Source organism: Shewanella profunda (genome assembly GCF_023283765.1).
GTDB lineage: Bacteria > Pseudomonadota > Gammaproteobacteria > Enterobacterales > Shewanellaceae > Shewanella > Shewanella profunda.
Map to the genome: position 1 here is coordinate 1 of NZ_JAKILG010000006.1, position 57,671 is coordinate 57,671.

At 44.4% G+C, this 57,671-nt stretch carries 53 protein-coding genes, 1 rRNA gene and 3 pseudogenes (1 of these 57 running past the window's edge); 21 read left to right on the forward strand and 36 right to left on the reverse strand.

The genetic code is table 11. The features are described from left to right. Nucleotides 1-108: ribosomal RNA gene (rrf, locus tag L2744_RS04770) — 5S ribosomal RNA — on the forward strand; the annotation flags it as partial. Between the two features lie 371 nt (nt 109-479). Here the strand turns inward: rrf and hemB are convergent. The 12 genes from hemB to rraA all read right to left on the reverse strand — a co-directional run bounded on the left by hemB (nt 480) and on the right by rraA (nt 11,214). Beyond that, nucleotides 480-1,487: a porphobilinogen synthase gene (gene hemB, locus L2744_RS04775; protein WP_248990833.1), complete on the reverse strand. Its 1,008-nt coding sequence runs from the start codon at nt 1,485-1,487 to the stop codon at nt 480-482. Between the two features lie 9 nt (nt 1,488-1,496). After that, the gene (locus L2744_RS04780) at nt 1,497-3,374 is read right to left on the reverse strand and encodes a sensor domain-containing diguanylate cyclase (RefSeq protein WP_248990834.1); all 1,878 of its coding nucleotides are present in this window, start codon (nt 3,372-3,374) and stop codon (nt 1,497-1,499) included. Continuing rightward, a complete protein-coding gene (locus L2744_RS04785; RefSeq protein WP_248990835.1) occupies nt 3,367-4,170 on the reverse strand; it encodes a TatD family hydrolase in 804 nt (267 codons plus the stop codon). The genes L2744_RS04780 and L2744_RS04785 overlap by 8 nt, the downstream gene beginning before the upstream one ends. Next, on the reverse strand, nt 4,170-4,688 hold the full coding sequence (locus L2744_RS04790; protein ID WP_248990836.1) for a hypothetical protein: 519 nt from the start codon (nt 4,686-4,688) through the stop codon (nt 4,170-4,172). Before L2744_RS04790 ends, L2744_RS04785 begins: the two co-directional genes overlap by 1 nt. A gap of 46 nt (nt 4,689-4,734) precedes the next feature. Beyond that, nucleotides 4,735-5,484: a twin-arginine translocase subunit TatC gene (gene tatC / locus L2744_RS04795; protein ID WP_248990837.1), complete on the reverse strand. Its 750-nt coding sequence runs from the start codon at nt 5,482-5,484 to the stop codon at nt 4,735-4,737. Between the two features lie 3 nt (nt 5,485-5,487). Further along, a complete protein-coding gene (tatB, locus tag L2744_RS04800; protein ID WP_248990838.1) occupies nt 5,488-5,964 on the reverse strand; it encodes a Sec-independent protein translocase protein TatB in 477 nt (158 codons plus the stop codon). A gap of 7 nt (nt 5,965-5,971) precedes the next feature. Beyond that, a complete protein-coding gene (gene tatA / locus L2744_RS04805) occupies nt 5,972-6,211 on the reverse strand; it encodes a Sec-independent protein translocase subunit TatA (RefSeq protein WP_006083329.1) in 240 nt (79 codons plus the stop codon). Nucleotides 6,212-6,270: 59 nt separating this feature from the next. Further along, complete coding sequence (gene ubiB, locus L2744_RS04810) at nt 6,271-7,920, reverse strand: ubiquinone biosynthesis regulatory protein kinase UbiB (protein WP_248990839.1); 1,650 nt, start codon at nt 7,918-7,920, stop codon at nt 6,271-6,273. Beyond that, complete coding sequence (locus L2744_RS04815; RefSeq protein ID WP_248990840.1) at nt 7,917-8,537, reverse strand: ubiquinone biosynthesis accessory factor UbiJ; 621 nt, start codon at nt 8,535-8,537, stop codon at nt 7,917-7,919. Before L2744_RS04815 ends, ubiB begins: the two co-directional genes overlap by 4 nt. Next, the gene (gene ubiE, locus L2744_RS04820) at nt 8,537-9,292 is read right to left on the reverse strand and encodes a bifunctional demethylmenaquinone methyltransferase/2-methoxy-6-polyprenyl-1,4-benzoquinol methylase UbiE (RefSeq protein WP_248990841.1); all 756 of its coding nucleotides are present in this window, start codon (nt 9,290-9,292) and stop codon (nt 8,537-8,539) included. The genes L2744_RS04815 and ubiE overlap by 1 nt, the downstream gene beginning before the upstream one ends. A gap of 244 nt (nt 9,293-9,536) precedes the next feature. Then, on the reverse strand, nt 9,537-10,598 hold the full coding sequence (locus L2744_RS04825) for a formimidoylglutamase (RefSeq protein ID WP_248990842.1): 1,062 nt from the start codon (nt 10,596-10,598) through the stop codon (nt 9,537-9,539). A 130-nt stretch (nt 10,599-10,728) separates the two neighbouring features. Continuing rightward, nucleotides 10,729-11,214, reverse strand: a complete 486-nt coding sequence (gene rraA, locus L2744_RS04830) for a ribonuclease E activity regulator RraA (RefSeq protein ID WP_248990843.1) — start codon at nt 11,212-11,214, stop codon at nt 10,729-10,731. Between the two features lie 324 nt (nt 11,215-11,538). Between rraA and L2744_RS04835 the strand changes: the two genes are divergently transcribed. From L2744_RS04835 to L2744_RS04850, 4 genes are all read left to right on the forward strand, one after another. Next, a complete protein-coding gene (locus tag L2744_RS04835) occupies nt 11,539-11,787 on the forward strand; it encodes a uroporphyrinogen decarboxylase (protein WP_248990844.1) in 249 nt (82 codons plus the stop codon). 417 nt (nt 11,788-12,204) lie between these two features. Then, on the forward strand, nt 12,205-12,717 hold the full coding sequence (locus L2744_RS04840) for a phosphatase PAP2 family protein (protein WP_248990845.1): 513 nt from the start codon (nt 12,205-12,207) through the stop codon (nt 12,715-12,717). Between the two features lie 73 nt (nt 12,718-12,790). Next, on the forward strand, nt 12,791-13,831 hold the full coding sequence (locus L2744_RS04845) for an MJ1255/VC2487 family glycosyltransferase (RefSeq protein ID WP_248990846.1): 1,041 nt from the start codon (nt 12,791-12,793) through the stop codon (nt 13,829-13,831). A 141-nt stretch (nt 13,832-13,972) separates the two neighbouring features. After that, nucleotides 13,973-15,385 carry a thioesterase gene (locus tag L2744_RS04850; RefSeq protein ID WP_248990847.1) on the forward strand — a complete coding sequence of 471 codons (1,413 nt, stop codon included), beginning with the start codon at nt 13,973-13,975 and terminating at the stop codon, nt 15,383-15,385. A gap of 135 nt (nt 15,386-15,520) precedes the next feature. Here L2744_RS04850 and L2744_RS04855 read toward each other — a convergent pair whose 3' ends face one another. The 4 genes from L2744_RS04855 to L2744_RS04870 all read right to left on the reverse strand — a co-directional run bounded on the left by L2744_RS04855 (nt 15,521) and on the right by L2744_RS04870 (nt 19,692). Then, nucleotides 15,521-17,149 (reverse strand): methyl-accepting chemotaxis protein, encoded by a 1,629-nt coding sequence (locus L2744_RS04855; RefSeq protein WP_248990848.1) that lies wholly within the window; start codon nt 17,147-17,149, stop codon nt 15,521-15,523. A gap of 207 nt (nt 17,150-17,356) precedes the next feature. Continuing rightward, nucleotides 17,357-17,971 carry a DedA family protein gene (locus L2744_RS04860; RefSeq protein ID WP_248990849.1) on the reverse strand — a complete coding sequence of 205 codons (615 nt, stop codon included), beginning with the start codon at nt 17,969-17,971 and terminating at the stop codon, nt 17,357-17,359. 195 nt (nt 17,972-18,166) lie between these two features. Continuing rightward, entirely contained in the window at nt 18,167-19,087 is a 921-nt protein-coding gene (locus tag L2744_RS04865) for a manganese-dependent inorganic pyrophosphatase (protein WP_248990850.1), read from the reverse strand. Between the two features lie 143 nt (nt 19,088-19,230). Then, complete coding sequence (locus L2744_RS04870) at nt 19,231-19,692, reverse strand: NanQ anomerase/TabA/YiaL family protein (RefSeq protein ID WP_248990851.1); 462 nt, start codon at nt 19,690-19,692, stop codon at nt 19,231-19,233. A 379-nt stretch (nt 19,693-20,071) separates the two neighbouring features. On the opposite strand from L2744_RS04870, the gene L2744_RS04875 reads away from it, so the two are divergent. The 5 genes from L2744_RS04875 (at nt 20,072) to L2744_RS04895 (ending at nt 24,121) form a co-directional block, all read left to right on the forward strand. Next, nucleotides 20,072-20,647, forward strand: coding sequence for an LON peptidase substrate-binding domain-containing protein (locus L2744_RS04875; RefSeq protein WP_248990852.1), 576 nt, complete (start codon nt 20,072-20,074; stop codon nt 20,645-20,647). A gap of 52 nt (nt 20,648-20,699) precedes the next feature. Continuing rightward, on the forward strand, nt 20,700-21,617 hold the full coding sequence (locus L2744_RS04880; RefSeq protein ID WP_248990853.1) for a pseudouridine synthase: 918 nt from the start codon (nt 20,700-20,702) through the stop codon (nt 21,615-21,617). A gap of 149 nt (nt 21,618-21,766) precedes the next feature. Next, nucleotides 21,767-22,165, forward strand: coding sequence for a hypothetical protein (locus L2744_RS04885; RefSeq protein WP_248990854.1), 399 nt, complete (start codon nt 21,767-21,769; stop codon nt 22,163-22,165). A 97-nt stretch (nt 22,166-22,262) separates the two neighbouring features. After that, on the forward strand, nt 22,263-23,573 hold the full coding sequence (locus tag L2744_RS04890) for a sensor histidine kinase (protein WP_248990855.1): 1,311 nt from the start codon (nt 22,263-22,265) through the stop codon (nt 23,571-23,573). Beyond that, a complete protein-coding gene (locus tag L2744_RS04895; protein WP_248990856.1) occupies nt 23,570-24,121 on the forward strand; it encodes a response regulator transcription factor in 552 nt (183 codons plus the stop codon). The genes L2744_RS04890 and L2744_RS04895 overlap by 4 nt, the downstream gene beginning before the upstream one ends. A 92-nt stretch (nt 24,122-24,213) precedes the next feature. Here L2744_RS04895 and L2744_RS04900 read toward each other — a convergent pair whose 3' ends face one another. The 3 genes and pseudogenes from L2744_RS04900 to L2744_RS04920 all read right to left on the reverse strand — a co-directional run bounded on the left by L2744_RS04900 (nt 24,214) and on the right by L2744_RS04920 (nt 26,531). Beyond that, nucleotides 24,214-24,810 carry a response regulator transcription factor gene (locus tag L2744_RS04900; RefSeq protein WP_248990857.1) on the reverse strand — a complete coding sequence of 199 codons (597 nt, stop codon included), beginning with the start codon at nt 24,808-24,810 and terminating at the stop codon, nt 24,214-24,216. Beyond that, nucleotides 24,810-25,708 (reverse strand): annotated as a pseudogene (locus L2744_RS21630) (sensor histidine kinase). The gene L2744_RS04900 and the pseudogene L2744_RS21630 overlap by 1 nt, the downstream one beginning before the upstream one ends. Nucleotides 25,709-25,826: 118 nt before the next feature. Continuing rightward, the gene (locus tag L2744_RS04920) at nt 25,827-26,531 is read right to left on the reverse strand and encodes a tetratricopeptide repeat protein (protein ID WP_248990860.1); all 705 of its coding nucleotides are present in this window, start codon (nt 26,529-26,531) and stop codon (nt 25,827-25,829) included. Between the two features lie 148 nt (nt 26,532-26,679). On the opposite strand from L2744_RS04920, the gene L2744_RS04925 reads away from it, so the two are divergent. Next, nucleotides 26,680-26,838 (forward strand): hypothetical protein, encoded by a 159-nt coding sequence (locus tag L2744_RS04925; protein WP_248990861.1) that lies wholly within the window; start codon nt 26,680-26,682, stop codon nt 26,836-26,838. A 150-nt stretch (nt 26,839-26,988) separates the two neighbouring features. Here the strand turns inward: L2744_RS04925 and L2744_RS21635 are convergent. Then, nucleotides 26,989-27,087: pseudogene (locus tag L2744_RS21635) on the reverse strand (short chain dehydrogenase); the annotation flags it as partial. A 54-nt stretch (nt 27,088-27,141) separates the two neighbouring features. Beyond that, entirely contained in the window at nt 27,142-28,686 is a 1,545-nt protein-coding gene (locus L2744_RS04935; protein ID WP_248990863.1) for a cryptochrome/photolyase family protein, read from the reverse strand. Between the two features lie 517 nt (nt 28,687-29,203). Here L2744_RS04935 and L2744_RS04940 point away from each other — a divergent pair. The 3 genes from L2744_RS04940 (at nt 29,204) to L2744_RS04950 (ending at nt 32,274) form a co-directional block, all read left to right on the forward strand. After that, nucleotides 29,204-29,476, forward strand: a complete 273-nt coding sequence (locus L2744_RS04940; RefSeq protein ID WP_248990864.1) for a type II toxin-antitoxin system TacA family antitoxin — start codon at nt 29,204-29,206, stop codon at nt 29,474-29,476. Next, nucleotides 29,473-29,970: a GNAT family N-acetyltransferase gene (locus L2744_RS04945; RefSeq protein WP_248990865.1), complete on the forward strand. Its 498-nt coding sequence runs from the start codon at nt 29,473-29,475 to the stop codon at nt 29,968-29,970. The genes L2744_RS04940 and L2744_RS04945 overlap by 4 nt, the downstream gene beginning before the upstream one ends. Before the next feature lie 393 nt (nt 29,971-30,363). Next, the gene (locus L2744_RS04950) at nt 30,364-32,274 is read left to right on the forward strand and encodes a DUF262 domain-containing protein (RefSeq protein WP_248990866.1); all 1,911 of its coding nucleotides are present in this window, start codon (nt 30,364-30,366) and stop codon (nt 32,272-32,274) included. A gap of 699 nt (nt 32,275-32,973) precedes the next feature. Here L2744_RS04950 and L2744_RS04955 read toward each other — a convergent pair. The 5 genes and pseudogenes from L2744_RS04955 to L2744_RS04975 form a co-directional block, all read right to left on the reverse strand. Next, a complete protein-coding gene (locus L2744_RS04955; RefSeq protein ID WP_063883307.1) occupies nt 32,974-33,360 on the reverse strand; it encodes a gamma-butyrobetaine hydroxylase family protein in 387 nt (128 codons plus the stop codon). A gap of 207 nt (nt 33,361-33,567) precedes the next feature. After that, entirely contained in the window at nt 33,568-34,896 is a 1,329-nt protein-coding gene (hslU, locus tag L2744_RS04960) for an ATP-dependent protease ATPase subunit HslU (RefSeq protein WP_248990867.1), read from the reverse strand. A gap of 19 nt (nt 34,897-34,915) precedes the next feature. Then, complete coding sequence (gene hslV / locus L2744_RS04965) at nt 34,916-35,440, reverse strand: ATP-dependent protease subunit HslV (protein WP_248990868.1); 525 nt, start codon at nt 35,438-35,440, stop codon at nt 34,916-34,918. 577 nt (nt 35,441-36,017) lie between these two features. Beyond that, nucleotides 36,018-36,203 (reverse strand): annotated as a pseudogene (locus L2744_RS04970) (dihydrofolate reductase family protein); the annotation flags it as partial. A gap of 368 nt (nt 36,204-36,571) precedes the next feature. Further along, on the reverse strand, nt 36,572-37,174 hold the full coding sequence (locus L2744_RS04975; RefSeq protein WP_248990870.1) for a response regulator transcription factor: 603 nt from the start codon (nt 37,172-37,174) through the stop codon (nt 36,572-36,574). A gap of 196 nt (nt 37,175-37,370) precedes the next feature. On the opposite strand from L2744_RS04975, the gene L2744_RS04980 reads away from it, so the two are divergent. Further along, nucleotides 37,371-39,179: a sensor histidine kinase gene (locus tag L2744_RS04980; protein WP_248990871.1), complete on the forward strand. Its 1,809-nt coding sequence runs from the start codon at nt 37,371-37,373 to the stop codon at nt 39,177-39,179. A 29-nt stretch (nt 39,180-39,208) separates the two neighbouring features. On the opposite strand, the gene L2744_RS04985 is transcribed toward L2744_RS04980, so the two are convergent. From L2744_RS04985 to L2744_RS05005, 5 genes are all read right to left on the reverse strand, one after another. Then, nucleotides 39,209-40,369, reverse strand: a complete 1,161-nt coding sequence (locus tag L2744_RS04985) for a putative sulfate/molybdate transporter (protein WP_248990872.1) — start codon at nt 40,367-40,369, stop codon at nt 39,209-39,211. A gap of 308 nt (nt 40,370-40,677) precedes the next feature. Next, on the reverse strand, nt 40,678-42,081 hold the full coding sequence (locus L2744_RS04990) for a tetrathionate reductase family octaheme c-type cytochrome (RefSeq protein ID WP_248990951.1): 1,404 nt from the start codon (nt 42,079-42,081) through the stop codon (nt 40,678-40,680). Nucleotides 42,082-42,796: 715 nt separating this feature from the next. Then, nucleotides 42,797-43,591 carry a substrate-binding periplasmic protein gene (locus tag L2744_RS04995; RefSeq protein ID WP_248990873.1) on the reverse strand — a complete coding sequence of 265 codons (795 nt, stop codon included), beginning with the start codon at nt 43,589-43,591 and terminating at the stop codon, nt 42,797-42,799. Between the two features lie 199 nt (nt 43,592-43,790). Further along, complete coding sequence (locus L2744_RS05000; RefSeq protein WP_248990874.1) at nt 43,791-45,320, reverse strand: tetratricopeptide repeat protein; 1,530 nt, start codon at nt 45,318-45,320, stop codon at nt 43,791-43,793. A 118-nt stretch (nt 45,321-45,438) separates the two neighbouring features. Next, a complete protein-coding gene (locus tag L2744_RS05005) occupies nt 45,439-46,275 on the reverse strand; it encodes a mechanosensitive ion channel family protein (protein WP_248990875.1) in 837 nt (278 codons plus the stop codon). A gap of 169 nt (nt 46,276-46,444) precedes the next feature. Between L2744_RS05005 and L2744_RS05010 the strand changes: the two genes are divergently transcribed. Beyond that, on the forward strand, nt 46,445-46,924 hold the full coding sequence (locus tag L2744_RS05010; protein ID WP_248990876.1) for a hypothetical protein: 480 nt from the start codon (nt 46,445-46,447) through the stop codon (nt 46,922-46,924). A 353-nt stretch (nt 46,925-47,277) separates the two neighbouring features. Beyond that, nucleotides 47,278-48,453, forward strand: a complete 1,176-nt coding sequence (locus tag L2744_RS05015; RefSeq protein ID WP_248990877.1) for a type III PLP-dependent enzyme — start codon at nt 47,278-47,280, stop codon at nt 48,451-48,453. 62 nt (nt 48,454-48,515) lie between these two features. Here L2744_RS05015 and L2744_RS05020 read toward each other — a convergent pair whose 3' ends face one another. Further along, nucleotides 48,516-48,728 (reverse strand): HP1242/YdcH family protein, encoded by a 213-nt coding sequence (locus L2744_RS05020; protein WP_248990878.1) that lies wholly within the window; start codon nt 48,726-48,728, stop codon nt 48,516-48,518. Nucleotides 48,729-49,267: 539 nt separating this feature from the next. On the opposite strand from L2744_RS05020, the gene udp reads away from it, so the two are divergent. Further along, nucleotides 49,268-50,026, forward strand: coding sequence for a uridine phosphorylase (gene udp / locus L2744_RS05025; protein ID WP_248990879.1), 759 nt, complete (start codon nt 49,268-49,270; stop codon nt 50,024-50,026). Nucleotides 50,027-50,130: 104 nt separating this feature from the next. On the opposite strand, the gene L2744_RS05030 is transcribed toward udp, so the two are convergent. Then, a complete protein-coding gene (locus L2744_RS05030) occupies nt 50,131-50,883 on the reverse strand; it encodes an outer membrane protein OmpK (protein ID WP_248990880.1) in 753 nt (250 codons plus the stop codon). Between the two features lie 483 nt (nt 50,884-51,366). On the opposite strand from L2744_RS05030, the gene L2744_RS05035 reads away from it, so the two are divergent. Genes L2744_RS05035 through L2744_RS05045 form a run of 3 tightly spaced genes read left to right on the forward strand, consistent with a single transcriptional unit; the run spans nt 51,367 to nt 53,737 of the window. Continuing rightward, on the forward strand, nt 51,367-51,837 hold the full coding sequence (locus tag L2744_RS05035) for an NfeD family protein (RefSeq protein ID WP_248990881.1): 471 nt from the start codon (nt 51,367-51,369) through the stop codon (nt 51,835-51,837). Nucleotides 51,838-51,848: 11 nt separating this feature from the next. After that, nucleotides 51,849-52,784: an SPFH domain-containing protein gene (locus L2744_RS05040; protein ID WP_248990882.1), complete on the forward strand. Its 936-nt coding sequence runs from the start codon at nt 51,849-51,851 to the stop codon at nt 52,782-52,784. Continuing rightward, on the forward strand, nt 52,784-53,737 hold the full coding sequence (locus L2744_RS05045) for an SPFH domain-containing protein (protein ID WP_248990883.1): 954 nt from the start codon (nt 52,784-52,786) through the stop codon (nt 53,735-53,737). The genes L2744_RS05040 and L2744_RS05045 overlap by 1 nt, the downstream gene beginning before the upstream one ends. A 289-nt stretch (nt 53,738-54,026) precedes the next feature. Here L2744_RS05045 and L2744_RS05050 read toward each other — a convergent pair whose 3' ends face one another. The 3 genes from L2744_RS05050 to priA form a co-directional block, all read right to left on the reverse strand. Then, a complete protein-coding gene (locus L2744_RS05050) occupies nt 54,027-54,719 on the reverse strand; it encodes an SPOR domain-containing protein (RefSeq protein WP_248990884.1) in 693 nt (230 codons plus the stop codon). Nucleotides 54,720-54,722: 3 nt separating this feature from the next. Next, nucleotides 54,723-56,468: an arginine--tRNA ligase gene (gene argS / locus L2744_RS05055; RefSeq protein WP_248990885.1), complete on the reverse strand. Its 1,746-nt coding sequence runs from the start codon at nt 56,466-56,468 to the stop codon at nt 54,723-54,725. 132 nt (nt 56,469-56,600) lie between these two features. Then, nucleotides 56,601-57,671, reverse strand: partial view of a primosomal protein N' gene (gene priA / locus L2744_RS05060; RefSeq protein WP_248990886.1) — the final stretch only. It continues 1,125 nt past the right edge of the window; the window shows 1,071 of its 2,196 coding nt (coding positions 1,126-2,196); its start codon lies beyond the right edge, outside the window; it ends in the stop codon at nt 56,601-56,603.

Here is a 57,671-nt window from a genome sequence, read left to right on the forward strand (position 1 = left end):
CAATAGCATTGTGGAACCACCTGATCCCATCCCGAACTCAGAAGTGAAACGCAAACGCGCCGATGGTAGTGTGGGGTCTCCCCATGTGAGAGTAGGTCATCGCCAAGCGCCCAAATAAACAAAAAGCCCTAGCCTAAACCGCTAGGGCTTTTTGTTTATGTGTAATGAAAGAACTATCTCGATGTGCTGCCATCCATACTATTCGTAGGGTAAATATTGCGTTATGGGCATGACTTTAGCTTTGCAGACCGTCGCTGAGTGCTTCATATTCTCAAAAGAGAGTCACAAAAGATGCAATCAAGTCAGCCCACTAAGTTGGCTTTGTGGTTTCAATATTTTGTACTTTTAGCTGGTCAATTAATTAAGTGTATTCACTCTATCATTGCTGTAGTTTTAAGTATTGCCCGTTAAAGTCGAAGTGGTTAGCGCAGATACAAAAAGAGCAGCCATATGGCTGCTCTTGCATTCTAGGCTTATGTCTAAGCTTCTTTAAGCCACTGAGCAGCACGTTTGGCGAAGTAGGTTAAGATACCGTCGGCGCCTGCACGCTTGAAGCAGAGTAGGGACTCCATCACGATTGCTTTTTCTGCTAACCAACCGTTTTGGATTGCAGCCATATGCATGGCGTATTCGCCACTGACTTGGTAAGCGAATGTTGGTACTGCAAGTTCAGTTTTAACGCGGTGAACTATATCTAAATAAGGCATGCCAGGTTTGACCATGACCATATCAGCGCCTTCCTGAATATCCAGTGCAACTTCGTGTAATGCTTCATCGCTGTTAGCGGGATCCATTTGGTAGCTGTGTTTATTGCCCCCTTTTAGATTGCCTGCTGAACCGACTGCATCACGGAATGGGCCATAGTAGCTTGAAGAGTACTTTGCCGAGTAAGCCATAATTTGGGTATTTACATAACCAGCCGCTTCTAGTGCTTGGCGTATTGCGCCAATACGACCGTCCATCATATCTGATGGTGCAATGATGTCTGCGCCTGCTTCGGCATGTGATAGTGCTTGCTTTACGAGGATTTCGGTAGTGATATCGTTAAGGATATAACCCGTTTCGTCTATGATGCCGTCTTGACCGTGTGTGGTGAATGGATCTAGTGCAACATCAGTCATTATGCCAAGCTCTGGGAATGCTTTTTTAAGTTCACGTACTGCCCGTTGTACTAAGGCGTCAGCATTGTAAGCTTCTTCGGCCATTAGGGATTTTTTCTCGGCGGGCGTGACAGGGAATAATGCGATAAGTGGAATACCTAACTCAACTAATTCTTCAGCTTCTTTTAGTAACAAGTCAATTGAATAACGCTCGATACCCGGCATTGAGGCAATTTTCTCACTGCGATTCGTGCCTTCAAGGATAAACATCGGATAAATCAAGTCATTGACTGTTAGATGATTTTCGGCCATCAATCGACGACTAAAATCATGTTTACGCATGCGGCGCATTCTGCGCAGTGGAAAAGCACTGGTAATGATATTCACATTTGACTCCTAATTAGGTTCTGCTTTTGCTGACGAATATAATTTCACTTGATTGCGCCCGCTATTTTTTGCTTGATAGAGCGCTTTATCAGCTTGTTCAAGTAATTCTGTACTGTGTTGATCGCTATCCACTATATCTGCGCTCACACCTATACTGACGGTGAGTGGAATGGGTTTTCCCTCCCACATTAAACCAATGGATGTCACTGCATCTCGAATAGTTTCAGCAACTTGAAGAGCACCGTCTGCCGTTGTATTGGGGAGGATGATAGCAAACTCTTCACCACCAAAACGTGATACTAGATCCGTTGGGCGTTTTAAGTTTTGTTGTAATGTTTGAGCAATAGTCTTTAATGCTTGATCTCCTGCTAAATGACCAAATTGATCGTTGATCAATTTAAATCTATCTATATCAAGCATTAGTAGCGCAATAGGTGTTTCTTGACGGCGACTGATCCGGCTTTCTGCGAGCAATCGTTTATCAAAGGCACTGCGGTTTTTAACACCAGTGAGACTGTCGATAGTACTTTGCTCTGTGAGTTTTTGGTTTACTTCGTGTAACTCTCTTAGCGTAATCTCAAGCTCCAAGGTGCGTTCTTGCACCATCTGCTCCAGCTTTTCATTCGTTTCAGCTTCTAGTTTTAGGGCCTCTTCTCGAGCACTACGAATTTTCTGAGCTTGCTTTAATGCTTCTTGCTGAATACGCAGTTTCGCTTTACGTTCGTCGTTATAACGGATAGCGAGCACGAGTGACATAAAGATGATCTCGAAGGTGAGTCCGAGCATAACTGGCGTCTGGGGTTTTACGTTTAAATCAATCACGTTCAGGTATAACAGACTGCTGATACAGGCGCCTGTTAGCATGCTGACCCAACCTATAGTGTAAAGTCTCGCAAGTTTATGGCCATTAATGGCTTGCATAATGGCGAGCACCATGAGGATGAGGCTAAGAATGGCAACTGAAATAATTTCGATATATAAGGCCGTGCCATAGTGGATAAATGGCAGTAATAGTCCAACTAGCAAGATGTACACAGCGCTGTAGCGGCAAATTAGCAGCATACGGCGATTGTAGTATTTGAGTTGCAGGATCTTCTCGGTAAACATCAATGCGAATGCCATAACTACAGGCAGTAGTATAGGTACCATAATTTGTTGCAACATGGGCCATTCTGGCCAAATAAACCGGAAAGCGAAGCCGTTAATAGTTGCGACGAGTAAAGTCATGCTAAGTACATAACCAGAATAGTAGCTATAGCTGAATGATCCTGAGGCCATAGCAATAAAAAGACTAAAAATGCCAATCGCAGCTAACACACCTAATTGAAACCCATGTTCAACGGCTGTCGATTCTGCTATCTGCGCTAAATCATTAGCAGACCAGAGATAGAGCGGAACAGTGGCGCTGCCTTCCGTTTCAATATGCAGATAAAAAGTGTGTTCTTCATTAGCACTGATTTTAAAAGGATATAGGAAAATATTACTGAGTAATGGCCGCTCAGAGTAGGGCTGGGTATCGCCCATATACACCACATTGAATAGTTTTTGATCAACGAGATGATATACAGTGACTTTATCTAACAAAGGATTATCTAGGGCTAAGATCCGTGAGAGGCTTACATCTGTACTATTCAAGCTGATGTTCAGCCAAAAGTTATGTCGGCTAAGTTTCTGAATATCTTTATTGGTAAAGTTACGCCATTCTTGTTTAGAAAGTTTTTGGATATCTGCAAGTTGCGTTGTCGAAGGATGGCTAACGAGTAGCCAAGGCGTTAAGCTCAATGGCGTTGGTGTATCTGCATCAATGTTGAGTAAAGCCGCAGAAGAAGGTGCTGACGTCAGCAGCAGCCAAATAAAGAATAATAGAAAGCCGCTTATTCTAATCATTATCTGGACTCAAATTAAAAAACGCTAAGCTATTTTTGTAGCAGTGTGCGGCAAATTCATCTGCATTTTCGCCCCGTAAATCGGCAATGTATTTTGCAATATAGGGCAGGTACTCAGGCTTGTTTTTGCTCGATTTAGGTTTTGGTCTCATACTTCTAGGTAGGAGATAAGGGCTGTCAGTTTCTATCAGTAAACGTTCTTGCGGGATAAAGGGGACGAGTAGTGCTAGCTCTTGGCCTCGTCTCTCGTCACAAACCCAGCCAGTAATGCCTAAGTGTAAATCGAGAGCGATATAGGCTTCCATTTGTGCACGGGTTCCTGTGAAGCAATGCAGTAATGCGCCAGTAAGCTGTGGCCTATATTCACGCAGGATAGCGATAAAATCCTCGTGGGCATCACGTTCGTGCATTAGCACGGGTATTTGCAGCTCAACTGCTAATTCTAGTTGGGCAATAAAAGCTTGGCGCTGGATGGGCCTAGGTGAGAAATCACGATTATAGTCTAAGCCACACTCACCGATAGCAACGACTTCTGGTGCTTGGCAAAGTTCCGCTTGTAGTGCGTTTGAATTGACATTCCAACCACTGGCATGGTGGGGATGCACACCGGCAGTGCAGTACAGTTTATTAGGGTATTGTTGACAAACGGCAAGGGCCGCAGCACTTTCGCTTAAATCGCTGCCAATAACAATTAACGGCGAAACCCCTTGGTTCGCCGCCGCTTGTATTATCGATGCTATATCTGGCTCGAGTGCGCTGCCAAGTAAATTGACAGCGATATCTATGTATGAGGCCATTATTTTAGGCGTTTCACCCGCACCTTGGCATTGCGATCATCACTACCCATTAAGAAAGAACCTAAAGCCGCTTTTTCAATATAGACAGTCGTGCCTTGCTTTAAGTTGTACTTACGGCCTTCGGTCTGTTTCCAGACTTGGCCATTCGTAAAGGTGACTTTAATCGCGCCGTAGGGATCTTCTGCAATAGACTCAACTTCGAAATAAATTTTATCAACAGTATTTTCTTTAGCACGTTTAGCTTCCATGCCGAAGTTATCTTCAGCGGTCACTATTGGAGCTTGAGGAGCGGTAGCCACCGCCGCGGCAGGAGCCGCAATTGCCGATGGATTTGGTACTGCCTGAGTGCCTACAATCGCTGTCGTAGAGATTTTTGCATTCGCGGCGAGGTTGTCATAGCAAACTAAACGATCAAGATTATCGGCTACTGCCGCACACTGAGTGAGTTGCTGTTCAATACTGGCACTTGCCTGCACTGACACCAGCATAATAGCAGCAGCCATAATAGTTAAGCGCATGAGAATCTTCCTTATTATTATATTTTCTCTAACGCCAGCGAAGACGTTAGTTATTCGTTTGTTCTTCGTCGTCCGATTCGTCGCTGGGCTTGCTGTAAAAACGTGCGGCGAATAAACCACCCTCAAACAATAACAGCATTGGTACGGCAAGCATAGTCTGCGAGATGACATCTGGTGGGGTTAATAACATACCAACAACAAAGGCGCCAACGACAATGTAGGGGCGTTTCTGCTTGAGGTCTTCTGGAGTTGTTACACCAGCCCAACAGAGTAAAACGACGGCGATGGGAATTTCGAAGGATAGGCCAAAGGCAAAGAAAAGTTTCAGAATAAAGTTAAGGTAACTGGTAATGTCCGTCGCAACTTGAACTCCCTCCGGCGCATTATTAGCAAAAAAGCCAAAAACAACAGGGAATACAATATAATAAGCAAAGGCAATACCGAGATAGAACAATACGGTACTGCTGAATAGGAGTGGCATAACTAAGCGTTTTTCATGTTTATATAAACCTGGTGCGACGAAGGACCAAATTTGAAATAACACATAGGGTACAGCCACAAAAAATGATAAAACGAGTGTTAGTTTGAAAGGGGCAAAAAATGGCGCAGCGACATCCGTCGCAATCATACTGCCACCAAGCGGTAAAGACTGCATTAAAGGTATTGCCATGTAATGGTAGATATCATTTGCCCAGTACACACTGCAAATGAACACCAATAACACACTAGCAATGGATTTTAGCAGCTTGGACCTAAGTTCAAGCAAATGGCTGATAAGTGGCTGCTGTTGCGACATGAATTATCCGTTGGCTTTCGGGTTAGAACTGGTATCCACGCCCTGAGATAGCTCACTGTGAGCGGCAGGAGACGCCGAATTTTGACTAGCCTCTAATGGGGTCGTCGGATTGGTCTGGCTCACTTGAGCTGGACTGTGAATTTGATTATCCGGTGCAGCCGTCCCTTGGGATGAAGAGTCTTGAACTTGATAAGGACGGTTTACAGATTGCGCCGCTTGTTTTAACTGTTCAATGGACTCTTTGAGTTCAGGCGAAAGATTAGATAACCCTTTGCTTTCAGCCTTTTTAAGATCGGCATGTAATTGCTCAATCTTTAGCTCCTGCTCAAGTTCTTCTTTGACCGAGTTGGCCATGCGTTTCATCGCGCGGATCCAACCTGTAACCGAACGTACCGCGACCGGCAAACGTTCGGGGCCAAGAACCACTAGCCCCAAAACACCGATCAGCAGCAGCTCCATAAAGCCGATACCGTCAAACATAATAGAGTTACGCCTGTTCTTTGTTAGACTCAGGTTTCTTTTCAGTCGCCTGTTGAGTTGTTTGCGCTGTTTTAGCCGCTTCGGTGTCTTCTAGTGCCTTTTTATCTTCTTCTGAAGACATGGCGTTCTTGAAGCCTTTAACCGCACCACCTAAATCACCACCCAAAGAGCGTAATTTCTTAGTTCCAAACAATAAGACAACGATTAACGCAACGATAAGAAGTTGCCAAATACTAATACCACCCATGAAGGTATCCTCTTAATTGATATCGGTTCTATTATGAACCCTTGATTAATTAGTGCTAGCTAAAATTTGCGATTCTTTGGCCTAGATCGCCATCCTATAAACCACAATATTATGCCTGAAGTAAGGCACACATAAGGGGTCCACAGTGTAGCGTCTTGGTTGAATAATAACGTGCCACAGATCAATAAAACTGCAGAAGTGATAAGCATGTAATTGCTTTTATGTGCCTGCTGTTGATATTTCAAATACTTATCTAACATTTGTTGCTGAGAACTCAGCAATTTCCTACCTAACTTAAGATTATCGTAAATTAGTTCGGGGAATTCTGGCAGCTTATCAGCCCAATATGGCAGTTTTGTGGATACTTTTTTAAACATAGCCTTAGGACCCACTTGCTCGGCCATCCACTGCTCTAAAAAGGGCTTCGCGGTTTGCCATAGATCCAATTGTGGATATAGCTGTCGTCCTAAACCCTCGATATAAAGTAAGGTTTTTTCCAGTAAGACTAGTTGCGGTTGTACTACGATATCGAAGCTGCGCGCAGTGCGAAACAGCTCTAATAGCACATGGCCGAAGGATATTTCATCAAGCGGTTTATTGAACATAGGTTCACATACCACTTTGATTGCCTGTTCAAAAGCTTGTAGATCGGTTTTTTCCGATACCCAACCAGATTCAATATAGAGCTGGGCGATCCTGTGGTAATCGCGATTAAAAAACGCGAGGAAGTTTTCAGCCAGATAACGCTTATCTACATCGCTAAGAGTGCCCATAATGCCGCAGTCTAGACCTATGTAATAGGGGTTTTCTGGGTGATCATAGGAAATAAAAATATTGCCGGGGTGCATATCGGCATGGAAAAAGTTATCGCGAAAGACTTGGGTGAAAAAGAGCTCAACTCCACGTTCTGCTAATAATTTAAAGTTAGTGCCTTGGGCTTTTAGGGCGGCAATGTCGGAGACTGGAATGCCGTAAATACGCTCCATAACCATTAGACGCGGATAGCAAAACTCTTCATAAACAAAGGGCACGTAGAGTGCATCTGAGTTGAGAAAGTTATTGCGTAACTTTATCGCGTTCAAGGCTTCAAGCTTTAGATTTAGCTCACCTAAAATGGTGACTCGATAATCTTCAATGACTTCAGCAGGGCGTAGTCGGTTGCCTTCACCGAGGAAATATTCAATCAGATTAGCGGTTTGGGACATCAACTGTAGATCGGCTAGAATTTTAGCTTCTACGTTGGGACGAAGCACTTTTAATACTACGGCTTTGCCATTTGATTTGAGAGTGGCGGTATGCACTTGGGAAATCGACGCCGAGGCTAGTGGTGTTTCATCAAAATAATCGAATAGGGATTCAATCGGTGCTTTTAATTCGGCTTCAATCGCTTTGCGAGCTAGCATGCCATCGAAGGGCGGGACTTTGTCCTGTAGCATAGCCAGTTCACTGGCCCATTCATCACTCAGTAAGTCGCGCCGGGTTGAGAGCATTTGACCGAGTTTAATATAAACGGGTCCAAGTTCCTGCATTGCCAGTTTTAAGCGTTCGCCACCGGGTTTGCTTTTATGTTTATTGCGGATCCAAAATAAGCTATTACGAGCGAGTTTAAAGTACCAAGGGGTCATCTTTGGCGGTAATACTTCATCTAACCCGTATTGAAGCAGGGTTTTTATGACGTGGTAACCGCGGCGGATACTGGTAAGGGTCATGGCTTAATTTGGTCTCTTAATTGGGTTATTCGCTGTTCAAGTGCGCGAGTCTCAGCAACTAAATCATCCATTTGATCGCGAAAATGGACTAACTCAATTTTGTGTGGTGCGAGGCGGTATTCTTCTAGCGCGAGTTGCCCTAAATGGGAACGTGTTTTACGTAATACATCGAGTGCAAAACTTTTAGCCTGGTGCCCTGAGCTAATAAGCTTATGTGTTGGACCATCACCTAAATAGCGCGATATTGGCTCAGCAAAGTCAAACTCTATACCACGTAAATATTGGCTAAAGCTTTGTAATAAATTGAGATCGCCCTCAAGCTTGAGCTTATCCTGCTTAATCAATTCGGTTAGGTTAGCGCCTTCAGTCACACGGTAAAGCGTTGTTGCATCTGCGTGCAGGCTGACATCGACATCACCCTCGTAGCGGCTTAGCACTTGGATCTCTTTGGCAAAGATCAAGTAAATTGGCCAGCTAAGCTGCGATAATTGGATACGAAATACTTTGCCATGCAGATGGCGTCGGTGCGAATAATCGCCACCCGCTTGGGCCTGAAGTTTTTTCAGGCCTGTTTCAATTGCGGCGCAGGCAAGTAACACAACTTCTTGCAGCATCATTAGAACTTATAACCACGGTGCAGTGCGACAATGCCGTCGGTCATGTTGGTGTAATCAACTTGCTCGAAGCCAGCATCTACCATCATTTGCTTCAGGGTATCTTGATCTGGGTGCATGCGAATCGATTCGGCCAGATACTCGTAGCTGTCAGCATCTTTAGTGATAAGTTCGCCCATCTTAGGTAAGACTTTGAAGCTATATAAATCATACACTTTTCGCATGATTTTATGCTGAGGCTTAGAAAACTCTAGCACTAATAACTTGCCACCGGGTTTAAGTACGCGGTTCATTGAACGCAGCGCCGCATCTTTGTCTGTTACGTTACGCAGCCCAAAGGCGATGGTAATGATATCGAAGTGATTATCGGGAAACGGTAGGGCTTCGGCATTCGCTTGCACATAACTGACATTGTTCACTATGCCCTTATCACGCAGCTTAGTGCGACCCACTTTCAGCATGGAGTCGTTAATATCGGCTAACACCACTTCCCCTTTTTCGCCCACTAGATGGGAGAATTTTGCGGTTAAGTCACCGGTGCCGCCAGCCAAGTCTAGTACTTTCATACCTGGGCGTGCGCCAGAAACCTCAATAGTGTGACGCTTCCAGAAGCGGTGGATGCCAAAGGACATCACGTCGTTCATAATGTCATATTTAGCGGCTACTGAATGAAACACGCCGGCAACGAGTTCGGCTTTTTTATCGGCCTCTACGGTTTTGTAACCAAAGTGGGTACTTTTAGATTCGCCCTCAGACATCAATGTGTTCCTATTGTTTTGCAATGTATTAATGCGAGTGTATGCCATCGCCTGCATTTGCTGAATCTTTGATCTATCACTCTGTGATCGAGCTAGTAAACTAACTTCAATGTATTTGTTTACATCACTTGGCATGGTACATCGAGTTAAATGCCTGCTAACCACATAAAATGGACAGGCATTAGACCACAATATCAAGATTTGGTGAATAGCTTAGCGTTTAGTTAGGCACAACCCGCATGTGTTATTGCGCCAAAAATTGTATGCGGCCTTGAACATAGGCGTAAATAAGTTCGCTTAGGCTTTGACCTACATCCCTAAATCCAGCTTCGATGCCAGCCTCGTGGCAGCTTGGTGCGGCTTCGGCTAAATGCAAATAAGCGCAAGGGCAGTGGTGGGCGATATAGTTGACATAATGCGCTGCATCAAGCAATGGAACCCCCGCAACGGTTGAAGCACTGCTGGGCATTTTTGCTATGGCGTCTACGTCGAGTTCTAAACCCACGGGGAAACCCGTTGCATTGAGTTTTTGCGCAATCTCAAGCAAGGCTTGCTCTAGGTTGATTTCACGGCGTACCCATATTTGTTGCAGGCTATGCCAACTGCCACCAAATTCAGTCAGTTGAGTTAAATTGGCCTCGCTGTTTTTCAGCTCGTGTAAACCCAGAACATGGTAATAGCCTAAGGCACCATGGTCAGCTGCATAGCTAAAACCATTGCCGCTGTGGCGCCCTTCGAGCAAACGGAAATCGGAATGGGGATCGAGATTTACTGCCGCAACTTGGCGCTGGTAATGGACTGCGGTTGCCATGAGTAAACCGTAGGCATTGTTATGGCCACCACCGATAAGAATTGGTTCTAATCCTGCGGTTAAAATTGCGCTAACAATGCGGATGACTCGTTGATCTAATTGCTCTACCGCACTACGTAGTTCATCAAGCATAATTTCAGTATTGCTTGCTGTTTGATGCAAGTTTTGTTGTAGATCAGCCGCATTGACTTGGCCTAACACTAAGCATTCGGTGCCAGAAAGGAAACGATTCGATTGCAAATTGAGCCATTGGCGCATACTCGTCGTGAAGGCGTCAGTGGCACCACCGCGGCCTAAATTGGCCCGCGGTCCTATATCTTCACCCACGCCAATAATTGCAAACTTAGCGCCATGAGCTTTGGCTGTGGTAAGAATCACATCTAAGGTATGTTCTTGATTCGCAGTATGTACACACTGGCCTAGCTTAGTTTCACCTGCCCTTGGGCTGACGAGCATAGCGACATCGGCATGAGTAAAAGGAATAAATTCGAGCATAGATGATCATTCTTATAGGGCCAAAGACGGCTTATTGTGACGTAGGCTAGGAGGGTTATTCAATGGTCATTGGGTAAATATAGATAATAAAAAAGCCAGCTTAGCTGGCTTTCATCAAATGGAACTTATACTACTCAATGTCGAGTGGTTCAGGCGATAAAATAATCCCTGTATTGTCGGCGTAGATATGATCGCCAGGGAGGAAAGTCACGCCGCCAAAATTGACCGGAATTTCGACTTCACCTACCGAGTTTCCATCTGCACCGACAGGGATAGAGGCAAGGGCTTGAATGCCAATATCTAACTCTTCCAATGCATCCACATCACGAACAGAACCGTAAACGATAATGCCTTCCCAATTATTGCCCACCGCAAGATCTGCGATTGCCGCATCAATAAGCGCGCGGCGCAATGAGCCACCACCATCGACGAGTAAGACTTTACCTTGACCATCCTCTTGTAAGACTTCGGTAATCAGGCCGTTGTCTTCAAAGCACTTAATGGTGCTAATAGAACCGCCAAAAGAGCTACAACCACCGTAGTTACTGAACATGGGCTCGACTACATCTACGACATCTAAGTACATGTCACATAGTTCTGAGGTGTTGTATTCCATATTTACACTCCTATTGATCCGCGTTGCGTACAGTTTAGCGAGTTTACGCCAGTATAAAAGGGATTATTAAAAAGAAAAGTGTTATCAATCACGGTATTGTTGCCATTAGCTCGTTAACACTTAAGTAGTAAATTTTCTTCACCTAATCGAAATTTGTGCCTAAAACTTGATGTTAGTCATTAAATAACGGTTTTTTATTACAACTCTGTTGCGCCATTTGGTATTATATCCCAAGTTTGAATTAACTTACTTAACTTAATTTGCTTTAGGGGCACGGACCCCCCGTTATGCTTATGGACGGTAGAGGGCCTTCAAGAGGTGCCTATGGAAGCTGTGAATACGATTGAAATTATTGGTTATTTTGCCTCAGTTATGGTGGCAATATCTCTTATGATGAAAAATATCATCTGGTTGAGATGGTTGAACTTTGTGGGGTGTGGACTGTTTGTTGTTTATGGTGTGTTTATTTCAGCTTGGCCAGTGGCCGGGATGAATGCGTTTGTTGCCTGTATTAACATTTATCATCTCACTAAGATTTACCGCGCTAAGGCAAATTCAGAAGCCATAGTCTAAGTTCTGCTTAGTTGTGTTGTTCTAAGGTTGAGGTATTTCAACTTAGAACAACACCATCTCTTAGCTTTACACCCGCTTTTCTGCTGTTTTTATCAACAAATCACTGCAAATCTTTTATTTCAAAGTCTAAGCCGCAATTCTTGTCATAAAACTTTAGGCTAGATGTCACTGAGGCGTCATAGCTATTTTTTAGTCTGGTGTTATCAAACTCGTGCTTGAGTCGGTGTTATACGAGTATTTAAGCAACATGAGCATTTAAAACCATCAGTCTTCAAAACAAAGAGTCGATCAACGAATTCGATCGTTAGAGTGAAGGGCATGCACAGATAACCCCCTTTTAACGCTAAAGTTGTCGAGAGAATGCGCAGATTAACATCGCAGTAAAACTCGCTGGTATGCCAGCAAGGAGCCTGTTTTATGTTGAGTTACATTGCAGACTTAGATAAGCGAATGTTTTGCCATATTGTTGTTTTTACCCAACGCCATGGCCTTTATGTCTATGCCAAGCGAGTATCCGCGAGTGGAGATGGGCATTTGTACTTGTATTTGTCAGTGGGGTTGATGTTGACTCATGCCCAAGGACAAGCTTTATTCAATCTTATGTTGGCGAGTTTTTTGGTTGAGTTACCTTTGTATTTGCTATTAAAAAACAGTATTCGCCGAACTCGTCCATGTCATGCCTTAGTGGGATTTGAAAGTGGCTTTGAGCCATCTGATCGTTTTAGCCTGCCATCGGGTCATACGGCAGCGGCTTTTATCATGGCAACGAGTGTGGCGCAGATTTATCCCTTTGCCGCTCCTGTTGCGTATTTATGGGCGCTAGGTGTCAGTGGTTCACGTGTTGCTTTAGGTGTGCATTACCCCTTAGACATCATTGCGGGAGCCTCATTAGGGACGGGGGCTGTATTGCTAGTTCATCAACTGATTTAGCTTAAATCCTCTCAAATGATTCACTTCATTTTATTACCGACATTTTTCTTATTCATTGGTTAAAGGATATCTAATGCGAATACTCTACGGAGTTCAAGGCACAGGGAATGGCCATTTAAGTCGTGCTCGAGTGATGGCTAAAGCGCTGATGGAGCAAGATATCAAAGTGGATTTTTTATTTTCAGGGCGTAAGCCAGAACAGTTCTTTGATATGGAGTGTTTTGGCAATTATCGAGTACAGGCCGGAATGACCTTTGCGACGCATTCTGGGCGACTTAATTTGCCGCAAACGGTGCGACAGAACTTATCTCTATCCTTATTTAAGGATATTCAAGCCTTAGATTTAAGTTGTTACGATTTAGTGCTCAATGACTTTGAGCCTGTCTCTGCTTGGGCTGCGCGGCGTCAGAGGGTGCCATCCATTGGCATTAGCCATCAGGCTGCCCTGATGCATCCTGTGCCTAAACTCGGCAACACTTGGTTTAATGAGCTACTGCTTATGTACTTTGCACCTGTGGATGTTGCACTTGGTTGTCATTGGCATCACTTTGGTTTTCCGATCCTACCGCCCTTTGTTGAGGTTGATCCCTGCTCCTCTGAGCATACACACCAGATCCTCGTTTACTTACCCTTTGAAGATGCGGATGTGATTGCCAGTTTTCTATCCCCTTTTTCTGACTATCAGTTCTTGGTGTATCACAGCCAGCAACCTAAGGTGCAAACTGCCGAACATATTCAATGGTATGGTTTTAACCGTGATGGTTTTAAGCAGCATCTGGCAAGTTGCGGTGGCGTGATAGGGAATGCAGGGTTTGAGCTCGCAAGCGAGGCATTAACCCTAGGTAAAAAACTGTTGGTAAAACCATTGATTGGGCAGTTTGAGCAGTTATCAAATGTGGCTGCATTACAATTACTCGCAGCGGCTGATAGCATGATGACCCTAGATATCAATGTGTTAAAGCGTTGGCTTAAGGCTGCATCACCTAACCCCATTGCTTATCCTCAAGTGGGGGATGCGCTAGTTAGATGGCTCCGAGGTGGCGACTGGCACCATAGTCAACCACTGTGTAAAGAGTTGTGGAGCCAAGTTACGCTTCCCGATACTTGGCGTTAATCAAATGTTCAGTTGATATGAAAAGTGAATTAGGCACTAGCTGGGTCAATGGGGTTAGCGTATAATTTCGGCAATTTTGCTGTTAGCCCCTTTCAGCACGTCTATATTGGCCTAGTCTGGCCGTTAATTATGTTGTTATAAATGAGCCTCAAGAAGTTTACTCAGTACAAGTTACTGCTTTTAATGCTGTTATCTCTTTGTGTTTTACTTCCTTTTATTCCCGATCAGGCTTATCACATCCCCGGTCCCGATATTGCCAAGCAAAATTTTCATGTCATTGAATTTAATGATCAAGGTCAACCACATGATGATAAACAGTGGCAAGGTTTGCGGGATCGTATCTTACAGCCCCATAATGACATCGCCCCCGAGTTGCTGATTTTTGTTCATGGCTGGCACCATAGTGCTAATCCAGAGGATGAAAACTTTGTTGCGTTCGAACAATTTTATCGGCAAATGGCAACATCAGATAAACAGCGCAACTTATTAGGCCTTTATATCGGCTGGCGTGGCGATAAGTACGATCCTTTTTGGCTCGATGGCTCGGACGATGCAACAAGCCAAATTGAGCCCATAGATTTCCCCACTATTTTGCAACGTAAACGAGTCGCTAAACGCATTGGTCAGCAGGGATTGTCGCAGTTATTTGATAAGCTCGATGGCTTAGTCTCTGGGCATCAATTACTGCGTTACACCGTTATTGGTCATAGCTTAGGTGGTTCAGTGGTTTTACATGCCAGTAAAGATCGTATTCAAGCGGCTATTGATAATGGGCAGGATAATCCGAATTTATTTTTATTGTTAAACCCTGCAGTGCCAGCGAAGGACTACCGACCTTTAGATCGACTAGTGAGTTTAGATAGGCAAAAACCCAGCATGGTTGTGCTGCAATCTAAGGGCGATTTTGCGGTAAAAGAGGCCTTTAATTACATCAAAGAGGGGGAGCGCGCCGTGGGCAACTCTTGGGCAATTACCCACGATATCGACAAATGCTCCGGTGGTAACTGCAACACGCCAATGAAAATGCCTTCGGCACTGATGGCTCACGATCAAATTCCCGGCTGTATGATGACACTGCCCCATTCGGGCTGGAAAGTTCGTGCGCGTCTGCAGGCTCGTCGCACGGTACAAACTTGCCCCGATGCCAATATGCAAGCCGTATGGGTGCTCGCCGTATCGGACGAGATTGTCTCAGGGCATAATGGCATTCTCACATCAGCTCATGCTAAAGCGTTATCTGAGGTGATGAACATGATTGATTTGTATCGAAATCAATTACCTAAACATGCAGTCGAAAGTCCTGCTAACCAAGATCTTGGCACATTAACTCCTGCATCTGAGCCGCCCTCATCGGGTGAAACTGATGTGTCAGTCCCAGAGGAGCCTGTCGTTATCGTTGAACCTTTACCTAAGCAGCAAAGTTCACTGACGGAGGTGCAAGAGTCTCCTGAAGCCGAAGAGTCGCCGCCACCAATCATCGACCCTGAACTTGAGCCAAAGTCTGAGATTAAGCCCAAGGAAGATGTTGAACCTCAACCTGAGAACATTAAGTAAATTACGGAGTTTGCGACTCAAGAACTTAACCTTACTTGGTTAGTGTTCCTATGTTAGGGCGTTAAGTATTAAACAATAACCACCAGATTGCGCTTGACGTTATCTGCAAGTCTGGTGGTTATTTGATGAAGACGATTACGCGGTTTTGAACTGCTTAACATTCTGTTCTAAGGTTATTGCTAGTTCTTCAAGTTGCTGACTTGCAATGGTTATTTTACTTGCTTGTTCCTCTGCGAGTGATGCTGAATGAGTGATTTGGCTAAAATTGCGATTGATTTCTGAGGCGACGACTGATTGTTCTTCAGCTGCGGTTGCTATCTGAGTATTCATATCGCTTATTTTTGTAACCGATAGGTTTATTGCATTCAGCGAATCACCTGCACATTTTGCTTGCTCTACACTGATTTCAGCCTGAGCTTTACCTTCATTCATCACGGCTACAGCGTTCATTGAGCTGCTTTGCATCTTCTCAATGACGGTTTGAATTTGCCCAGTAGATTCTTGAGTGCGGCGTGCCAGATTGCGAACTTCATCAGCAACCACTGCAAAGCCACGACCTTGTTCACCCGCTCTTGCGGCCTCTATAGCGGCATTTAGTGCGAGTAAATTGGTTTGCTCTGCAATACTTTGAATGACTTCCAATACCGTACCTATCTGACGGCTATCTTCCGACAAATTATTGATAACGTCAGCGGCTTCGCTGACTTTGTCGGCAAGCTTATTAATACTTGACTGAGTTTTGCTGACTTCGTTTTGCCCTGCATTGAATTCATTCATTGCAGTTTGTGCTAAGACGGCGGCGTCGTTGGTATGGTTTGCAACTTCAGCAACCGTCGACGACATCTGGTTTATTGCCGTTGCACCTTGTTCCGTGGCCGCTTTTTGATTGCCGAGCAAATCTTCGTTGTACTTTGCCGTCAGCAATAATTCGTTTGATGCCGAAAGTAACTCGTTTGCAGCCTTTATCGAATTTTTAGTGATCCCCGATATATGGTCTGTTAAATCTTTGAGAGCACTTAAAATGCTTTCGGAAGTATGGAATTTAACTTGTGTCGTTAAATCTCCAGATGCGATTTCTTTTATGACGAAGGCGGCATATTCAGGTTCGCCCCCGACGAGTTTCTTTAATCTATTAACGGTACTAATCGCCACCAGAGAGCCGATAATAATCGCAATAGTAGTAACAACCAGCATGATCCACTGGAAACTATTTGTTTGCTCACGTGCAGAGGCAACCTGATGTTGGATTGCGTCTTCTTGATAGTCGATTAACTTATTAATTCGTTTAAGCCATTCACTGTATGCAGGTGAAACTGTGGTAATCAAATAATCGGTTGCTTCAGCTTGACGGCCATTGTTGATCATACCGAGCAAGTTTTCGGTTAAGGATAAGGTTGAGGTCTCTATTTCTTTTATCAATCGCAACAGGTTTTGTTCTTCTGGATTGTGCTTAACCTTTGCATACATACCATCTAATGTTACAGCTGCTTTCTGGTAAAACTCCTTCAAGCGGATAATGTCATCTTGGTGTAATTTTGACTTGGCGTTATCTTTAGCTAGAACCACATCTCTAATCGAAATAGCTCTGTCATGAACGCTACCACGGAAGTTTATGGCTTGACGTTGTTCAACTGCAGTTTGCTCGGAAAGCTCCGTCAAATTTTGATCTGCTATGCTGATTTTGAACAGACCAAAGAGCGTGATACCAAGCATGATCAACAACAGCACAGCGAAGCCTGAATACAAACGTTTTATTACATTCATTAATAACACCTTATTTTGATATTAGGTTTCTTGCTTTATATCTGATGTTTAGTATACGCAAAAGTGACTACTTTAGTTCACTAAAAGACTAAATTAACTAATTGATTTAAATTAATTTCCTGTGTGGTCCTATCTAACCTCTAAATGAACTGTCCGTTATAATGCCAGTTTATTCTGGTGTTAAGGTAAAAGTTTATAATAAACAGTTTACTGTGGGTTTTTCGTCTGCCATTTGCGCCAAGTTAACATCAGTAGTGCGGCGAGTATCAAGCTGACAATGACCCATGTTGGATATTTATGCTGGTGGTAAAATGCCAATATTGGGGTTATCTCATCACGGATAAGCGCAGGGCCGAGACCAAATATAGCCACCCAAATGCTGGTGGCAAGACAGTTGCCAATCACAAACGGTTTAAGTGGCATTTTCGCCAGCCCGCAGCCGATAAACATAAATTGTTTTAAGCCTTCGACAAAGCGACTCAGGATTAATGCGGCTATACCATATTGACCGATAACGCTGTGGATCTTGTCTCCCAATTGCGGTTTTATCCAACCCTTTTTGAGTAACACATCTCCGAAGCGCCAGCCGATAAAATATCCCAGACTATTACCGCAAAGTGCCCCACAAGCCGCAACGAGCAGAACAGCTGATAATGACATTTGTCCTGTAGCCGCTAATAAACTGGCCACAATTAATAACGATTGCCCTGGAGCTGGGATGCCAAACCCTTCGACCGCAATGGCGATAAACAGTAAAAAATAGCCATACTCTTGTAGCCATGGCGTGAGTTCACTCATGATATGTTGTAGTGCTTCAGGCATCGGATAAAGGTATAAAATTAGCTTGGAATGAGTGACATCATACTCGCGAAGTTCTAAGGCTGAATAGATTTATTAGCAAAGTTTCATGCTTGCATTAGCTTATTGGTATAAAGCCAAAACTGTTGGCTTAGCCACTGATTTTACAATAATAAAAAAGGCCGAACTTGGTTCGGCCATTTGCATCTCTCATCACAATTAAGCGAATGCGGCTTGCAGTTGTGGTACCACTTGTTTTTTACGGCTTAATACGCCGTCTAACCACACTTTGCCATCGATGGTATCTTTGCCATAGGCGCGTTGGGTCAGGTCCGCATCGTCAGACACGATTAATAGCTCAGAGCCTTCTTTCATGATGTCAGTCAGCAGTAGCAATACGCTGTGGCGATTACCTTCAATTTTCAGTGCTTTGATATCGGCTTCTAACTCGGCTTTGATACCATCAAATACTGACAGATCAATAACTTCTAGCTGACCGATGCCAACTAAGTGACCGTTCATATTGAAGTCTTTAAAGTCGCGCATGACAAGATCGCGCGCTGGTGTGCCTTCAACTGCGGATTTCACTTTGAACATTTCCATGCCCAGTGCTTTAAAATCTTCAATGCCAGCGATTTCAGCTAAGGCTTCAACGCAACGAATATCAGCAGTGGTACAGGTTGGTGATTTGAAAATCACAGTATCGCTGAGGATCGCGCACATCATAATGCCGGCGATATTTTTAGGGATCGCCACTTGGTAGAAGTCGTACATCATCTTGATCACTGTGTTACTGCAACCGACTGGGCGGATCCAGCATTCTAGCGGTGTATCTGTGGTTAGATCGCCTAGCTTGTGGTGATCGACGATACCGACGATAGTCGCCTTAGCGATATCATCCGGTGCTTGAGTCAGCTCTGAGTGGTCAACGATATAGACTTGTTCGCCAGCGTAGCTGGTTTTGTATTCCGGTGCTTCAAGGCCGAAACGTTCCAGAATAAACGCAGTTTCGGGCGATAATTCACCTAAACGTGCGGCAATGGCTTCTTCACCGATTTGGTTTTTTAAATAAGCTAAGGCGATAGCACCGCAGATTGAATCAGAATCGGGGATCTTGTGACCGACAACGTAAATGGGCATTTCAGGGACTCTCCTATAAATTTGTGGCAATTTTAACAATATTTAGCCCGATTCGGAAATAGCCAAAGCGCATATCACTACGGCTTTAAGTCGCTATTGAGCTAAAAGATACCGAACTTGAATTTGGCAAATATAGTTAAGGCTTAAACTTTTACTTTTATCACTACCTTGCGTACTGCGGTGGCAGGATCCCCTGTGCCGGGCATATGTATGTCGCCTGGGAAAAATAACGCAAACATTCCCGCTTTGAGTTTGATATAAGAGGCATTAGCTTTATTTGACTCGTAGTCAAACCCTGCGTAGTCATGTTTTTCAAAATAGGGTTTTGAGGGTGTTTGATCTGCTAAGGGTAAGTAACCAAACTCTTCTTCTCCGCTGAAAACATACTGCACATCGATGTATTTTTGATGCACTTCAAAGGATTCAGTCGATTGATGTTTTGTATGGTAGTCGTTGACTATCACAAAAATATCCTCGCCATCGAGGGGATAATTGCCCACGGGTAGCAGACTAAAGTCAGTAGTCGCTAAATGCTCTAACGCACTCGCAATACGGGGATTTAGGGTTTGATAAATATGGCGGTTAGCTAAGGTATCAACGATCATCTGTTACTCGATAGACTGAAGTGAAATGGATGAATTGTGACAGATTATAATCAGATCCCCTTGGTTTAGACATCAAGTTTAAATATAAAAAAATAGACCATTGAATGGTCTGTTTTTTTATCAAAGGATAAGAACACTAGTAAGTGTATTTGGCTTCTAAGAAGTAGAAGCCGCCACTAAAACCAAAGGGGTGTTGCTTAACTTAGGAAAGTTTAATCGAGTGTGGAGAGCATTTTTGATGACACAAATCCCATGCATGTCGTTTTTTTGCGCTTAGCAGCTTTAGGAAGGAAATTATTTCTGCTGCTACACTCTAAGTTAATAGGGAATGCTAAACAGTTACTGGCCGTTTCCTTTTATTTGAGGGCGGGAGGTTGCTATGCAAACACGAGAAATGGCGTTAATTATGCGCGATGCCTTGTTACTGCCACAGGGGAGGATTGAAGTCCGAGTGGTAGAGCCCGGTTATCTACGAATGGTCGCAGATGTGCTAAAGGGGAAATACCATTTAGCCTTTGCTGCGGCAAATCCACGCGGAAATCCGCCCTGTTATCCCACGGCAACCCAGTGCAATATTATTGATTTTAATCAGTTAGAGGATGACTCTCTTAGCATTGTGCTTGAGGGGCGACAACGGGTGAGTATACTCTCGGCGGCGCAGGCTAAAGATAAGCTTTGGATGTCGCGTACCTTGCCTTGCCGTAATTGGCGGCAAGAGCCAATCAAAGGCGAGTTTGAATTAATCAGCGCAGCCCTAGAGCAATTCTACGAGGTTAACCCCGATCTTTTGGAGCTTTATTCCCAAGTACATCTAGAGGATGCGGCTTGGGTTAGCCAGCGCTGGCTTGAGGTTCTGCCCATGTATAACAAAGATAAATTGATGTTAGTCAATCAACCTGACTGCCATAAGACGCTGGATTTTGTGTTGCAACTGATCAAGTCCCATGTAGACTGAAAAAGCCTATAAACGCTAGAATAGCGGCTCCTAATAGCCGCTTTTTTTCCATATGACCTTAACTGTCCGCGCCGCTCAACCTTCCTACGTGGTACTGCCTCGGGATATTACCGACAAGCCCACAGTATTTGCTTTTCTTACTACACACTTTGCGCGTATCGGTGAAGAAGTGTGGCGTCAGCGTATTCTCGATGGAAAAGTGCATTGGCGGGATGGAAGTTTGATCGCGTTAGACACGGCCTATCGTCCAATGGCGAGGGTGTATTACTACCGCGAAGTGCCGATTGAGACAAAAGTCCCCTTTGAAGAACACATCCTATTCCAAGACGATAATGTTATCTTGGCTTACAAACCGCATTTCTTGCCTGTGACGCCCAGCGGCAATTATGTTAATGAATGTTTAGTGCACCGACTGAGATTGCGTACTGGCATTGACACTATCGCTCCCGCCCATAGGTTAGACCGTGAAACCGCAGGGGTGATTTTGATGACAATTCAGCCTGAAACACGCCATCTTTATCATCAACTTTTTGTCGATGATGCAATTCGTAAGGATTATCAAGCGATTGCAAAGCTACCCCCTGAGATTATTGAACAATATCAAAAGGGCTGCTTAACTTTACCACAGCATTGGACGGTAAAAAATCGCATGCAACCAGGTGAGCCGAGTTTCACTATGCAAGTGGTTGAAGGTGAGGCGAATAGCCATTCCGAAATCAGTCTGGTGGCGATAAAAGACGACTTAGGATTATTCCATTTAAGTCCTATTACGGGGAAAACCCATCAACTGAGAGTGCATATGCTAAGCCTAGGTATGCCATTGTTAAACGACAGATTTTATCCAAACTTGCTGCCAAAAGGGCCAGATAATATTGCCACGCCGTTAAAGTTAATGGCCCAGCGTTTGCGGTTTATCGATCCTGTGAGCGGTATTCGCCACGATATTCAATGCAGTGGGTTTGAGTTTTAGTCTAACGGAAAGCATTATTTCCATATCGGTTTCAACGCAATAGCGTTAAACAAATTGTATGGCAGTTTATACAATGGTAAGAATAGCGAGTCGTCATCTAAGTTCCGACGAAGGGAGTCGTGTATCGCTTGTGCTAAGGAAGCCTGTTTATGAGCAAATCCACCATTATCTCGATTTTACTTTGTAGCTCAGTGCTATTGGGCGCTATGTATTTTGGCAGTTGGACCAAAGCTCACTCGCTAAAAGGATACGTGGGTGAACTGACGGCCGAGATCCGCCAAGCAAGTGCGGTGATTGAGCCTAAAAAACCGAATTTGCAATCTAACTCAAGCACCCATGGTATTGCTGTGGTTGAACCTACTCAGGGGATTTGGGATCAGCAGGATACAGAAAAGAAGCAAACCAAATCACAATCTCAACCGCCTATTTTTAATCGAACTTCGCCGACTAAAACCGAAGATGATGAGGCATTATCAAACAATATCTCCCCACCGGCTTTAGATTCAGGTGTAACTCTGCCTGAAACCTCTGAACATAAACCCGTTTAATGTTTAAACGGAATAGTAAAAGTAAACAAGTGCGTTGAATATGAAAAGCTTTTAGAATTTAAGGCTTAATAACCTAGCTACTGTTATAGGTGTTGCAATGACTAAGATTTTGGGTACAAGTTTACCAGCCGCCGACCAAGTTGCGTTGCTGCGTACTTTGGGCTTGCTACTGCAAATTGGCTTAACTACTTTTGCTGCCGACACCTTTGGCCTTAGCTTGCAGATGGAGCCTTTAGTACATGTGTTAGTGTTGGAGACTTTATATTTGTCACTCACACTAGTGTTACGTAAGCCATTGTTCACAAAAGAAAGTGGTTTATTTATTGCCCTAGTGTTAGATACGCTATTTTGGATCTCTTGGCTGTATTTTTCCGGTGGCGCTACCAATGCTTTTATCTCGCTGTTGTTATTGCCTATCGCGTTGGCCGCCGTCACTTTACCGATTTGGGCACCTTGGGCACTGACGGCTATGTCAACTTTGGCCTACAGTCTGATGATTTTTACTGTGCCAGAGTCGCAAATGCAGCACCACGGTATGGACATGAGTTCCCACTATTTAGGCATGTGGTTTAACTTTGTGATTTCGGCATTAGTGATGACGACCAGTGTCGCGCTGATCACTAAACGCATGCGCCGACAGGATGCGCAATTGGCCTTTATGCGAGAGGGGCAACTGCGGCAAGAACAGCTACTCGCACTCGGTATTGCATCAGCCCAAATGACACATCAACTGGCTACACCACTTTCAACCTTAAGGTTATTGCTGGATGAAGTTAAAGAGGAAAGTGACGATGCATCCGCCAACGTCAGCGAGATGGAAACCGCCCTAGGGCGCTGCGAACAAACCCTTGCCGAATTACGTTTAGCCACTGAATCGATCCGCGACCGTCGTCAGCGCCCATTGCCATTAAGTGAGCTTATTGATGGACTTAAACAGAAAACCTCATTACTTATGCCGCAAACGGAACTCAATTGGCAGATTGCCTGCAAACCTTCGCAGTTAACTGGAGTGCAGATTTTGACCGATATGAGCCTTGCACCTGCGATAATGGCCTTGATTGAAAATGCCGCCCGCGCCAGTGCCGAAACTATCGGTGTGGCGCAGGTGGACATCAGTGTGGATACCGAGCCAAATGAAGGGCAAATTTATTTGCAGATCCGTGATTATGGCGCTGGGATTGCGCCATCATTATTGCCTCAACTCGGTACGTTACTCGTTGAAAGCCCTAAGGGATTAGGTGTAGCGCTGTTACTCAGCCATGCCAGTTTTGAACGGCTAGGCGCACGGTTAGTACTGGCCAATCATACGCAGGGTGGGACAGTTGCCCAAGTTCGTTTTACGGTTTTAGCGGGACAAGAAACTAACCCATTGGATAAGACAACCTTGGTCGATAAGGTAACACCATGAAACAATTATTAATTGTTGATGACGACCAAGCCCTTGCGAGTATTTTGGGGCGACGCCTCACGCGCCATGGCTTTGAGTGTCGTCTAATCCATGATGCCAGCGACGTACTGCTGGTGGCGCGGGAGTTTCGCCCAAGCCATATTCTGCTTGATATGAAGCTTGCCGAAGCCAATGGGCTGAGTTTAATTGTGCCGCTGCGTAATCTGCTACCCAAGGTGATTATGGTCTTGCTCACGGGTTACGCCAGTATCGCCACTGCGGTGGAGGCTATTCGCCTCGGCGCCGATAATTATTTGGCTAAACCTGTAGATACCCAAACTCTGCTTGCTGCACTGGATATGGATACCCATTTCCATCCATTGCAAGAGGATGAGATTGATGACTCGCCGCTCACCCCTAAGCGCTTAGAGTGGGAGCATATTCAGCAAGTGCTCAATGTGAATCAGGGGAATGTGTCGGCCACTGCCCGCCAGCTAGGGATGCACCGTCGCACACTGCAACGTAAGCTGCTCAAAAAACCAGTCAGTGAGAATGGGTATTTGAAGTAGCGACTTCTTCTAAGGTATGGAATTTAGCAGTATTTGATTAAGCGTTATCATCCAGTTAAAAGAAAAAGGATTTATCTGCCTGATCGTTAAGATCACAACCAGCCCTTTTGTTTGGCGATACGTGCCGCATCGATTCGATTGCTGGCATTAAGCTTGGCTATGGCTTCGGATAAATAGTTGCGCACAGTACCTTCGGCGATAAACAGGGTGTCGGCAATATCGGCGGTGGATTTGCCTTCGCTGGCAAGGCGTAGGGCGCGGCGTTCTTTATCATTAAGGGGATCAACATCGCCAATAGCCATCATAGCAAGCTCGGGATCGATCACCCGTTTACCTGCTATGACTTGTTGAATCGCATTGACTAAGGTTTCTGAGGGAGCATCTTTTAGCAAAAAACCACCCACTCCAGCTTCTATGGCGCGTTTAATATAACCTGCGCGGCCAAAGGTGGTGATAACCACGACCTTAGTCTGGCTTTGTTGATCTTTAAGCCAGCTCGCGAGTTCTAGGCCAGTGCGCCCCGGCATTTCGATATCCGTGAGCAGTAGATCAAAGTGCTGTTGTTTGAGCAAACTTAAGGCTTCATTGCCGTCACTGGCTTGGGTGATATTAAAACCACCTGCAAGGGTTAACAGTGCGGCGAGAGCCCCACGCACCATGGCTTGATCTTCAGCCAGTAAAATGTTCATTAAGTTGCTTCTCCCTGCAAAGGTAAACTAACGCTAAAGGTATATCCGTGGTCGAGATTATAGCTCAAGCTACCTCCTAGGTTATCTAAGCGTTCGCGGATCCCTGTGAGACCATTGCCTTCAACAAAGGGTTTAGCCATTGCATTATCATTGACTTCGACGAGCAGGTGATCCGATTGCTTAGAAAAGTTGATATAACATTCGCTTGCACCACTATGACGCAGAATATTATTAACAAGCTCGGTGAGGATTAAACCAAGTTGGCTTTCCATTCTAGCGGGTAGTTTGGGGATATCACCATTGAGTTCGACGCTTAACCCCTTATCCCTTAATAATTTACAAAGTTGTGTTACGCAACTTTCCAATCCCTTGTGTTTGTAGTCTGAAACGGTATGGCGAATTTGGCTTAAACTCTCCCTCGCGATTTGCCCTAGTTCAACAAGTTGAGTTGATGCGAGTTCATATTCTTGTTTTGCGATAAGTTTTTTGGCTAGCTCTGCCTTAAGCGCAATGGAAAATAGAAATTGCCAAAATTACATATTTCATTTAAGCCAAACAGCAAACCGACTAGGCCAAACAAGGCAACTAGGCTGGTTTTTAACGGGTAAAAGAAACCGATAAAAAATCCAGCAAAGGTGAACAACGAGATAGAACCGGGGTTGATGGGGGTAATGGCGGCTCCGATGATCACCATTACCAGAATAGGTTTATAAGCGCTGCGATAGTTGCATTTATAGGCCCAAAAATAGCTGGCAATAAAGGGAACGAGCACAGCTAAACTTAAGGCGATTTTCCATACAGGGTTGGTATTAATGAACAAAGGGATAAGATAAAAAACTAAATTTATCAGATATATCCATGCGAGTTTTCGTTCAATTTGCAGGGGAGTGCTCGTCATAGCGCCTCTGTGTCACAGTGCTGGTTGTTGGATATCATTGATAGCATCTGTTTTGGTTTATCTCGCCAAGTGATAGGCGCTGTGTTCAGCGCCATAGGTTTCTGTTTATTACTGTGGATTATTTTGCACTTAATTGCTGATTTTGTTGAAGCAAAAACTTAGCCCAACCGTAATCAGCTTGTACTTTCAGTGCTTGCTGCCAATCTTCAATTGCGCCTTGGCTATCGCCAAGCTCCTGTTTAGCTAGCCCTCGCCACGTATAGGCTTCGGCTTCACCCCAACAGATGTTATCGCAGGGTAAGGCGAATCTTTCTATCGCTGCGCTGGCTAAGGTTTTTGCATTTTGCATGCTACCTCCAAAGAGCGCTGGTGTGTTATAGGCCGCAATCGCTTTTACTAGGGCAACCCGAGGGTTTTGTGGCTCTAGCTGCTCTGCGTTTGCAATCGCCTTTGCTGATTTCATACCCAGCACTGCGCCTTTACTAGCGTCTAAGGCGATTTGCATACCATAGACGGAAGATAATAGCGCAAGGGATTCGGCATTGGCTTGGCTTGCTTCTAAGGTTTCTAAGGTGGTTTGAGCCGAAGTCAGTGCGCTATCAGCGAGGGATTTTTGCCCCATCACATTGGCGCTTATTGCGAGGCGATACTGTGCGTAAGCTTGATCGTAGTCTTGGGTGCTGGCACTCAATTGCTGCAATTTAGCTATGTTCATCGAATTGGCCGCCGCATCTACGCTGGTGATGTTGGCGTTTGATGGTGTTGCTGCAAACGAGTAGGTGTTTATAAGGGCTAAGCTAGAGGCGAGCAGTAATGTTTTCATGGTATTTCCTTATTGAGTGAGTTTCCCATTACTTGGGTACGAACTCATTATCAGAAACTTGACAGCATAAGTGCAGACACAAAGGTCATGGCTTTCGCATGACAAATGTCATTAGTTTAAGGGTGTTTACAAACAATAGGAGTTTAGCGTGTATGCGAGAGTATATGGGATTGAAAAACGCTATCGTAGATCCGATGCCGATTTGCCTAAAAGTTTGATGATTATTGAGAACTTGCTGGGCTTTAAACCGCATGAAGATAGGTTGGAATTTGACTTGTCCTTTTGGGCTGGTGGTTTGGGGGGATAAGTTGGCTATCTCCTGCTCTGTTATACCTGAGTAAATGCTGTTAGCTCAAGATAAGCCTAGGCTCTATTGCCCTGGGGCGGCAATTGCGCCGATATCACCACAAATATTGCCGAATGGCTTTGTGTTAATGATTTAGCAAAGTGCTTTGCCAACATGATGCCTGTAGGTGGCGTGCACAGTGGCGTCGGGATAGCTTTCTTGGATTCGCTTAACCATGGCGTGGCCAATACCCCCACTCCCGCCGACGATAAGTACTTACATAACAAACTCTCCATGGTCAATGTGCCGCTATAAAATATGCCGCTATAACCGGTTTAGATTGGCAAGATTGTGTTCGGCTGTGGTTAATATGGCGCTTCTTACGGACTCATCCATCTTGTCCCATGTGTTGTACAGCATGCTAATCCTTGGGTTTTGAGACAGTCGAGCACGGTGTTTGTCCATAAAACGCCAATAAAGGCTATTGAACGGGCAGGCAAGAGTGCCGCTGCGCTCTTTGATCTTGTAATGGCATCCACTACAGTAGTCGCTCATTTTATTAATGTATGAGCCACTGGCGGCGTAGGGTTTAGTGCCGACTATGCCTCCGTCGGCGAACAGTGCCATACCGCGAGTGTTGGGCATTTCAACCCACTCAATGGCATCAACATATACACCCAAATACCATTCATCGACTTGGTTAGGCGCGATTTCCGTTAGCAAGCAGAAATTGCCGATCACCATTAAGCGCTGAATATGATGGGCGTAGGCAAAATCTAATGATTGGGATAAGGCTTGTCGCATGCAGTTCATCTTAGTGTCGCCATGCCAAAAATAATCGGGCAGCGTCCCATGGGCATCGAGCGCGTTAGTGCTGGCGTACTGCGGCATATTCGCCCAGTAAATGCCGCGAACGTATTCTCGCCAACCTAATATCTGCCGCACAAATCCTTCAACTTGGGCGATATCAATTTCAACATTCGTTTGATAACTCTCGATGGCCGCATTGATGACTTCTAACGGGCTGATTAATTTACTGTTAAGGCTGAATGATAGTCGACTATGGTACAAGCTCCATTTAGCAGGATGTTGCTCTGTCATAGCATCTTGAAAGCGGCCAAAGGAAGGCAGGCAAACCTGACAAAAATACGTCAATAGAGTTAGGCTTTGCTCGCGGTTAATCGGCCACAGCAAAGGCACATCAATGCGACCCATGGTCGGAATTTGATGACGCTTAAGCCTAGCGAGGATCTCAGTCACATCTAGGCTAAACATCAATGGCGCTGGCAGGATTTTTATATCCTGCATTTTAAGCTTTTGACGGTTGCTGGCATCAAAATTCCACTGCCCGCCGAGTGGTTTTCCGTCTTGCATCAATATGTTGAAGCGTTTACGCATGCGGCGATAAAAGTGCTCCATCATAATGTGTTTGCCGACGGGAAACTGCGTATCGATTTCGTCAAAGGGCAAGATAAAGTGCTCTGTATCGGCACAGTTAACCACTGCAGTGTTGAGCTTAAGCCGACTCAATTGCTCAAGTAGGCGATATTCATCAGGCCTTTGGTATTCAAACTTAATCGCGCCAACTTGTGCCACTTGATGTTGAATTAGCGCCAGTAGATCGCTAAAGCCTTGGGTGTCATCAAGGGTGAGATAGAGCACTTGATGCCCTTGCGCGCGAAGCTCTTGGGCAAATTGCGCCATTGCCGCAAAGAAGGCACATATTTTTTGCACATGATGCGTCACATAAGTGTTTTCTTGGTGCAATTCTGCAATCAAATACAGTACTTGGTCATCAACACGGTTAAACCAAGAATGCTGGGCATTGAGTTGATCGCCTAAAATTAGCCGCACTGTATTAAATTGCATTTGTTGGACTCTGGTTGAATGATTTTCGCTGTTAAGGTTACGGTTTAGTGGGCAGTAGGGATCAGCGTAAAGGGACGTTTTTTAACCGTCATTCCCGCAATGTTTTGAGCGGGAATCCAGCTTTTGGGTATCTAAAGTTTGGAAATTTAGACAATTTAACAAGGGACAGTTTGTTAAATTAAGTTAAACCAGAATGCAACATGTTGGGAAAGGTATTCCTGCCTAATTTTTCGATAAGCAGGTTGTGTTACAACGGATTATGCATCAGCGATTAAGCACTTGCATGCCAGTGCTTAATTCAATCAAGGTCTTCGTATCCCGATACTCAATCTTACTGTTTCCCCGCTTCCGTTGAACAGTGCGATCCACCTCTATGGTTGTGCTTAGCGCATACCGCTTAGGTTGTTCTACTTCCTTACTTTTACGATCGTGTGCCAAAGTGACACAATAATTGCTTCTTGTGCACTTTAACACCATAATATCCGTGTGACAGTTTGACACAACAGGAGACAAGATTATGGCGACTACTTTACCTCGCATCACCGCGCGAGTGGATGTCGAAACACAAGACTTACTCACAAGGGCGGCCGCACTCGCGGGGATGTCTAGCATTAACTCATTTGTGTTAAGCGCAGCCATCGAAAAGGCCAAACAAGTGATTGAACGCGAGCAGTCGCTTAAGCTAAGCCAAGCTGACGCTATATTACTGATGGAAGCGCTCGATAAACCAGCAGTGGCAAATGCTAAACTCACAGCGGCTTCTGCACGTTATGAGAACAAAGCTCAATGATGGATACGGTACTGCTCGATAGGGATAAACACGATAGAAACCGATTCAACTGCGGCATTGAAGCTCTTAATAACTATTTGAAAGTGATGGCAAGTCAGCAAGCCAAGAAAGATAACACCCGGACTTTCGTGTTAGAAGATGAGCAGGATAACGCCTTTATCATCGGCTTTTATACCTTAACCATGACGCCTATCGACCTTAAGGCTTTACCCGAAAAGTTACAGAAAAAGCACTTATCATCGACCTCCGGTGGCCTGATTGCCCGCTTAGCTGTCGATGAACACTACCAAGGCAAAGGCTTTGGGGAATGGTTACTGATTGATGCTTTGCGAAAGCTATTAGCCGCGAGTGATAGTGTGGCCTTTCCCGTTGTGATTGTTGATGCCAAAGATGGTGCAAAACACTTCTATGAACGCTATGGGTTCCAAGCATTTCAAGACGCAGAAAATAAACTCTTCATCACAATTGCAGATGTGAGAGCCAGCTTAGGTTAAGTCTTAAGCAACCCAACACTAAACCCCTCCAATTGCTTCGGCTCAGATGGGACATCCTTGTCCACCGAGGCCGCGCCATCATCCATGATTTTTATCTGCGAATTTAGACAACTTCGCAGGGGAAGGTGTATTCCTTTAGTTTTAGCGTTGTTTTTTTGCATTAACAAAGCAAAAAAAGTTGTGGTGTCTTGTTTTCTTAATTAAGAGTTAAAACACTTTACTGAACAGAAAATTAGTTTGGATTTAGATGATGGCGTCAAAGTAAACTGTGGCAAATTTGGTAATCTGCTTACTGATGTCAAAGACATCCACGGCTAGAGGTCTGAATTAAGTATATAAACGGAATGATTTAGCAGTATTACTACTAATTTAGTGTCTAAAGGATTAATATAAATGAGATTACAGAGTCTAAACGACATATTTGAACGCCGAATTTTACGTATTCCCGATTATCAGAGAGGTTATGCTTGGTCTACATTGCAGCTGACTGATTTTTGGGAAGATATCATACAGCTTGATCCTGCTCGAGTTCATTATACCGGTGTTATAACACTCGAACCGGTTAAAGCTAAGCTATGGCAAAAGTGGCAACAAGATGAGTGGATCATAGAGGGGGTTGGGTTTAAGCCTTTTTACGTTGTTGATGGGCAGCAACGTTTAACTACATCTATGATACTCATTCAGGCAATTCTTGAGTCTGTTGACGTGAGTGTTCAACTCAATTACCAATCCTTAGAAAGTATCCGTAAACAGTACATATTATTTAAAGCCGATGATGGACAGCGTGAGAGTTTTATCTTTGGCTATGAAAAAGATAATCCAAGTGATGAGTATCTTAAAACAACCATCTTTGGTGAGCATTCGCACAGTAACTTACATCAAGAAACTTTGTACACTCAGAACTTACTCACGGCAAAAAACTATTTCAAAAAACAACTCTCTAATCTTGAGCCTGATGACATTGCGTTAATATTTAAAAAGTTGACGCAAAAGTTGAAATACAATTTGTATGAAATTGATGAAGAGATCGACGTTTTTGTAACATTCGAGACGATGAATAATCGTGGTAAACCGCTAACAAGTTTAGAACTGCTGAAAAACCGCTTAATTTATCTTTCGACGTTATATCATGATCATGAAGGACATGAGGTGCTTCGCAATAAGGTAAACAGTGCATGGAAGACGATGTATGAGTATCTAGGTAAAAATTCTGAAGCACCTTTAAACGAAGATTTATTTTTGCGTAATCATTGGACTATGTACTTTAAATATAGTCGAAACAAAGGTGATGATTATATTGTCTATTTACTTAACGAAAAATTTACAGCTAGAAATGTCACTCACCCAAAAAAGGCTGAAGATAGGGTAACTGTTGATGAAATTAGCGAATATGTGATTAGCTTGCAAGAGTCTATTAGGCACTGGTTTTACATCCATAATCCATATTTTTCACTAACGGATTATAAAAATGAGCAAAACAAATTATTATTAGATCGTTTACAACGATTAAGCTTTCGGGCATTTAGGCCATTATTGCTGGCCGCATTTGTGTCTAAGCAATCAATTGAAGATATCAATAAACTACTTATAGCCGCAGAAAGGTATAATTTTACCTTATTTTCATTATGTCATCGTCGGTCAAATACCGGTGATTCAGAGTTTTTCTCAATGGCAAGAGAGTTGGCAACTAACTCCATAAGTATTACTTCTGTTATTACCACTATCGATGACTGGATTGATAGTTATTATGACCCACAAAGATTTATGACGTATATAGCAGAGAAATATGAGCTTAGCCTAGGTGGTTTTTTTAAATGGGATGGCTTACGTTATTTTTTGTATGAGTATGATCAATGGTTAACTATTCGTGGAAAGCAATTTTCTCATAAACTAGGTTGGACGGATCTTAAAGCTACTAAAAACGATAGCATTACTATTGAACATATCTTTCCTCAAACACCAGATAATGCTTATTGGCTGCAACGTTTCGAACATTTAGATAAAGATCAAACGATATTGTTAGCTAATTCTTTAGGTAATTTAGTACCTTTAAGTCGTTCGAAAAACTCGAGCTTGAAAAATGATGGCTTTGATGACAAAAAGAATAACGGTAATGGTGTTGGTTACTATAATGGTTCTGCATCTGAAAATGAGATTGCTCAATATAACGAGTGGATGCCGGAGGCAGTGTTAGAAAGAGGACTAAGTTTACTTAACTTTATGGAACATCGCTGGCAGATAAGTTTGGGCGATGAGGCATTTAAAATAAAATTACTCCATTTAGATTTTTTAAATCAAGATTAAAATGCGGGTAAATAACTTAATTCAACAGTTACTCTACGGCTGTAGACCTTATGGAATTTAAACGAGCCATCCATTGTTAAATTCTCTGTCTTTAGAGTTAATGCATACGTAGGGATTAACTGAATTAAGCACTGGTATGGAAGTGACCGTTGGCGGCATGGATGCCGCCGTCGAGCCTATAGGGATATATTCACGGCGAGTCACTGGAATGACAGTGCTTAATCTATTGCACAGTGCTCTCAAATATTTTCAGTTCTTTTGCAAAAACAAGCATAAAAAATTAACGAGCCACCCATTGTTAAATTTCCTGTCTTTAGAGTTAATGCAGATGTAGGGATTTACTGAGTTAAGCATTGTGATGGAAGTGACCGTTGGCGGTATCGCCGCTCTTTCACATCTAACCCATAGGGATATGGGTCAGATGTCACTATGATGTCTGGAACATCATTGACCATGTGATCGCGGCATTCGCACTTCTATATGCAGCAGATGCCGCCGTCGAGCCTATAGGGATGACTTATTTTAAAATCAAAGTCGGCGAGTCACTGGAGTAGCAGTGCTTAATCTCTGACACAATACTCTCAAACATTTTCAGTTGATTGTAATGCCACTTAATTTAACGAGCCACCCATAGCTAGCATCCCAGTATATTGAGTTAAAACATATACAGGATTAATTAGCACTCATTTACCTAACATACTAGTTGTACTTTATATTCATCGCGATCAGCGGTTCGCGGGAGGCTTTTTCGGCGCGTAGGCGGGCGAGGTATTTTTCCCATAGATCCACTTGGTGGGTGGCGAGATCGTAGAGCACTTTCCACGAGAATAGGCCTGTGTCGTGGCCGTCATCGAAGACGATTTTTACCGCGTAGTTACCTACGGGTTCAATGGCGCTGATATTAACGTTTTTCTTGTGGGTGACCAGCTTTGGATTGCCGTGACCATGCACTTCGGCCGAGGGTGAGTAGACTCTGAGCATCTCGCAGCTGAGCTGATATTGCTCACCATTGTCGAAACTGATTTCTAGAATGCGTGATTTACGTTTCAGTTTAAGATCGGTGACATTGGGCGTTGCTGTGGTCATAGGTTGGCTACCAAGAAAATGCTAAGGATAGGATAACGACTCATTAAAATAACACCTGACTAATGTAACCACTCGCGGCCAAGGATACAAAGGGTAAGTCAGAGGCGCCTATCTTTTGGAGGAGGCTTTTTCGTTTAAGTCACACTTTTGCATTTGAGTCGTCGTTTACCGCCAAGTCGTTTGGGCTTGGCGGTGAACGGTTTCGTACTAGAGGATAAAGCGGCTGAGATCTTCGTCTTGGACTAAGTTATCTAAGTGGGCGCTGACATAGTCGGCGTCGATAACGAAGGCGGAGCCTGACTTTTCCGATGCGTCGTAGGAGATATCTTCCATCAGTTTCTCCATCACAGTATGCAGACGACGGGCGCCGATGTTCTCGGTGCGCTCGTTTACTTGCCATGCAGCCTTAGCGATGCTTTCTATCCCCGATTCAGTAAACTCGACTTTGACGCCTTCAGTGCCCATCAACGCGATATATTGCTCGGTGAGTGATGCGTGTGGCTCGGTCAGAATTCGTTTAAAATCATCGGCAGATAGCGCATCTAACTCAACACGAATGGGCAGACGACCCTGTAACTCAGGGATTAAATCCGATGGTTTAGACATCTGGAATGCACCTGAGGCGATAAACAGAATATGGTCGGTTTTAACCATGCCGTGTTTAGTGGTTACTGTGCAGCCTTCAACGAGCGGCAGTAGGTCACGTTGCACGCCTTCGCGCGAAATATCTGGCCCTGAGGTTTCGCCACGCTTACAGATTTTGTCGATTTCGTCGAGAAACACAATGCCGTGTTGCTCAACCATTTCAATGGCTTGCTCTTTTAAGTCTTCTTGATTGACCAGTTTTGCTGCTTCTTCCTCGATCAAGAGCTTAAAGGCTTCTTTGATCTTCATTTTGCGACGTTTTGCCGGAGCTTGGCCCATGTTTTTAAATAGGCTTTGCAGTTGGTTGGTCATTTCTTCCATGCCTGGTGGCGACATGATTTCAACACCAATTTGCGGTTGGGCCACATCAATATCGATTTCTTTATCGTCCAATTGACCTTCGCGTAGCTTCTTGCGGAAGACTTGGCGGGTGTTGGAGCTGGAGTCGGTTTCTGTGGTTTCCCAGTCGTTTTTCGGCTTGGGCAACAGGGCGTCGAGAATACGCTCTTCGGCGTGTTCTTCGGCGCGTTGGCGGCACTTACCCATTTGCTGTTCACGGGTCAGTTTGATGGCGATATCGGTCAAATCGCGGATGATTTGCTCGACTTCCTTACCGACATAACCAACTTCGGTGAACTTAGTCGCTTCAACCTTAATAAAAGGCGCGTTAGCCAGCTTGGCTAAACGGCGGGCAATTTCTGTTTTACCAACGCCTGTGGGGCCAATCATTAGGATATTTTTTGGGGTAACTTCTTGACGGAAATCCACATCCAGTTGCATCCGGCGCCAGCGGTTACGCAGGGCAACGGCAACGGAGCGTTTGGCCTTTTGTTGGCCGATAATGTGTGCATCCAGCTCGTGGACAATCTCACGGGGGGTCATTTCAGACATAATATTCCTCACGGGCTGGTTAGTAATTGAGTTCTTCAATCGTCTTGAATTGATTGGTAAATACGCAGATATCACCCGCAATCGTCAGGGATTTTTCGGCGATTTCTAGGGCCGACAGTTCAGTGTTTTGCAACAGAGCAAGCGCAGCGGCTTGGGCATAATTGCCACCTGAACCTATGGCGACTAAGTCATGTTCTGGTTGCACGACATCGCCGTTACCTGTGATGATCAGCGAGGTTTCGGCATCGGCCACCACTAACAGTGCTTCGAGTTTGCGCAGCATACGATCGGTACGCCAATCTTTAGCAAGCTCGACGGCTGAGCGGAGTAGATGGCCTTGGTGCATTTCGAGTTTTGCCTCAAAACGCTCAAATAGGGTGAAAGCATCGGCGGTGCCACCAGCAAAACCTGCCAGTACTTTGTTGTGATACAAGCGACGCACTTTTTTGGCGTTACCTTTCATGACGGTATTGCCTAGGGAGACTTGTCCATCGCCGGCGATGACAACTTGATTATTACGGCGTACTGATACGATAGTGGTCACTTTTAAATCCTCTTCTCTTGCCCGCAAGGACAAATCCTACGGTGGATGATGGAGTTATCCCAAGCTACCTGAAGATAAGAGTTTCAGAGCGCCTAGGGTGCTTCAATTCAAGGTGTATTAATGACAGAATGTCGGCCACCTTTTGAATTGATGCAACACGGAAGTGGAGTGCTCTAGGCGCTCCGTCCCGGCGGGTTTTAGCGGACTTTATGCTGTGTTGGCTATTTTTAACTTAGCCCACTAGGTCTGCAAATAGCCGCCTTGCCCAAAGTGCGTTAAATTCTCGCTGAATTCTGCATCTTCAGGTTGTTTGGGTATATATGGGGATAGATGACAATAATTCAAGTAATAGTGGCAAATGCCAAAGGAGTTTGCGATCTTTCGCGCTCCTTTGGCTGCAAAAATAATTATTTACTGGGAAAGGATTGTTCTACTCACTTCAAAACGGCCATCGAGGGAAGAGGATTTGATGGTTGAAATTATCCTTTTATTGGCACTTTGAGTTACAAAACAAAGGCTAAAACATGCTCGTCATCACCTCATCGTTCAATGTCATCTGCCACATGTAAACTATTTATCATGCCGCTTCGTTTATAACTCGGTAACGGGTTTGTACGTAGCCATTGTCATACTGCTGCGTGTGAACTGGCATTAATTGAACGGCTTGGGGCAAATCACCAAAGAGCGGAATACCTTTACCAAGTACAGTGGGAATACGAGTTAGGGTGGGCTCCTGTATAAGTCCAGCCGCTAAAAAGCCTTGGCGATATAGCCGTCGAGACTCGCGGCATAACAACAGAGGTTTTCATTAACCATCATTGATTTTATTATGATTTTAACGACCAGCGATTATATGTCAGGATCAGATTAAGGCGATAGGTTAGGAGGGCTTAAGTTTGGTGCAGGCTATTAATCTATTTTAAGTTAATCCAAAAAAAATCCCCGAGGGCACTGGCAGCTCTCGGGGGAAGGTTCAAAAGCAGTGGAGATCGTAAGTGCTTGAGAGCACTAATGATGGAACCTAGTTTAGAGTCTGTCACTGTCTTAGCTTAGGGGCAAAGATAAAGATACAAACTGCGACAGCTTGTCGCAGGTAAGGGCAAAGCCATTCAGCGGTTTTAGAACATGGTTTTACTCTACGACATGGAGGTTTGCGAGGTGCTGTACTAGCTCTGCCATATTATTCACCTCGAGTTTTTTCATGATTTTTGCGCGGTGCACTTCAATCGTGCGCAGGGATAAAAACATCGCTTCTGAGATTTGTTTGTTAGTCATGCCTTGGATCACATGGGCTAATACTTGTTGTTCGCGTTCGGTCAGCCTTCCAAATTTATGTTGTAAGCTTTGCTGCTCAAAGGTCGCTTGGCTCTCGCGCTGAGCCTTTTCAATGGCCTGCACTAATGCTTTGCCCGATACGGGTTTTTGAAAGAAGTCACAGGCTCCCTTACGAAAGGCACTCAACGCCATAGGTAGATCACCGTGGCCAGTTAAGAATATGACTCCTAGCGGGCTTTGGGTCTCTATGAGTTTTTGCTGTACTTCTTGGCCTGTAATTTCAGGCATTCTACTATCTAAAATCACACAGCCCGCCTGGGATAAAGGGCACTGTTCGAGAAAGTCACGGCCATTATTAAAGGTTTGTACTTGATAGCCAAATTGCCGGAGCATAAAGCCAAGCGAGTCTAAAATCGCTTCATCATCATCGACTAGATAGAGTGGCAACTTAGTGAGCATATATGTCCTGTGTAATTGGGCAAATTCGCAATCAGCTTAAGCCGTGAGCGTGTAGGGCTCAAGATTAACCCTGTGTCTTGGGAGGTATATCACTAAATCACAATATTCATTTTAAAGTGAGATAAGAGTTTGGTGGAATTTCACAGCTTAGGTTTTCTTTATAAGTTAAGGTCTTGGTATTCCTCAGGCAAAAGAGATGCACTTAATGTTTAAAGCTATCGGTTACTTACTACTTTTGGGTTTGAGCTATGTGAGTTTGTCCTATGCCGATGAAGCGACAGAAGTGAACCAGTTTAAGGTGGGTGTTCTGGCTAATCACGGTGTGCTGCAGGCTAAACAACGCTGGCAACCTATGATGGATTACCTTACTGAGCAGGTGCCTAACAGTCATTTTGAAGTCGTCCCCGTAGATTTTAATGGTATGAGTAGCAAGTTACTAAGCCATGACTTGCAGTTTATTGTGACAAACCCGGGGCAATACCTGCACTTAAGTAATAATTTCCCGCTGTCTTGGCTTGCGACGATGAAGAGCCGTAAGCATCAGGGCAGTACTTTTACCATAGGTGCAACTATTATTGTTCGCGCTGACAGTCCTATTCTAACCCTGCAGGATCTAAGGGGTAGAAATGTGGTCGCTAGTGATCCGCAGGCCTTAGGGGGTTATCAAGCTGCCATGGGATTGCTGCATAAAATGGGTTTTTTACCGGAGCAGTTTTTTGGGCAAGTGCGTTTTTTAGGCTTTCCGCTAGAACCGCTTATTTATCAGGTGCGTGATGGTAGCGCCGATGCCGCAATAGCACCTTTTTGTACCTTAGAAGAAATGATCGAGACTGGGCTGGTTAATAAAGCTGATTTTCGAGTGATCCACGCCACTAAGCCAGCAGGATATGACTGTGAGGTGAGTACTCAGTTGTACCCCAGTTGGTCATTTGCTGCGGCGGATACGGTTTCCCCGAGGATCACTATGCAGATCTCCCGCGCCTTATTTGATTTACCCGCCGACCATGTGGCAGCGATTACCGCCGATACTTTGGGTTGGACAGCGCCAGTCAGCCAGCTGAAAGTAATTGAGTTATTTAAAGAATTACAGCTACAAGGTGCATCACCGACACTTTATCAAACCGTATATAAATGGATGGAGAAAAACAAAGAATGGGGCGGTGTGTTGCTACTGATTTTTATCGTTTCTACGATTTATCACCTGTGGCTTGAATATAAGTTTCGCCAGAAAAGTGAGTTTTTAGTCAGCACTGAGCGGCAACTAAAGGATAAGGCACTGCAACTCGAACGATTACAAAGCGCAGCGATTTTAGGGGAAATTGGTGCTGGCCTTGCCCATGAACTCAATCAACCGATAGCGGCAATTACCCAATACAGCGAAGGCGCCATGCTACAACTGGAAAGGCTTGGGCAAGATAATCCGGAACTCTATGATGTGTTGGGTAAAATTAATGCCCAGTCTATTCGCGCTGGTGCTGTTGTGCACCGTATTCGCGGCTTACTCAAACGGCGTCAGGCCAAGACTGAACCTTTGGATATAGTGCTTGTGGTGAAGGAAGCCTTAGCTTTATTAAGACGTGAGTTAGATCGGGCTAATGTCCAAGTGAATGTTCGGGTGCAGGGCGAGCCCTTCGAACTCACGGGCGATAGCGTTGGCTTAAGCCAAATGTGGGTCAATCTAGTGAAAAATAGCTTAGATGCGCTAGAAAGCTGCGGTGATAATCGTGCGCGCCAGTTGTGGATCGATATCTATTATCTTCCGGATAAAATCAAAGTATTCGTTATTGATAATGGCGAAGGTCTACAGGGGCAGGCGAGCGAGTTGATGGCTTCTTTCGCCTCAACCAAGGATGAAGGGTTAGGACTCGGTTTAGCGATCTGTAAGGATGTCGTCACCCGTCACCATGGCAGCATTCAAATTGAAAACTGCAAACATTGCACCACAGAAGCAAGGCTACCTTGGCAACAGGGCTGTGTGGTCACAGTGGTATTGCCTAAGGGATAGCGCCAAAGTGATAAGGCTAGAAAGCCATGTTAGCGCATGGCCAACATGGCCCAAGTGCGGCGGCCTTGCTCCAGAATAATACCCACCGCAAGCCCCGCAGCGGCGTTGATGGCGAGACAAGTCACAGCGGTTGATAAAATCACAAAGATACAGAAGGGCTTACCATCGATTAAGCGTTTCGACCATGCCAGTTGCAGTCCTGCGGTGGTGAGCAAACTGCCGAGGATCGACATAGGAATAAGGCTTAACAGCCAAGCGATATTGCTACCCCAGCACAGGGCTATCACTAAACAAGTGCTGCCAAAAATTAACGGCGCAACATAAGTGCGGGCGCCAAAATGATATTGCACTGCGAGTCCGCCTGCACCGTGGCACATGGCCGCGGCCCCAAAGGGCGCGAGCAATAAGTTGGCAAGTCCAGAACTAATGGCGAAGTTTTTGGGCGTGAGTTTGGCGGCATCTTCAGGGAATTTCTCCTGCGCCATTACTGAAGTGGCAATCACCGCATTGGTTAAGGTTAAAGCGAGTTGCGGTAATACCAACAAAATGGCGGCGGAAGTCCACTCAACTGACGTCGGCCAAGTTAGCTGAAACGGTGCCGTTATGGCTTGGATATCAAGGCTACTAGTTGTGCTAGTTTGTGTACTCGCTTGCCAAATCATCCCTGCAGCAATGACTAAGGGCATGGCAAGGTAGCGCATTGGCAAATATTTACTGATAAATAACAGCACAAAAGCGCCTACACCAACCAGCCAAAATTCACTCATCATCTGAGTGCCCATCCACATCAGTTGTAGACCTATGGCGAGTTGAATGCCGATACTTACGGCTTGGGATAATTGCTTAGCTAACCAAGTAATAGCACCGCTAAAGGCGAGGATGAGTAAAATCGCCCCCATCAACATAGCGCTTGCTTGTAACATGCCTGGGGTTAACCCTTGGGCGATAATCAGTGCAGCGATAACTTTCATCGGTTGTACGGGAATAGGGCGGCGGTAAAATAGTGCGCTGAGAATGGCAAATAGCCCAAAGCCCAAAAATATCCCCTGGGGCGAAAATTGATTGAGGGCAATAAGCCCCAGTACTAAAGGTAAAAAAGTGCCTAAATCAGCAAAGGCACCGCTGGTTTCACCGAGTAAACGGTTGAATGACGGATTGGATATTGTTTGGGGGATTTTGCCCGATGTCATACAGATTGCCGTAATTGAACACTCCATGATTATGCAAAATAAATGCCATAAAAATCAGATAATTTGGGGTGTAAACAGAGTCAAACTACCGTATGGGGGCACTCGATAAGACAAACTGGGGCAAGGCTGAGATAAGGCTGAGTCTAATTGTCTTTGTTTAAATGTGAGCAATAGCATAATAAAAAAGAGATCTTAGTGAAAACTAAGATCTCAAGGGGCATTGCTAGACTTGGTTAATCAGCCATGTTCACTTCGATGCCTTACTAAAAGTAAGACATCTGTGATGCTCAAATCAGTCACCCATTAAATCAAGGCTGTTTATGTTTAGGTCCTTGCTGATTTTTCATTGGGTCACCTTGATAACCTAGGGCTTGCCAATCGAGCCTTGTGCCTTTGTTATGACAATCATTGCAATTTAAGGCTTGTTCTTTAGGTGAGACCATATGGTTGATCCTCCACCACATTTCTGTTGCCGCAAAATCATATTCACCACTGTATTTGATGCCTTTTTCAATCATAGTGGTGTTGGCCTCCATTCCCAGTTTTGCCGCTAAGTTCCAATCAAACTCGCTCCAGTATCCACCTTTGCCATAGGTTTTAGGAGTGATAAAGATATTGAGTTTTTTGTCGTAGATCTGTTTACCTGTGTGCACTTTAAAGGGGTAAATTTTGGCTTTGGCATCGTTAATATCGCCTACTGGATAGGTCAATTTAGTGACCACATTAGGATCCATTTTGTCACCCGCCATATAGGCATCGGCAGTGCCGTTGTACCAAGCGTATTGAGGTTTTACCATTTTCTCCCAGACAAAGTTGCCTTTTTTCTTCTGGTAGGTGTGCTTGCCGTATTGGTCTAGCGCTTCTTCTTTATTATCTCCGGCTGTTGACCAGTCCCAGTGCATTTTTGTGGGGTCATTTTTAGCAAAATACGGAATATGACAGGTTTGACAGGCAACCGTCGCAGTATGGGTATTGAGCTTTTTGTTAGCATGGGGGGCTGACTCATGGCAGTTTTCACAGCCAATATGATCGACACCACCGGGTGAAACGCCCATAGCATTACCAGAAATCATGTGTTTTTCAGTGGTGTGGCAGTTCTGACATTGAAAATTATTGCCATCTCTATCCATGTGCACGTCAGTCGCTTTGTCTGGGGAAGACATGGAAGAGTCTAAATCTCCGTGTTTTACCGCATCGCCGCCGCCACCATAAAAATGGCAACTACCGCAGTTATCGCGCGCAGGTGCGCCGACATTTTGAGCAATTTTAGTCAGATCGAGTTTTGCCATAGGTTCACCTGCGCCAGCGGGATCTTTAACATAAGTCCCTGTGGTGTCGTGGCAAACTAGACAGTCGACTTTTGTTTTATCTTTAAAATCAAAGTTACTGTCTTTCCAACCATAGCCCGCGTGGCAACTGGTACAGCGGGGTTCATTGCTGGAGATGGCTACACAGAAGTTGTTAATACTGTTTTTCTTCCCCCTGAGCACAGTTCCCTCGGGGAGTTTTTGTTCTAACTCCCAAGTCCAGTGTGAGGTTTTCATCACGTCAGTCGCTTGATCTTCATGGCAGACTAAACATTGTGTGGTCACCTGCGAGCCTGTGGTGAAGGGGCCTTTAAGTGCTTCTTTATGGGGATTGGCAGCATGGGCATTGACGCTTATACCCCCTATAATCGCGAGGGCGATTGCTATCTTTAGTGAAGTTTTCATCATCTCGTTCCTCAATTTTTTGTGGCCATATGCATGGCTTTGTTGGTGGAATGTTTTTATTGATCCCACCTTGTTAACTAATTTACCAAATAGAAGGAGTCGTAAATTTGAGGCATGTCACTTACATTAAAAAAATCTAATTGATCAAAACTTCATTGATAAAAATCTAATTGATAGTGATGGCGTGGAAATTTAATTCAACTTTTTTAAATAAAGCAATGGCTTGGTTTATTTGCTAAATTAGCTTGCTTTGGTGTAATAGTGTATTTGGCGATAGATAAGGGGGGGGAACTGGCTGTGATCGAGTTAACACTTTATAAAATCCGTTATAACTAAAGTAGTATTGTTGAAACTACGAGGTTTTTAAGACGTTTTTTAAGTGAAAAAATGCCGTAACAGACCTATGGCATTTTTGATGGTGTAACCGATATTAATCTTACTGTTTAAGCGTATTGCGCGGCTGATTTCAGGGGCGTGCGAGTCGGTGCTAATACGATTTCATTCATTTCGCCTCGCGCTACACTGGGTTTGGGATACCCTATGGGTTTATTGAAGATAAGCCTAGGTTAAAACAGGTGACATTTGCTGGCCCAAGAACGTTTCGCCGGATTGGATTATGTTGCCCTCCCTCTGTTATCGCTCCCACCAGATAGTTGCTCCTATACTCTCGACCTTATTACGACATTTAGCCGCTGGACCAATTAACCAGTTCAAGTTAGTTGGTCGTGTTGGACGACTCCGAGATATTGAGCGGTGGCTCGACACCATAGGATTCAAATAGACGCGTGATTTCACCCGAGGTGCGCATCTTGTCTACAATTTGGCGAACCTGTTCGGCGTATTTATACTGGGGTGACCTTGAAGGGATGCTGAAATAGCGGCCATTTTTGCTGATATCCACATATTCCATCTGTTTAAGCATGGGATCATTGGCAAAAGAATGCATTTCATGTTGCTCAGAGCTAATGGCCAAATCAATGCGGCCAGCCTTCAACATATTAATTAGCTGGCTGTTAGTATTAACAAAAGAAACCTTTAGTTGATCCATATTTTCATTAAATTGTGCACTATAAAATGTCCCTCTCAATGCCCCAATGATATAGGGAGTTAGTTTATTAAACTCCTGTACCGCGGTAGGTTGACTCGCCAGTGCGTAGTAGTAGACATATCGCTTGTCGTAGCCAAGCAACATAGGGTCCAGGAAAGACTCGCGTTCTGTGGTCATTGAATGGGAAGGGATCAGATCGACCTGACCTGTTTCGGCTACTTTTATGGTTCTAGCCCATGGAACATAAGCCCAATTGACTCTATGGCCTAGACGATGGAACACTTCATTTATCACCGCAGCACCGGGGCCTTTACATTCACCTTGTTCAAAATAAATGACGGGTTGCCGATCTCTGCAGTGTGCTTGCCAAACTACAGGCGATACTTCAGCTTTTGCACTGCGCAAAAATAAGGATGAGAAGACAATAATCAAAAATAGCTTAGTAATCACAGTCCACTTCATTTGTCTGCCTATTTGAATGGGCCATTTTAATCTTTATTTTGTGATGACTGGTCGGACTATGTTCTATTTTTTAATCATTTAGATGCATAGATAGGACCAGTATAAAGATTGTAGTGTGAAGGTTGCCTCTGCGCTGTATTTAATACGAGTGATATAAGCTGCGGTTTTGTCAGCGTTATCTGACTCAAACCTGAGTCGGTTAGTCTGTGGACTCAAGATAGGGGGCTAATTGGGTTTCAATGGCCTCAATTTGGGCTTCGGCGTAGGCAAGCTCGGATTCTGTTAAGCAAGACTTAGCTGTGTTTTGATGTAGTAATTGCTCGCTATTCATACCGTATTTGCCAAAATGACGCAGTAATAAGCTAGACCAAATAAACATTTGTATTGGTTTATTTAATTGTTCCACGCCGTAAATATCGACCAGTTCCCGCATAGAAATTTCATTACCTAGCTCTGCCGACTTGATGTACCAAACTTCAGCCGCTTGTCGCTCCTCTCGAGTTGGATTTTCACCACTTAGAAATGATTCAGCCTTGTAGGAATAAAAATATTTTTGTTGCTCAGCGGGGATTGGATACTGATGCAAGAAACTGTCACGTAGACGCTCGGCCTCTCTTATCTCTAGGGTACCTAGTTGTTGACTCAATCTGGCTAATTCTTTTAGATGGTCGGCTCTATTGCTCATGGCCGCGAGTTGGTAATACATTAACGCTTTAATCGGTTGGCTGCTCACGCCTAAGCCTTGCTCATAAATCTTGCCTAGGCCTAGTAGAGCGTCTTCATTCCACTTGAGTGCAAATTCTTCAAAGTCAATTTTAGCCTGTAGGTAGTCACTGTCATTTTGTGGATCTACCAGTAAAAGGTTAGCAAATTCAATTTTGGCGAAGTCATTACCTGCAGCGACAGATTGACTTAACCAATGGCGAGCCTTAGCGTAATCGACAGGAAAATCTTCGCCGTAGAGAAAGCGTTTACCGAGGTAATATTGTCGAAAATCATTGTCTTTGGCTTGTTCGCTGAGTAATGCCTCTGCGCGAGCTAAATCTTTGGGTCCACCTTGGCCTATTGCCAGCATTTCGCCTAAATTCTCTTTGGCTAATTCATCTTGATTAGCCACCGCCTTTTCAAAGTATTGTCTCGCTTTGGCAAAGTCGGAGGTGACTCGTGCGTCATGCCAATAAAGCGTCCCTAGGTGGTAGTCTGCATCGGGATGCTGTTGGGTAGCAGCTTTTTCGAGCCAATAAATGGCTTGGCTCGCATCGGGATCGAGTAAAGGTTGCCTTACATATAAGAGTCCAAGTTCGTATTGAAAGGCTGCATCGCCCGCTTCGGCATTGGGCTTAAGTTGAGCGACTTGCGCGGCTAAGTCTTCTGGTGTTTGTGCATCAAAATAGAGCAAACTCAGCATAGGTAAGTATTGGGGATCGAGTTCAGCGGCTTTTTTATACCAATCTTTTGAGGTTTTAGCATCGGCTGGCACTTGTGGAAATCGGCCCGAATATAATTCTGCAAGGGCAATCGCCGCAATCGCAAACCCTTTATCTACAGCTCGATGGATAAAATCTAAGCCTGTTTCTACTTGATTTTGGTTAATCAGTGTTAGGCCATGATTGAGTAGCGCAGTAGGATCACCTGCCGCGAGCGCTTTGGCTTGAGCGTGTTTTTTTTGATATTTAGCGAAAACAATAAACAGTACAACAAAAGCAATAATTATGAGTATCAACAACATAGTAGTCCATCACTATCGATATTTGGGAACATAGTAAACTTAAATTTTTACAAGAATGCAAGTTTACAATGTGAGCTAGGCTGGTTGACTAAGTCGATCAATCCCATGGGCATTAGCGTTATTTATCTTGCAGATGGATCTCTCTAATGGGGCAGGCAATCTCAATTTCTGCCTGCTTAAGGGCGTTATAAAGAGCGAGGTTCACCTTATATTTATGCTGAAAATAGCTTTGCGTGGGCACCCAGTAACGAACCCCCATTTCAATTCCATTAGCATTAAAACCATTGATGCCGATATTGGGTGTGGTCTCTTGATAAACATAGGGATTATTGCTCAATAACTCAGTGATCACACTAATGGCTCGTTCGGGATCTGTGCTGTAACTGAGATTGAACTGGGTTTCGACCAGCTTATTACTAAAGGAGTTGTGCAGGATTTCACCGACGATATGTTTATTGGGAATGCTAATTTGCTCACCTTCCTCATTCGTTAGTATGGTCATGCCTAAATTAATACGTTTAACAACACCGCTTTCTCCTTTAATTTCAATAGTGTTTCCCACAACAAAAGGGCGGGTGACGATAATAGTAATGCCTGCGGCGTAGTTGGATAACATGCCCTGCAAGGCTAAACCTGCTCCGAGAGAGGCAGCACCAATTGCAGCCACCATTGGAGTGACACTAATACCGATTTTGCCAAGGGCGATAATCCCCACCATAACAATGATCAGAATACGGATAAGGTTACTGACAAAGTTGCTGAGGGTGATATCAATGCTGTGTTTTTCAAACTGTTTTGCCACTAAGCGGGAAACTTTGCTGGCGATCCATAAACCCAATAAAAAGATCAATAAAGCACCGAGTAACTGAAAACTGTAGGTGACTAAAAATTCGGTGATCAGTTGATAAACGCCTTGAAGCTGTTGTAATTCTTGATCCAGTCCTGGTGCTATCATTATGATATCCTTCTAATAAATTCAACCGTGCGAGTATAACGTAAAAATGCCACAAAACGCTGAACCACCATACATTGTGAAGCGTATCATGTAATCGAGGTTGGTTTAATGAGCCGATAGGGTGAGTCAGGTATGCTGTCCGTCTATCCAAATATGGAGTTGAGTGTTTATGAAAACGCTGTTGTTATGTGTATCTTGCCTATTAACCCCAATATGGGCTTTTGCCGCTAGTTATGTTGCTGGGGATACTATTAATGCTATTTCACTTGTTGATCAGCATAATAAGTCAATTAATGTCACCGATGAAACCCGTGTAGTGCTCTTTAGCCGCAGTATGAAAGGTGGTGATATTATTAAGGAAACGCTACAACCATTAAGCGAAACACAGTTTCCCAATAACTTAGTTTACGTCGCCGATATCAGTGGTATGCCCTCTTTAATCGCTAAGTTTGTGGCTGTACCGCAAATGCAGGAATTACCCTTCTCGATCGGCCTAGATAGGGAAGGGGAGATCAGTCAAATGCTCCCAGATACAAAAGATATGGCGACTATGATTTTGCTTGATCATCGCAATATACTCGATATTGCTTATTTCGATTCCAGTGAAGCACTGGGCCAAGCTCTCGCAAAAATGAATGCGGCGCAGTAACTGGTTTAATCTGTTTTGAGCTTGTCATCCTAAGATAGTTAATTGAGTGGGTCACCTAGGGATGGATGTTCTAGCTTTTGCTAGCCTATCCATCTCCCTTTCGAGCATGTCGCAAAAAATTCATTTTTTATTCCAAAAATAGGTGCAAATTTCGCTTAGGGTTTGCATGCATAATCATCTGTTTTGTAACTACTTTTTTTGATGGTATTGCCCCTTAAAATTTAATGGAATAAAAAGTTAGTAATTCAGCATAAAAATTCGTTGCGTAAAGTGAAAAAATATCGTTTACTGCGCACGTTTTTAAGACACATTCTCACTTTTTTTCTACCTGACCCAAAGGAGACTCTGGCCCAATGAGCCAATTTCAATCTATTGATGTTGCTGATTATTATGATATGGACACATTCAAACGTATTGAAGCGTTTGCCAAAGACAAAGCAACCCCGTTCGTTGTGATCGATACCAGTATCATTGCGAAACAATACGATGACATGGTTAATAGTTTTCCTTATGCCAACGTTTATTATGCAGTTAAGGCAAACCCAGCGGCCGAGATCCTAACCTTACTAAAGGACAAAGGGTCAAATTTTGATATTGCCTCGATTTACGAGCTGGATATGGTCATGGATGTCGGGGTGACAACCGACCGTGTGAGCTATGGCAATACCATTAAAAAGCGCCAAGATGTGCGAGCATTTTATGAGCGTGGCGTGCGTATGTATGCATCCGACTCTGAAGCCGATTTGCGAATGATCGCCGAAGAAGCGCCGGGTTCTCGCGTTTATGTGCGCATTCTAACCGAAGGAACTGATACGGCAGATTGGCCGTTATCCCGTAAATTCGGTTGCCAAAATGAGATGGCCTACGAGTTGCTGGTATTAGCAAAAGAATTAGGCTTAGAACCCTTTGGTATTTCGTTCCATGTGGGCTCACAGCAACGTGATATCGGTGCTTGGGATTCCGCTATTGGTAAAGTGAAAAGCATTTTCGACCGTCTGCGTGATGAGCACAATATCACATTGAAAATGATCAATATGGGTGGCGGTTTCCCTGCTAACTATATCGATAAAACGAACCAATTGGGTGTGTATGCTGAGCAAATCACTCACTTCCTGAAGGAAGATTTTGGTGATGATTTACCACAAATCATCCTCGAACCAGGCCGTTCATTGATTTCTAACGCGGGGATTTTAGTGTCTGAAGTTGTGTTGATCAGCAAAAAATCCTACACGGCATTAGAGCGTTGGGTGTTTACCGATGTGGGCAAATTCTCAGGTTTAATTGAAACTATGGATGAGGCGATCAAGTTCCCAATTTACACCGAGAAGAAGGGTGAGTTGGATAAGTGCGTGATTGCAGGCCCAACCTGCGACAGTGCCGATATTATGTATGAGCATTACAGCTACGGCTTGCCGAACGATCTCGCCATTGGTGACCGTATGTATTGGTTAACCGCGGGAGCTTATACCACCACTTATTCAGCAGTATGTTTTAATGGTTTCCCACCGCTGAAAGATTATTATTTATAAGTAGTTGAAATAGATTTAAAAAGGGCGCTTAGGCGCCCTTAGTTTTAGCTGAGTAACAAGGATTAGTCATGGGACTTAAGGATTTGATAGATCTCTTCTTTTAGATGTAGCTTTCTACTTTTGAGTTCTTTCACCGTAGGATTGAAATCACTACCGACACGTTTTTCCAGTTGTTTGATTTCCTCATCTAACTGATTGTGCTCATTGAATTTACGTTGAAAATGAGCATCTTGGTTTTTCAGGGTGGAAATTAGCTCTCTGTACTCTGGAAACATTGGCTTTCTCCTTGTCGTTATTTACTACACTTCTGGTTTCCCTTTAACCCTAACCTTCTGCAGCGGGTCGGAATGTGATTTAGATCAATATTCACTCGCCTTCAGACTAATACTAAAGGGCGATTTATTTTTATCCGATGTAAATCCAGCGATTAGGGCTTATTGATATTTTGGCGGCTTTATCGCTGGTGTATGCTGAATCGCTATAATCTGTGGGTTGCGTCTCCTATAAAAGAGCGTCAGATCGCGACAAAAATACTCCTATAAATGTCAACACACCTAGAATCATAATTGTAGTCTATAGCGCATAAGCTAGATCTAGTTCACACTTTGTTTTGCATAAATCAGACATTCATCCTGAATCGTGGAAGATTTGCTATCTTTGTGATCAGACAGTAATCTTTTTTGTAATTACATTACGAATAGACAATTACTTCTTGCCGATAATTCTGTGATCAAGTTAACCTTCACCGCTTCGATACTAGGTTAAAGTCGATTTTATAAGAATTTAATTATCAAAAATGAAAGGGGTTTTCATAATGGCTGATGTATTTCATTTAGGTTTGACCAAAGCAATGCTCGATGGTGCAACCTTGGCAATCGTGCCAGGCGATCCAGAGCGTGTAAAACGTATTGCCGAGTTAATGGACAATGCGACGTTTCTTGCTAGCCACCGCGAGTATACGAGCTATCTTGCTTATATCGATGGCAAGGCTGTTGTTGTCTGTTCGACTGGAATTGGTGGTCCATCGACTTCTATCGCCGTTGAAGAACTTGCACAACTGGGTGTGAGCACTTTCCTACGTGTAGGGACTACTGGCGCGATTCAATCCCATGTGAATGTGGGCGATGTGATTGTGACCCAAGCATCGGTACGTTTAGATGGCGCGAGTTTGCATTTTGCACCTATGGAATATCCTGCGGTAGCAAACTTTGAATGTACCACTGCCATGGTTGCTGCGTGTCGCGATGCGGGCGTAGAGCCACATATTGGTGTGACAGCATCTTCAGATACCTTCTATCCAGGCCAAGAGCGTTATGACACTGTTACTGGCCGTGTCACGCGCCGCTTCGCGGGCTCAATGAAAGAATGGCAGGAAATGGGCGTACTGAACTATGAGATGGAGTCTGCGACTCTGTTCACTATGTGTGCGACCCAAGGTTGGCGTGCTGCCTGTGTTGCAGGCGTGATTGTAAATCGTACTCAGCAAGAAATTCCCGATGAAGCCACTATGAAGAAAACCGAAGTAAGCGCGGTTTCTATTGTGGTTGCTGCCGCGAAAAAATTGCTGGCGTAATTTATAAAGCTAAGTAACACTCCCCTGCAAAGTGAGTGATAGACATAAAAAAGGTGCCAATGGCACCTTTTTTATTGCATTACTTTTGCTATCGCGGTTATCCGTTAGAAATGGTATTGAGCAATCACTGAATACGTATCTTGATCTACCCCTTTTACGCCGTACTTATTGGTCCACAGATCGTATTCGATACCGACCAATAATTTATTGGCTTTGTGTTCACCAAATAGACTCTTACCTAGGTCGTATTTTAATTGTGGGTTGAAATGGAAGTTTTCTTCATAGCCATTATTGTCTGTTGCAAACACCCAATCGATAAAGCCATCGAGCACTATGTTGGCTGAACCAACGGGAATATCGATACGGAATACTGGGGTGAACTGCCAACCGTCACTATTGTTACCTGTGCTCATCGCATCGCGACGGTAGGTATTAAAGTTAAGATAAGTAAAATAAGGTACTGCTACGTCAACGCCCAGACCATAAAGCATACTGTGGACAGCGCCTTCACCTTCTTCATAGGTTAAGGCTAAAGACAGATCGGTCACTGGGCCGAAGGCGATTTTCTCACCGAGAATTTTACTCGCACTGAAGCGCGGTGAAATTTCACCATAGGTGGTGTTATGCATGCCCGTGTGGTTGCCTTTGAAATAGATAAAGTCTTGGAAGGCGAACCAATCACCATATTTCCATGCACCAGCGGTTTCAAGCGTGATGGTCGCTTGTTTATCCGAATCTGCCAAGTCGTAATCTTCTCCGTAAAGCGCTGTTGCACTGAAATCCCACCACTGTACTAAGTCACCAGCAAATGCTTGAGGAGAAAGCATTAATGCTAGGCATAGGCATGTTTTTTTCATTGTTATTTCCTGTTGTAGAGGTAGACGCTAAATAGTGTTGTACTCAATCCACGCTCTGACGTCGGCACAGTTTGATAGGTAAGTTCAAACACTGCGGTTGCTACGGGTCAAAGGTCTAGATAAAAAGTGCGGGCAATATATGCAAAAATCTACATTTATTCAAAGTTTTTATCGAATGTTGTTGTCAAAATCACATAATCAAATTCAGTAGTGGCTGGTGTTTAATCTGTTGATTTTTAGTGTTTTTATTTTTCTGTTATATCAATCATTTTAAAGTGTCGCTATCTTTTTGAATTGATTATGCTTAATTTTAAAACAACTTAAGATGTGGTTTGATATGTTTCACGTTAATGCTTTTGGACTTTGTAGCACTCTATTTCCGAATCGCTTTTTTATTTAGCGTAAATTTTGACATATTATGTCGCACATCTGTGAGTCAGCTGCTATAGTGCTGCAACGGACACTCTCATTTCAGGGGGGTATATGGAGTTTTCAAATCCGATTTTAATGTGGTCAGTTGTTGGTATCATCTTGATGTTAGCCGAACTCATCGTTCCGGGTGGTATAGTGATACTGCTGGGTACGGCCTGTTTGGTTGTTGCCGGCGCATTAGGTATAGGGCTAGTGGAAGGCATAGTGCAGAGCATGACATTGTGGTTTATCTCCGCGATTGTTCTGTTATTAAGCTTTAGGCAGCTAACCCAAAGACTGGTTGGTGGCGATTCCCATGTGGATAACACCGATGAAGAACTCGATATCTACAATCAAATCGCTCGTGTAAAACAAACAATCGGTCCTGGACAAACAACGGGGCGGGTTGAGTTTCAAGGGAGCGAATGGCCTGCACTTGGCGATGGCAGTATTATTGCCGTGGGCTGTGAAGTTCGAATTATCTGCCGTGAAAACATTGCCCTAGTGGTTGAGCCTGTGACGCAGGCAACGTCTCAAAACTAAAGGATGAGTCTATGTTTCTGTTTACCTTAATTATTTTATTTATTTTCTTTATTCTCTACAAACTGATGCTGATTGTGCCTATGCGTGAAGTTCACGTTATTGAGCGATTAGGGAAGTTTCGTACCGTATTACAACCTGGCTTTCATTTTCTAATCCCATTTTTTGACCGTGTCGCCTATCGTCATGATACCCGTGAGCAAGTGCTCGATGTGCCGCCACAAAGTTGTATTTCTAAGGATAACACTCAGCTTGAGGTGGATGGTCTCGTTTATCTTAAGGTAATGGATGGGAAACTGGCGAGTTATGGTATTGAAAACTATCGTAAAGCAGCGGTAAATCTTGCACAGACCACTATGCGTTCTGAAATTGGTAAGCTGACCTTAAGTCAAACTTTTTCTGAGCGTGATAGTTTGAATGAATCCATAGTGCGTGAGATAGATAAAGCCTCAGAACCTTGGGGGATCAAAGTGTTACGTTATGAAATTCGTAATATCACCCCATCACGGAATGTAATCCATACCCTAGAAAAGCAAATGGAAGCCGAGCGTCGCAAACGCGCGGAAATCACCTTAGCCAATGCGGAAAAAGCGGCGATGATCAATATGTCCGAAGGTGAGCGCCAAGAGGCTATTAATCTTTCCGAAGGGCAAAAACAGAGACGAATTAATGAAGCAAAAGGGACGGGACAGGAGATTGCCATCATTGCTAAGGCGAAATCAGAGGGGATGGCAATGATCTCTCAAGCATTAGCGGTTAATGGTGGCACTGATGCTATGAATATGTTGTTAAAAGAGCAGTTTATCGCTCAAGTTGGCAAGATACTCAATGATGCACAAGTGTCGGTTGTCCCCGCTGAAATGGCAAAGCTCGAAGGTTTCTTCGAGGGCATGGAGCAGGTCACTCACACTATGGGTGGTCAAAACACAGTAAGTAAAGGAGCGCGTTAATGAATATCCCATTCGATACTGATCTTGCTGTGATGGCCATTTGGGGTCTTATTTTTGCCATTTTTGTCATTAAACTCTTCCAGTCGATTCGCTTAGTGCCAACTAAGTCGGCCTACATTGTTGAGCGTTTAGGTAAGTATCACTCTACCTTGGATGCGGGGTTTCATACCTTGATCCCCTTTGTGGATAAAGTGGCTTATATCCATGACTTAAAAGAAGAAACAATTGATGTTCCACCACAGGAGTGCTTCTCTAGCGATGAGGTGAATGTCGAAGTTGATGGTGTTATTTATATCTCTGTAACCGACCCTGTTAAGGCAAGTTATGGTATTACTGACTATCGCTATGCGGCTATCCAATTAGCGCAAACAACGACTCGTTCGGTGATTGGTACCTTAGATTTAGACCGTACGTTCGAAGAGCGTGATGTGATTTCGGCTAAGGTAGTCGAAGTGCTTGATCAAGCTGGTGCTATATGGGGTATTCGTGTACACCGCTATGAGATTAAAAATATCACTCCGCCAGAAACCGTTAAAAATGCAATGGAAATGCAAGTGAATGCTGAGCGTGAACGCAGAGCATTACTCGCTAAGAGCGAAGGCGACAAGCAGAGTAAGATTAACCGCTCTGAAGGGGTTAAAGCTGAAACAGTAAACCGTTCTGAAGGGGAAATGCAGCGTCGTATTAACGAAGCCGAAGGTAAGGCCGAGGAGATATTAACCATATCCCGTGCCACGGCAGAGTCAATCGAACGGCTTGCCTCAGTGATTGCCGCACCCGGTGGTCATAACGCTCTGAGGATGCAACTGGGCGAACAATACATGAAACAGCTTGATGGTCTGAGCCAGAAAAATACTCGCGTGGTATTGCCAGGTAATATGGTGGATTTCGATTACTGGATGAATAGCATAGGTTTAAAAGAAGCAGGCTTGAAGGATGAACCATCCCGCTAAGTTGTACCTATTATGTTGTTTATAAGCTAATGCCAAGGCCAAATACACAGTATTTGGCCTTATTTTTGATGGTTATCATGGGAATCATGCGGGGTTTTCGCTAACCAAAATTGACAGGTTTTTATGGCTGTTCGATTTAGTCGGTTTTATTTGGGTCAATGGTTTGTTTGCATTCAGTTGATACTGCTACTAGGCACGAGCATCGTTAATCTATAACACGCCCTAATGTAAGCGATAAAAATAGCGGCGAGTTATAAAAACTGGCCGCTAGTTTGTAGAAACAATTGGGTTACTTAGGCATGGCTAGAATTTGGCAACCGTTAATCCCTGCATTTTGCAATACATGGCGTTTACGTTCTGCATCACGCTTAGTGGTATATGGCCCTAAGGATACTTTATACCAAGTGCCAGTTGTCCCTTCAATTTGCCTTACCTGTGCCTCCATACCTTGAAAAGCGATTACCGCTTTCATTTGGTTGGCTTGGGATTCTTGACGGAACGAAGCACACTGTAATTGATATTGCTGCGGTGCACGTGTGTTAACAACGTCTGGAATATCCACTTCAACATGCTTGTTTTCCAACTCGTTAAGGTAGGTCCACTCTTCCTTAGGCTGTGGTGGCAGCGCATTAGGATCGATTGTAGGTGTTACCTCTGGCTGTTCTACCGGAACAGCAACAGCTTGGCGTTGTGCCTGCTCTTGCGCTTCTTTCACTTTTGGGGTCAGTGTTGAAGCTTCTTTGACCTTAACGCGATTCTCGGTTTTAGGCGTTGGGGCTGGAGTTTGTTGTTTCGCTGTATCTTTGATACTCCACAGGAAATAGCAAAAGCACCCCACTGCGAGAATGGCAAACAGGATCAGTGCTACAGGATACTTTTTACGTGGCGCTGACTTTTGAACTGGCCGAGCGCGTGTTGCGCGGATCGGGCGCGGTTTAGCACCCGATTGCGGTCTTCTGTTAGCATAGTCGCGATGGCTCATGGCTTACATCCGCTCTAGGGTTTCGATACCTAGCAGATTTAGACCCTTTTGCAGGGTGCGAGCAGTCAACTGTGACAACAGTAACCGGCTATTTTTTTGCTCATCATTATCGGCGGCAAGCACAGGGCAAGCTTCATAGAAGCTAGAGAATGCACCCGCTAACTCATATAAATAGCCACATAATACATGGGGTTGGCCTTTATCGACGACGCGATTGAGGATCTCACCAAATTGCGCCAGTTTATTGCCTAAATCCTTCTCTTTTTCGTGCTCGAGTACGATTGATGTTTGGCTTAGGTCGACATCCGTTGCGCGCTTGAAGATACCCGCTACACGGGTATAAGCGTATAACAGGTAAGGCGCTGTATTGCCCTCAAAACTCAGCATTTGTTCAAAGCTGAAGATGTAATCGCTGGTACGGTTTTTCGATAAGTCAGCGTATTTGACTGCACTGATACCCACTACGCGGGCAATTTCAGTCAGCGTTTCCTGATCCATATCTGGATTTTTGCTGCGAACGAGTTCTAGCGCGCGCACATTGGCTTCTTCTAACAGGTCAACTAACTTCACAACGCCGCCAGTACGGGTTTTAAATGGACGGCCATCTTCGCCGTTCATAGTGCCGAAACCTAAGTGTTCTAAAGACATGTCATCACGGACAAACTTGGCTAGTTTAGCGAGGCTAAAAACTTGTTGGAAATGCAGCGCTTGGCGCAGGTCAACAAAATACAGTACACGATCGGCCTTCAACACGTTCGAGCGGTAGCGCATTGCCGCCAAATCTGTGGTGGCATAGAGGTAACCGCCATCGGCCTTTTGGATGATAACTGGCAGTGCTTCACCTTCTTTATTGCGGAAGGCTTCTTGGAATACCACTTTGGCACCGTTGCTTTCGGTTAACAAACCTTTGGCATCTAAATCTTTAACCACTTGTTCAAGATCGGCGTTATAAGCGCTCTCACCGTGCACATCGGCGCGGGTCAGGCTCACACCTAAACGAGCATAGACCTCATGGCAGTGGCTTAAAGAAATATCGTTAAATTCGCGCCACAGTTTGTTGCAATACTCGTCACCCGATTGCAGCTCAACGACTAATTGGCGTGCGCGAGTCGCAAACTCAGCCGACTCATCGAAACGCAGTTTAGCCGCACGGTAGAAGGTTTCAAGATCAGAAAGCTCAAGATGAGCTTGCTCACCATTTTGGGTGCGCAGCTCTTCCATATAGGCCAGCAACATACCAAATTGTGTGCCCCAGTCGCCCACATGGTTTTGACGAATGACTTTGTGGCCCAGAAATTCCAGCGCGCGAACTACGCTGTCACCAATGATGGTTGAACGTAGGTGACCTACGTGCATTTCTTTGGCGAGGTTGGGTGAAGAGTAATCGACCACTACGGTTTGCGGTGTCGGTAACTTAATACCTAAATGCTCATCGTTGACAGCATTTTGCAGTTGATCCGCTAGAGCACTGTCGTTGATAAAAAAGTTGATAAAGCCTGGACCTGCGATTTCAACCTTAGCCACAAATGCCGAAGCGGGTAGGGTATCTATGATCAACTGGGCTAATTCACGTGGATTCTTGCCAGCGACCTTGGTCAGCATCATGGCTAAATTGGTTGCCAAGTCGCCATGACTCTTATCCTTCGTTCGATCTACTTGAATACGCGCTTCAAAATCAGCAGGCAAAATACCTTGTTGTTTAAAGGATTCGATTGTTTGTTCAAGTAATGATTGGATATGTGATTTCATGGATTAATTAGCACTAACTTTAAGAGTGAATACAGGGAATAACCGCATATTTTAGCCGTTTGTGGTTAACAATTGCTATCTTCCCGATGATTTTTTATTAAATGATGCTTAAATATTTATCAAATAATCGGCTTACAACAGATCCTGTGGATCCCTATCTAAACTCCAGCGACAACGCTTTGCTTCGGGTAGCTGCTCCACAAGCGGATGAATACGTTCAAACTCTTGCTGCAGGCGATTGCGATTCTTGGCCTGAAACATTAACTGGCGGCGGAATTTACCCGCTTTTCTGTCCAGTGGCGCAGGCATTGGGCCTATTACCTCAAACTCTTTATCTTGAGGTAAAAGTGCTGCAAAGGCATTGAGAAAACTGTCGGCATCGCTGGCAGAGTGCGCTTCGGCGCGCACTAGTACCATATGCCATGCGGGTGGTAATAATGCCTGTTGGCGTTCTTTTAACTGGCTGCGGGCGAATTCGCCATAACCGCGGTGCAGTAAATCGCGAAGAATGGGGTTGTCGCTCTGGTGAGTTTGCAGCAATACTGTGCCGGGTTTACTGGCGCGGCCAGCACGACCTGCGACTTGAGTATAGAGTTGCCCAAAACGCTCAGGCGCGCGGAAGTCTGCGCTAAAAAGCGCACCATCGACATCTAGCAATCCAACGAGGGTTACATCGGGGAAATGGTGGCCTTTGGCCAGCATTTGAGTGCCGACTAAGATTTTATATTCACCCTTATGAATCGCACTTAAATGGTTTTCGAGGGAGCCTTTAAGGCGAGTCGTATCTCGGTCGATGCGCACCACAGGATATTTCGGAAACTCCTGCTGTAATGCTTCGGCAAGTTGTTCTGTGCCGATCCCTTGCCCCATTAGCATAGTGCTGCCGCATTTGTGACATTGTTTGGGAATGGCATATTGGTTACCACAATGGTGGCAGCAAATTTCACCAAGGGATTGATGCACAGTAAAAAATGCATCGCAGCGGTCGCATTCATGTAAGTGCCCACACTCGTGGCATAGCAGGGCTGGCGCAAAACCACGGCGGTTTAAAAACAGTAATACTTGGTTTCCTGCATCTAAATGCAGCCTAATTTCATTTAATAGTGGTGCCGACATCCCTGCCTTTAGGGGCAGATTTTTAATATCAATAATACCTTGTCTTACTTTTTTGGCGGCACCTGCGCGCTCACCAAGTTGTAAATG

Bases quoted from the DNA above. Each gene is read 5' to 3' on its own strand.
- L2744_RS04790 (WP_248990836.1), bottom strand. From the start codon at position 4,688: ATGCGCTTAACTATTATGGCTGCTGCTATTATGCTGGTGTCAGTGCAG.
- L2744_RS05045 (WP_248990883.1), top strand. From the start codon at position 52,784: ATGAATATCCCATTCGATACTGATCTTGCTGTGATGGCCATTTGGGGT.
- L2744_RS04985 (WP_248990872.1), bottom strand. From the start codon at position 40,369: ATGACATCGGGCAAAATCCCCCAAACAATATCCAATCCGTCATTCAAC.
- L2744_RS04995 (WP_248990873.1), bottom strand. From the start codon at position 43,591: ATGAAGTGGACTGTGATTACTAAGCTATTTTTGATTATTGTCTTCTCA.
- L2744_RS04865 (WP_248990850.1), bottom strand. From the start codon at position 19,087: ATGCCCATTTACGTTGTCGGTCACAAGATCCCCGATTCTGATTCAATC.
- tatB (WP_248990838.1), bottom strand. From the start codon at position 5,964: ATGTTTGACGGTATCGGCTTTATGGAGCTGCTGCTGATCGGTGTTTTG.
- L2744_RS05050 (WP_248990884.1), bottom strand. From the start codon at position 54,719: ATGAGCCATCGCGACTATGCTAACAGAAGACCGCAATCGGGTGCTAAA.
- L2744_RS04835 (WP_248990844.1), top strand. From the start codon at position 11,539: ATGGAAGCTGTGAATACGATTGAAATTATTGGTTATTTTGCCTCAGTT.
- ubiE (WP_248990841.1), bottom strand. From the start codon at position 9,292: ATGTCTGAGGGCGAATCTAAAAGTACCCACTTTGGTTACAAAACCGTA.
- L2744_RS04850 (WP_248990847.1), top strand. From the start codon at position 13,973: ATGAGCCTCAAGAAGTTTACTCAGTACAAGTTACTGCTTTTAATGCTG.
- L2744_RS05000 (WP_248990874.1), bottom strand. From the start codon at position 45,320: ATGTTGTTGATACTCATAATTATTGCTTTTGTTGTACTGTTTATTGTT.
- L2744_RS04885 (WP_248990854.1), top strand. From the start codon at position 21,767: ATGAGCAAATCCACCATTATCTCGATTTTACTTTGTAGCTCAGTGCTA.
- L2744_RS04880 (WP_248990853.1), top strand. From the start codon at position 20,700: ATGACCTTAACTGTCCGCGCCGCTCAACCTTCCTACGTGGTACTGCCT.
- L2744_RS04785 (WP_248990835.1), bottom strand. From the start codon at position 4,170: ATGGCCTCATACATAGATATCGCTGTCAATTTACTTGGCAGCGCACTC.
- L2744_RS04895 (WP_248990856.1), top strand. From the start codon at position 23,570: ATGAAACAATTATTAATTGTTGATGACGACCAAGCCCTTGCGAGTATT.
- L2744_RS04840 (WP_248990845.1), top strand. From the start codon at position 12,205: ATGTTGAGTTACATTGCAGACTTAGATAAGCGAATGTTTTGCCATATT.
- L2744_RS05040 (WP_248990882.1), top strand. From the start codon at position 51,849: ATGTTTCTGTTTACCTTAATTATTTTATTTATTTTCTTTATTCTCTAC.
- L2744_RS04815 (WP_248990840.1), bottom strand. From the start codon at position 8,537: ATGATGCTGCAAGAAGTTGTGTTACTTGCCTGCGCCGCAATTGAAACA.
- L2744_RS04945 (WP_248990865.1), top strand. From the start codon at position 29,473: ATGATGGATACGGTACTGCTCGATAGGGATAAACACGATAGAAACCGA.
- L2744_RS04940 (WP_248990864.1), top strand. From the start codon at position 29,204: ATGGCGACTACTTTACCTCGCATCACCGCGCGAGTGGATGTCGAAACA.
- L2744_RS04870 (WP_248990851.1), bottom strand. From the start codon at position 19,692: ATGATCGTTGATACCTTAGCTAACCGCCATATTTATCAAACCCTAAAT.
- L2744_RS04825 (WP_248990842.1), bottom strand. From the start codon at position 10,598: ATGCTCGAATTTATTCCTTTTACTCATGCCGATGTCGCTATGCTCGTC.
- L2744_RS05035 (WP_248990881.1), top strand. From the start codon at position 51,367: ATGGAGTTTTCAAATCCGATTTTAATGTGGTCAGTTGTTGGTATCATC.
- L2744_RS04955 (WP_063883307.1), bottom strand. From the start codon at position 33,360: ATGACCACAGCAACGCCCAATGTCACCGATCTTAAACTGAAACGTAAA.
- L2744_RS04900 (WP_248990857.1), bottom strand. From the start codon at position 24,810: ATGAACATTTTACTGGCTGAAGATCAAGCCATGGTGCGTGGGGCTCTC.
- L2744_RS05015 (WP_248990877.1), top strand. From the start codon at position 47,278: ATGAGCCAATTTCAATCTATTGATGTTGCTGATTATTATGATATGGAC.
- L2744_RS04990 (WP_248990951.1), bottom strand. From the start codon at position 42,081: ATGAAAACTTCACTAAAGATAGCAATCGCCCTCGCGATTATAGGGGGT.
- L2744_RS04890 (WP_248990855.1), top strand. From the start codon at position 22,263: ATGACTAAGATTTTGGGTACAAGTTTACCAGCCGCCGACCAAGTTGCG.
- L2744_RS04980 (WP_248990871.1), top strand. From the start codon at position 37,371: ATGCACTTAATGTTTAAAGCTATCGGTTACTTACTACTTTTGGGTTTG.
- L2744_RS04920 (WP_248990860.1), bottom strand. From the start codon at position 26,531: ATGAAAACATTACTGCTCGCCTCTAGCTTAGCCCTTATAAACACCTAC.
- L2744_RS04935 (WP_248990863.1), bottom strand. From the start codon at position 28,686: ATGCAATTTAATACAGTGCGGCTAATTTTAGGCGATCAACTCAATGCC.
- L2744_RS05010 (WP_248990876.1), top strand. From the start codon at position 46,445: ATGAAAACGCTGTTGTTATGTGTATCTTGCCTATTAACCCCAATATGG.
- argS (WP_248990885.1), bottom strand. From the start codon at position 56,468: ATGAAATCACATATCCAATCATTACTTGAACAAACAATCGAATCCTTT.
- L2744_RS04875 (WP_248990852.1), top strand. From the start codon at position 20,072: ATGCAAACACGAGAAATGGCGTTAATTATGCGCGATGCCTTGTTACTG.
- L2744_RS04845 (WP_248990846.1), top strand. From the start codon at position 12,791: ATGCGAATACTCTACGGAGTTCAAGGCACAGGGAATGGCCATTTAAGT.
- L2744_RS05005 (WP_248990875.1), bottom strand. From the start codon at position 46,275: ATGATAGCACCAGGACTGGATCAAGAATTACAACAGCTTCAAGGCGTT.
- tatA (WP_006083329.1), bottom strand. From the start codon at position 6,211: ATGGGTGGTATTAGTATTTGGCAACTTCTTATCGTTGCGTTAATCGTT.
- udp (WP_248990879.1), top strand. From the start codon at position 49,268: ATGGCTGATGTATTTCATTTAGGTTTGACCAAAGCAATGCTCGATGGT.
- L2744_RS04950 (WP_248990866.1), top strand. From the start codon at position 30,364: ATGAGATTACAGAGTCTAAACGACATATTTGAACGCCGAATTTTACGT.
- L2744_RS04860 (WP_248990849.1), bottom strand. From the start codon at position 17,971: ATGCCTGAAGCACTACAACATATCATGAGTGAACTCACGCCATGGCTA.
- L2744_RS04780 (WP_248990834.1), bottom strand. From the start codon at position 3,374: ATGATTAGAATAAGCGGCTTTCTATTATTCTTTATTTGGCTGCTGCTG.
- L2744_RS05030 (WP_248990880.1), bottom strand. From the start codon at position 50,883: ATGAAAAAAACATGCCTATGCCTAGCATTAATGCTTTCTCCTCAAGCA.
- L2744_RS04855 (WP_248990848.1), bottom strand. From the start codon at position 17,149: ATGAATGTAATAAAACGTTTGTATTCAGGCTTCGCTGTGCTGTTGTTG.
- hslU (WP_248990867.1), bottom strand. From the start codon at position 34,896: ATGTCTGAAATGACCCCCCGTGAGATTGTCCACGAGCTGGATGCACAC.
- L2744_RS05020 (WP_248990878.1), bottom strand. From the start codon at position 48,728: ATGTTTCCAGAGTACAGAGAGCTAATTTCCACCCTGAAAAACCAAGAT.
- tatC (WP_248990837.1), bottom strand. From the start codon at position 5,484: ATGTCGCAACAGCAGCCACTTATCAGCCATTTGCTTGAACTTAGGTCC.
- rraA (WP_248990843.1), bottom strand. From the start codon at position 11,214: ATGGAATACAACACCTCAGAACTATGTGACATGTACTTAGATGTCGTA.
- ubiB (WP_248990839.1), bottom strand. From the start codon at position 7,920: ATGACCCTTACCAGTATCCGCCGCGGTTACCACGTCATAAAAACCCTG.
- L2744_RS04975 (WP_248990870.1), bottom strand. From the start codon at position 37,174: ATGCTCACTAAGTTGCCACTCTATCTAGTCGATGATGATGAAGCGATT.